Raw genomic sequence first — 54,814 nt, 5'->3', positions numbered from 1 at the left:
TTGCACCACAACGACTTCGGCGTGTCATCGTCACCCGCGCCAGCCACAGCAACGACGACTACCCAGAGCCACGGATGCTTACCCGGAAAGGCTCAGTGAGATGCCACCGTCATTGGCGGGACCGTGCCAGTCTGGCCGTTCGGCGAGGAGGCCCCGTCAAGGGCCTTGAGACGGCATGAATAGGACGGGTGGGACAGGTAGCCGGATACCTGTCCCACCCGTCCTATTCATGTGTTCTTCCTGGTCAACGGCCGCAGCAAGGTGTCACGTCGGCCGTGACAAGTTGACGGGTCTGGTGGCTTCCAGTGACGGGTGCCGATCGGTCTTGTGACGCCTACTCATCGACATCCAGACCACCGGAAGCCTGGGCGCGGCACTCGCCGATAGCGGCCCGAAGGTCAGCCGTGTAATAGCCGCGCACCTGGCGGACGGTGCCCTCTTCTGTCGTTGTCCTTCCCCGGCGTGGCTGACATCCGAGCTCGCCCATCTGCCGACCGAACATGGTCGGCTCGGCTTCGAGAGCGTTCGTCAGTTCGGCGGTGGGCACGAAATCGCGTTGGTCCAGATCTTTGCCGATGTATTCGACGACCGATGAGAGCGGTTCCGGCAGCTCGACTGGCGCTCCTGTCTCGGCGCCGGTGCCGAGCGCCTTCACGACGGCCGCCTGATCGATTGCCCGTGGGCTGTCGTCGCCAGCTGCGTGTCCGGTCAGCGTTCCGGCCGCGTCCCGGAGTGCGCGGCCTTGCTCGCAGATGGCTCGCCATTCGGCGTTGTGCATGTAGAAGGTCCGCACGTTGACCGCGAGTGTGTCGGCTCCTGTGTCGGTGTCGCCGTCCGGCCGGAGGATGCCGACGCCTTTGTGGCTGGGCAGCAGTGTGGAGGCGTCGAAGCCGCGGGTGTTCATCTGTTCGCCTAGCACGATGTTGGAGTCGCGCCAGTCCATCACCCGCAGCGCGAAGCGTGAACCGAGCACAGCTCGCAGTCGCGATGGGATCGTGTTCGAGTCTGGGCGCTGGGTGGCGAGGATGACCACGATGCCGACCGCGGGTCCCTTGCGGGCGAGGTAGGTCAGTAGGTCTGCGAGGTAGGTGCCGAGTGTGGTTTTCTTCCCCTCGATTTCCAGCTTTGTCGGGTTCTCGAGGTAGACCTGGACCTCGTCGATGATCACGGCCGTGATTGGCATGCCGAGGTCACGGTCTCGGGAGATGTCCGGGGTGATCTTGGATTCTGGGCAGATCTCGTCATCCAGTGTGGACATCCGGGAGAACCGTGCTTGCACCTCGGCGACCAGTTCCACCAAATAGTCCCGAACCGACTCGGCGTGGTCCTGCTCGTCACCGCAGACGTAGCGGTGTGCGACGGCTTCGGCTGCCTGCCAGTCCTTTCCGCCCTTGCCGTCGAAGACATACAGCTGCGTGTACGGATCAAGGATCAGCCCAGCCGCGGGTAGCCGGGTGGCGCACGTCTTGCCCTGCCGCGGGATCGCGCCGACGATCAGCGACGTCCACACCACTGGCAGATCAATCCGGCGGTTACGCGCGTCCCGGCCGAACGGGATCGACCGCCAGGCATCCCAGAACTCCACATCCAGCAGCGGGAACCGCAGCGGCGGCCCGGAGTGCGGATCGTCGTCGGCAACCCACAGGAACACCCGCCCGGCATGCCCACGCCGGCCACGCACCCGCTCGACGATCAGCTGCAACTCGTCAACCGCCAGCGCCGACGCGAGCGCCTCCCGGTGCTTGACGACGTCGGCCGCCTTACGGGTGGCAGGCAGGTCGACCGTGACGGCCCAACCAGCACCGTCGTGCGTGGCGCGCTCGACCAGGCGCAGCGATTCGTCCTTGCCGATCAGCTTGGCGTCCCGGAACGCATCGACCAGCACCTGCGGATCCATGGTCCAAGTGAGCGACCGCGGCCCGGCCAGCACCGGTTTGCGTCCCGGGGCACCGTCCTTGCGGCGTCCGAACACGGCCAGCGTCACCGAGCCGATGCCGGCTGCGGCCCACAACGCTGGTCCGCCGTACACGACATAGGCCACGGTGACCGCTGCGGCAGCGCCCAGCGCGACGACACCGGTCACCCGCCAACGGAACAGCGTCAGCGCACGAATCTCGGTGAACTTGTCCGCGAGTTTCTCGGACTGTTCGGCGGCGTCTCGGTAGTCGTGAACGCGCACCCACCGACGCCAGCCCTGGACGGCCGTTGCTGCGCCCCTGCCGACCGAGGACAGGAACCGCCACGGCGACCGCAGCATGAACGCTAGGGCGTCCATGGCCGCGTGCTTTGCTGCCTGCTGGGACTTCAGCGCGGCGGGTACGCGCGGTGAACGCTGCCACCAGTTCATGAACCGACGCCAACGGGTCGGCTGCGGCTCGGTCGGCAGGTCATCGTCGATCAATTCCGCGTCGAAGATGTGCCGCTCAACCTCGCGCGACTGCGCGGTAGCGGGAAGCGTCTCACTGCTCATCGCCGCTCACCTCCGCCGACAGCGAAGCGGCCAGCCGGGACGACAGACCACGTGAGCAGCCGGTGACCTCCCGAATCCAGGCAGGCGTCACGGTCACGTCCGCGTTCCACGCTTTCCGCGCTCGGTTCAGGTACTCGTCGAAGGACGTCCGCCGCTTCGTTTCCGGCGCCCGGTCGCGAGTGGGTTCGGGTGTCTGCTCGGCGTCCGTTGCCGAGCGGGTAGCCCCGGTGTCCGTGAACGCTGCCCGGACAGCTGCACCGAGCTTGTCGCGAAGGTCGGTCACGGCCTCAGCGGCGACGAACACGACCAGCGGTGGAACGGAATGCAGCACCACCATGTCGGCCGATCCGGCTGCGTATGCCTCCCAGGTGTTCATCACGTACGTGGCTGCGAGCGTGAACCACTTCGCGCCACGCACCCATCCGCCGGTGTGGATGCAGTATCGGGCGGTGACCTGCTCGGCCCGCAGGATCGCTAGGAGTACCAGCGACACCATCGGATCGAGCAGCCATGCCGCCAGCCATGGCAAGGACCAGGCAGCTGCGCCGTTCGCGGCGAAGCTCTGAACGTTGGTCATGGTGAACGCCAGCCCGAGCAGAATCCCGGTCCAGCACAGCCGGTCCACCTGCTGACGAACCTGCTCCACTGCTTTGGCCTCAGCAGAGGTGGGCGGCAGTCGCTGCCCACCCCGAGCCGCCGTTGGAACGCTCATTGCCGCCGCCCTTTCTTCTGCTGCGGCACGTCCATTGTGGTCACGGTCAATGCCTTGGTCAGCGTGTACGAGGCGAACAACGCCGGAACCCCGAGGACGGCGAGTAGCAGCGTCGTGTTGCCGGGGTGCGTGATCACGATCCACTGCACACCCACGATCGCCGCAGCCGTGACCACGACCCGCCCAGCCAGCGAGACCAGCCGGACACTCGCCCGAGCAGCTTCGCCGGCCTTCCGCGTGGCACGCGCACTTGCCCGCCACGTCATGACCAGGGCAATCAGGCCACCGAGCGCGGCCAGGATTTCGACGGGGGTCAGTTGCAGCATCATCGCGCGCCACCCCCTTCGGCCCGCTCCCCGCGCTGAAGCCAGTGCGGGTACAGCGCGCGCCGCTCGTCCTCGGGCAGAGCACCCCACACGCCGACGGTGCTCTCCCCGGCGGTGCGGAGATCCAGTTCGAGGCATTCGTCTTGGACCTGGCAGCCCGCGCACAGTCGCGCTGCCAACTCGCGATCAGTCATCGACTCGTCAGCCCAGGCAGGCTCGTCCTCCGGGATTCCTGCCATGCAGAGGCCATCCCGGAGCACTACGTCGGCCAGCACCGCGCTTGGCACCCAACGCACGCGATCCAGCCGCCAGGCGATACCGATCAGATTGACGTCGTTGTACGGGGTCATCACTGCCGGCCCCCGTCCTGCGTCTCGCTGTTGGTCGGCTCGCCCAGCAGACGAACCACCTCGCTGGCAGGGATCACGCGGCGGCCGTTCCGCTGCACGGTGCGCAGCGTCCCGAGCCGGATCGCACGAGAGATCGTCGACGGATCAACGCCGAGAATCCACGCGGCCTTGTGGACGGTGAAGTTGGCGTCTGCGCGGTTCAAAGCGCACCTCCCGTCAACCGGGCAACCTCGTTGGCAGTACGGCGCTCGGCCGCCATCCGGGCGACGTCAACGCAGCCGCCCGACTCGCTGGCATCGGCAGCCAGCTTGTCGACGGCGGACGCCGGGACGACGTAGCGCGTACGGACTCGCACTGCGGGGAAGGCGTCTTCTCGGATCGCTCGGTACAAGGTCGAGGGATTGCATCGCATGATTCGGGCGGCTTCCCGAACCGTGTAGAACGTCGGCTGCGCGACGTTTTCGGCATTGCTGTTCATGTCAGATGTCCTTTGATTGGAAACGGAAGAGCTTGTTTCAGCGCGAATAGGAGCTAGTTTTAGCGCTTTATGGCGCGCGAGGGCCGAAACGCGGCGTTAATGCATTGGGGTGGCCTCACGGAATCGAGTTAGCGCGCTAATCTCGGCGCTGAGGCGGAGCGCGGAGGAATACGTGACGGAGGACTGGGCTGCGGTCGCTCGTGCGATCGATCAGCGCACGAGCGAGTTGGGCATGCGCCAACGTGAATTGGCGAAGCGCTCGCATGTATCGCAAGCGACGGTGCGCGAGTTGCAACGCAACACCGTGCAGCGCCGCCGAAGCGCGCGAACCTTGGAAGCGCTGTCGCTGGCGCTCGGCTGGCACCCAGAACACCTGTTGGCAGTCCTGGAAGGTCGCAGGCCGCCAGCGGTCGGCGAGCCCGTGTCCACAGAAGATGACGTGCCCACCAGGTTGGCGGCGATCGAGCGTCACCTTCGCGAAATCACGCGCCAGCTCGACGATATGAACGCCCGGCTCGGTAGCGGGACTGATCGTGACGGCGGGCCGGCCGAATGACCGGCCCGACTTACGGCCGGTCGGCCGCACCAGGTGGGTGGTCACTGCTGTGCTGCGCATGCCACTAAGAAACGGCATTCGAGCGCGTTTTTGCAGATGACGCGGGTTAACCGCGAGCCCATTAACCGGAATTAACTTTGCAGGTCAAGGCTGTTATCCGACACGGGGGCGCTGATGACGGAGAAGCGACTTCAGGTGGTGCGCAAGCAGCTCGGTTACTCCGCGGACAACGTCATTCGGATGCTGCTTCGACGTGCGGAAGCACTCGATATCCCGGTGATGACTGCCGCAAGTCTGAAAACGAAGCTCTCGCGCTGGGAAAACGGCCACGAAGCTGTGAGCCAGCCGTACCGGCGACTCTTCCGCGAGGTCTACGGCCGTACCGACGCAGAGCTTGGCTTCCCGCCGGAGCCAGACGACGGCGATGCCGCCGAGCTCCGCTCGCGGTTGGAACTGGCGCGACACGTTGACGCCGAGATGGTCGCCATATTCCGGCGGCAGATCAACGATGCTCGGCACGTCGACCGCCGCTTCGGCGGAATCACCCTGCTCGACCAGCTTCGCAGTACCGTCCAGCAGGTTGAGGGCTTGCTCGGCTACAACACTGTGAGCAGGCAACGGGAAAGTCTCGCGGGCGCTCTTACAGAGGCGTCTACATTGGCCGGTTGGGAGGCACTCGACCGCAATGCGATCGGCCAGGCATGGGAGCACTACGAGCGCGCGAAGGCGGCAGCGCGTGAAGCGATGTCGCCAGCCTTGCTGGCGCATGCCACAGCAGAGCAAGCTTTCGTCCTGATCGACATTGGCGAAAGCGCCGCCGCCGTCGAGCAACTCGCTCACGCCCGCGAGCTCGCCGAGCAGGCCGCACCGCCGCTACTTCGTGCGTGGTTGGCCGCAGCACACGGCGAGGGCCTTGCCTCGGCAGGTCAGAGAGAAGGGGCGTTGCGCGCCTTCGACGCGGCGGACGCCTTGTTGCCAGCCGATCCAGCCGACGCCGCTCTGCCGTTTCTGTTCCTGGGCGACTCGCACCTTGACCGGTGGCGGGGTAATGCCCTGAGCAAGCTCGGTGAACCGGAGGCAATCGACCAGCTCGCAGACGCCTTGCCGCGCCTGCCTGCTGCGTTCGTCCGAGCTAGAACGGGATTGCTTGTCGATCTCGCATTCGCGTTCGCCGCCGCTGGCGACCGCGACGCCGCGCTTGACCACTCCAGGCAAGCGCGGCGACTGGCATCCCAGATCAAGTCTGACCGGCAGCTGCGACGCCTCGACAGTCTCGTTCTACCCGGCGCTAACGGCGCCGCGTGACGTCAGGTAGTACAGCAACGCCACCAATGTCCCCGAACCAAGCAGCTCTTGTCGCTGCGCCAGTTCGGTGACCCGCGACAGCGGCACCCACTCGACGCGCCCAACTTCCTCGGTGTCGGTCGGCTCGCCGATGTGCTTGGCGCCGCGCCACAGGTACACGTCCACAGGCGCCGTGACCTGGCCGGGCAGCGGCTCGAAGCTCACCAGGTGCTCGGCCTCACCGGTCGGCTCCCAGCCGCTTTCCTCAGCCGCCTCGCGGGCAGCTGTGCTCGCGGAGTCGTCGCCATCGTCGACCATGCCGCCCAACAGCTCGTACCCCCACTGCTCAGTGGGGAACCGATACCGCCACAACATCAGCGCCCGGTCCTGATCGTCCACAATCAACGCAATGGCGATCCGGGCAAGGTGCACGACGTGGTACTCCCACCGCTCACCGTTCGGCGCCTCCACGTCGGCGAGTCCTAGCCGCACCCAGCGATTGTCATAGACAAGCCGCTCCCCGTAGGTCTTCCATGCTCCGCGCTCATTACTCACACCACGCAGCCTACGGCCGCAAATCAACCAAAGCAGCAGACGATGTCCCAGCTTTGGACGAGCGGCAAAGCGGTCAGTGACGCTCGCCGTGGCCACCACCGGACCTACTGGGCGACGTTTGGGCTCGGCCCCAAGAACGACGCAATACCGCTGACTAGCACCAGCGACGACCCCACGACTACACTCCGAGGCCGCCTTTGTCGCGCTCTGCTGGCGGCAGCCCGTACCGGCCTCATCGGGCGACCGGCCGCTACCACCGCAACGAAGGCGGAGAGCGCGGTCTACAGGGGTTTAAGTCTTTAGTCATACGTCAAGGTTATGGCATTTCCATGGAGCGCCAACCATCTTGTGTGCTGTAACGACAGGCTATGGGTCCAATAATAAACCAGAGCACGTCAATTTCTTCTGGCAGTTCGATCGTTCGGCTCGGGCAAAAGTTGGCGCCATGCTCAGTTGCTGACTGGTACTCTGGTTCGGTCTCCCGGTCGAAAACGAGGACGGCGTGTTTCTGTGCGTTGGATTCTCCAGCAAGAGAATCGCGGACATTCTTGCCGTACTCTTCGTGAGCAAGCCAAAGCTTAATACGTTCGACTAGTGTGTCCGCGCTGCCGGTTCGGGTATATCCAGCCGCATAGGAAATATCAATACCAGCCTTTTCGCCGTCAACTAATTCGTGGCGAATGCAGAGGGAACTGTTTGTTCTTGCGTTTACATAATGAAACGCCTGGGCAGCCTCCGGATCTGCAGGCCAAACCGCTCGGGTGCTATGGGTGTTGTATTTTTCCAAAATGGCCAAATGTCGCTCTAGTTCGCGCGCCAAATTCTTGAGACGTGGTCGCGCTGGCTCCTTTTTGGTCCATGGGTGATCGGCCTGCCACTCAACTTCTCGTTGGCGTTTCGGAACAATTCCTCTGCCGAACTGGATCCTCGCGAGATTATCTAGCTCTGGATTGTCTGGAGGAAAGTCGGGCGTGGGCTCCATCACTGTCGAGTTTGTCGGCATCATGATTATAATGTGCCAACGGCCGCTCAGCAGAGATGAATCATAGGATGGATCAATTTGGATATTGGCCAGCTGTCGATAGTGCTGGCTAGCAATTTCCTTAACCTCGACTGCGTATGAACCGTCTGCTGAGCGGTAGTCGGGACTGTGGCGTTGCTGCTCGAATTTCGGCTCGACCTTATTGAGGTCCAAGAGTAATTCTCGTTCGAGGAGGGCCTTTGCTGTTAGTTCACTCTCGCTTTCTTTCTCAATTCTGTCACTTGTCCGCTTTTTCCCCATGTAAATTCCCTCCAGGCTTCTCAGGGTGGATCGCTATGGAATTCACCTAAGTCTTGCTAGGCACCCAGACTCTGCCAGCATAGTGAGTAGCCGGCGTACATCGTGAAGTTTTCTAGTCGTCAACCGTTCACGAACATACCTTTCGATTACGGCGTAGACATCTTCTCGTCCAGGCAGGCAGGTTCTCAGCAATTCGAATGCCCCGTCGAGTGCCTTTTCCTCGTTGTCGATCGGAAGCCTTGTGTGAAATTCCCAAGCGGGAACATCCTGGAGTTCTCCGCGCCATGCGCGTCTTTGCTTGGATATTTGGCGTTTTCCAGCGAGTTCCAAAGCTCGTAGAGCGGCGAACTCTACTGCAGCAACTTCCCACTCGGTCATGCTAACTATAACTTGGTGATTGCTGTCGTCTTCAAAGGTTTCTTGCCATTGCGAAGGCTGGGATTCGACTTCATCTGAAGAGGCGCCTGGTAGGGCGGGGTTCACGCCGAGTGGCCCTAATACAACTGGGCTATAAGTCATGCCGATGTAGTTGTCGTACACGTCGGCACGGATCAATTTTCTGTTCTCGCACTTGCTTGCATCGCCAATTACCAACGGTTCGCCGTCATCGGTGAAGGCGATGACAGGTCTAGCTAGCTGTCGGCTGACGATCTTCCTATTTTCGTCGGATTCTTTGATGTTGTATCGGGCGGTGATTCCAGGCTGAGCGGCGATCACAGACGTCACTATACAGTTACGACTGATCACCTGGAGTAGTGGATCAGCTGCCCCTGATGGCAGTTCTGACGACCACAGCTGGCACCGACGCGGCCACCCATCAGCACGCTGCCAAGCGAAACCCTGCTGCCCGGGCCTGGCGGTCAGCAGTTTCTATATGCCGAATCCCCAAGGGCTTCTGTGTGCTTTGGTGAGCTGGCCTGAAGCTGCGCGACGCCTCCCTTAGCTTTGGCTGCGTTTTGGCATGCGGCTGCCGAGGATCTCTGCTGCCTTCCGGTCCGACGCTGCGACCCAGGCGGCGTAGACGCGCAACGTCGTTGCGCCGCCCCCGCCGTGGCCGAGGCGGCCGGAGACGGTGGGGAGATCGACGCCAGCCGTTAGGAGCTCGGTCGCCGAGTAATGGCGCAGGGCGTGGAGGTGTGTGTTGATGCCGAGGCGGTCGGCCATGTCTTTGTAGCGCTGGGTTACGGCGTTGGGGGAGTAGGGCTCGGAGTGGTCCGGGGTTTTGGTGCCGCTGAAGACGAACAGGTCGTCGGTGAATCGCAGGCCCAACGTCTTCACGCGGTCGTGGACGCGTGCCTTGTGCTCGCGTAGGAGGGTCACCGTTTCGGAGTCGAGGGCGATGCGGCGGTTCTGGTGGGTCTTGGTGTCTTTTTCCTTGCCGCGGACCCAGTTTCGGCGGAGGTCGATCAGTTCTTCATCGAGGTCGATTCGGGAGAAGCGGAGGCCGACCAGTTCGCCTCGGCGCATGCCGGTGGTCATGGCTAGCCAGACGAGCGTTCCCCAGTCTTCGTCCATGCGGAACGCTTCTTCGGATAGGCGCGCAGCTTCGGCCGGGGTGGGTGGATCGGGCTCGGGGCGCTTTTGCCGGGGCTTGCGGGCGACGCGGGCCGGGTTTGAGCTGATCCAGTCCCAGCGTTCGGCGGCGTCGAGCGTGCCGCTGATGATCGCGTGAATCTGACGGACCGTCGACGCGGCCATTGGCTTGCACTCGTGTGCTCGGCAGCGTTCGGTCTTGCAGTCGTGATCGCCGTTCTTCTTGTGGCGTTCGACGAACGGCTTGCCGTCGCAGCGGGCTCGGCAGCGGCGCAGCTCGGTATAGAAGCTCTCCAGCATGCGCGCTGAGATCTTGTTTACAGCGGTCTCGCCGAGCGCGGGCGTGATGGAGCGGTTGATATAGCCCTCGTACGTGTGCCGGGTGCTGTCTTCGATCTCGCTCGTGCGCATCCACTCGGCGAGCGCGTACGACAAGCTCACCGACGACGGAGCGGAGCGCTGGCCGTCGACCTGGGCTAGCAGCTTGGTCAGTGCCTTCTCAGCGCGCTTCTGCGCTGCGTTATCGGTGCCGTTGATGGTCTCGCGGAGATAGACCCGCTTGCCGGTCACGGGGTCGGTGCCTGCGTAGACGATGGCCCGGAGGGTCTTCCCTCGTTCTTCGATCCGGCCGCGTTGACGGCCCTCAGTCCGGGCAAGACTCATGGCCGTGAGTGTACTCGCACCCACGGCCGCACCCAGCGGACCAAATCATGATCCATATTTTCAGTTGTTTTGCCTGGTCAAGGCTGGTGCCCCCGGTGAGATTCGAACTCACACTGGACGGATTTTGAGTCCGCTGCCTCTGCCGTTGGGCTACGGGGGCTTGTTGGGGACAGCTTACGGGATCGGTGATCTACCGGTTCGTAGGGGTGTGGGGTGGGGTCGTGAGTGCGCAGGGGTGTTCGGGCACTGTTGCGCACTCACGACCTCGGCGGACCTCGGTGGAAGGTGCGGCCGGGTCAGCGGCCGAAGTCCTGGGTCCAGTAGTCGCCGGTGTTGCTGACCGCGACGCCGATGGTCTTCAGGGAGCAGTTGACGATGTTGGCCTTGTGGCCCTCGGACTTGAGCCAGCCGTCCATGACCTCGTTGGCGGTCTTGTAGCCCTGCGCGATGTTCTCCGCGCCGGGGGAGGGGTTGCCGGCCTTCTTGATGCGCTTGTCGAAGGTCACGCCGTCCGGGGTCGTGTGGTCGAGGTAGGAGCGCTTGGCCATGTCGGCGCTGTGGGCGGCGGCCGCCTTGGTGAGTCGGGAGTCCACCTTGACGGCGCTGCAGCCCGCGTCGGCCCGGGCCTTGTTCACCAGGGTCACGACCTGGTCCTCGGCGGAACCGGATGCCATCGCTGCGGGGGCCCAGACGGCGGATCCGATGCCGATCACCAGTGCAGTTGTTGTGATTACGGAGCGTTGAAGATTCGGGGTCTTCATGCCGGTTCAAGCTACTCAATTGGATGAGATCGAACTGTTATATATGAAATTGGTAACACAGAGTAATGCGCTCCGTGATGGTTCGACCACTCTCCGGTCGCCCGTTGTGTCCGCCTGGTCCCATTCCTCCCGGTTCGGGACCCTGGTGGCGGTGATCATCGCGGGTTAGGTTCACAGCTCAACTGAGGGTCGCCGGTCGGACGGGGGCTGTGATGGTCGACGAAGCCGGGATCGAGCACGACGACGCCGGACTGCGGCGGAGCCTGAAGAACCGACATCTCCAGATGATCGCCCTCGGCGGCATCATCGGCGCCAGCCTGTTCATCGGCAGCGGCGCGGTTATCTCCACCGTCGGCCCCGCGGCCGTGCTGTCCTACGGGATCGGCGGGCTAATCGTCGTGCTGGTGATGCGGATGCTCGGCGAGATGGCCACCGCCTCGCCGACGCTCGGCTCCTTCATGGAGTACGCCCGTACCTCGCTGGGCGACTGGGCGGGATTCACCATCGGCTGGCTGTACTGGTACTACTGGGTCGGCGTGGTGGCCTTCGAGGCCGTCGTCGGCGCCGAGCTGATCAACCCGCTGGTGCCGGTGATACCGCAGTGGGTGCTGTCGCTGGTGCTGATGCTCGCGCTGACCGCGACGAACCTGAACTCGGTGCGCTCCTTCGGCGAGACCGAGTTCTGGCTGGCTTCCATCAAGGTCATCACCATCGTGATCTTCCTGCTCTGCGGCGCGATCTTCGTGCTCGGGCTGTGGCCGGGCGCGGAGTTCTCGGTGGGCAACATCGCGCTCGACGGCTTCGTCGCCAACGGCGGGTTCGCCGTGCTGCACGGCGTGGTGATCGTGATCTTCTCCTACTTCGGCACCGAGATCGTCACCATCGTCTCCGCCGAATCCGACGAGCCGGAGCGCTCGGTGGCCAGGGCGACCAAGGCCGTGGTGTGGCGGGTGCTGCTGTTCTACGTCGGTTCGGTGGCGCTGCTGGTGATGATCACGCCGTGGCGGGAGATCCCGACCGACGGCAGCCCGTACGCGGCGGCGTTCTCCCGGTTCGGCCTGCCCGGTGCGGAAGCCGTGGTGAACGTGGTGGTGTTCACCGCGGTGATCTCGGTGCTCAACTCCGGGCTCTACACCGCATCCCGGATGCTCTTCGCCCTGCAGCGGCGGGGATTCGCGCCGGGCTGGGTGCGCGACATCAACCGGCGCGGGGTGCCGTGGAAGGCGATCCTGCTGTCCACATTGGTCGGTTACGTCGCGGTCGCGGCCAGCTACGTCTCACCGGACACGATCTTCTACTTCATCATCAACTCGGCTGGCGCGGTCGCGCTGTTCATCTACGCGATGATCGCCGCCTCGCAGCTGCGGATGCGGCGGCGGTTGGAGCAGGAGGCGCCGGAGCGGCTGAAGCTGAAGATGTGGTTCTTCCCCTACTTGACGTGGGCCACGCTGGTGGTGATCACCGCTGTGATCATCACCATGGGGGCCATCGAGGAAGTCCGCTCGCAGCTCACCCTCAGCCTCATCAGCCTCGCTGCCATCCTGCTGATCTACCTGCTGTTCGTGCGCCCGCGCGTGGCGCGGCGGCGCACGGGCTGATGTCGCAATGGTCACGTCACGTGTTTACCTCGGCGTGAAGTCGCGACCGGTATTCTGCGGTTCCGGTGCAGATCGCAGCGGAAACCCGAGCTCTATGGAGGACCCCGGTGACGACGCCGGCTACCGAGGACACACGCGAGGCCAAGCCCGTCGAACGTCGCGTACTCGTGGCCGAGGACGAGGCGTTGATCAGGCTCGACCTGGTGGAGATGCTCCGCGAGGAGGGCTACCAGGTCGTCGGTGAGGCCGGGGACGGTCAGGAAGCCGTTCGCCTCGCTGAGGAGCTGCGCCCCGATCTGGTGATCCTGGACGTGAAGATGCCGAAGATGGACGGCATCGAGGCGGCCTCGAACATCGCCGGTGAGCGGATCGCGCCGGTGGTCATACTGACCGCCTTCAGCCAGCGCGACCTCGTCGAGCGGGCGCGTGATGCGGGGGCGATGGCCTACCTGGTCAAGCCGTTCGCCAAGCGCGACCTGGTGCCGGCCATCGAGCTGGCGGTGTCCCGGTTCACCGAGGTGCAGGCGCTGGAGGCCGAGGTCGCCGACCTCAACGACCGCCTCGAAGCGCGCAAGACCATCGAGCGGGCCAAGGGCCTGCTGATGAGCAAGCACAACCTCTCCGAGCCGGAGTCGTTCCGCTGGCTGCAGCGCACGGCCATGGACCGCCGCACCACCATGAAGGCGGTCGCCGACGCGGTTCTCGAGAACCTCTCCTGACGCGTTAGAGCCCGTGAGTCCTTTGGGTTGCCATGGCGACCCGAAGGACTCACGGGCTCTGTGCATCACTTGCCGGGTGCTTGGTCGCGCAGTACGCAGGTCAGGCGCGCGGTGCAGGTCCGGCGGTCCTGGTCGTCGACGATCGTGATCTCGTAGGTCGCGGTGGAGCGGCCCCGGTGCACCGGTGTGGCCACCCCGGTGACCTTGCCCTCGGTGACCGCGCGGTGGTGGGTGCAGGACAGCTCCAGCCCGACCGCGATGCGCCCCGCTCCGGCGTTGAGCGCCGCGGCGATGGAGCCCAGCGTCTCGGCCAGCACCGCGTTCGCGCCGCCGTGCAGCAGGCCGTAGGGCTGGCGGTTGCCGGCGACCGGCATGGTGGCCACCACACGATCGGGTTCCAGCGTGTCGAACTCGATCCCCAACTTGTCGGTCAGCTGCTCCTCGGCGCCCTTGAGTAGCTCGATCGTAAGTCCGTTGTCGCTGGTCATCGGCTCACCGCCGTTGACTTTGGTCACCCCAGGTGCCTCCCGTCGCCTCCGGTCATGCGCTGTCGGAGCCTCAGCCTAGACTCGCCGCCGTGACGCATTCCGAGGACCGACGCCTGCTGCTCATCGACGGCCACTCGATGGCCTATCGCGCTTTCTACGCCCTGCCCAAGGAGAACTTCCAGACCGGCACCGGGCAGCACACCAACGCGGTCTACGGGTTCACCTCGATGCTGATCAACCTGCTGCGCGATGAGCAGCCCACGCACCTGGCGGTGGCCTTCGACGTCTCGCGCAAGACCTTCCGCAGCGAGGCGTTCACCGAGTACAAGGCCAACCGCAGCAAGAGCCCCGACGAGTTCCGCGGCCAGGTCGCCCTGATCCAGGAAGTGCTCGGCGCGCTGAACATCCCGGTGCTGAGCAAGGACAACTACGAGGCCGACGACGTCATCGCGACGCTGACCACGCAGGCCACCGACGGCGGCTTCAAGGTCGCGATCTGTACTGGCGACCGCGACGCGCTGCAGCTGGTCACCGAGGACGTCACGGTGCTGTACCCGACGAAGGGTGTCTCGGAGCTGACCCGCTTCACCCCGCAGGCGGTGGAGGACAAGTACGGCCTGACCCCGCAGCAGTACCCGGACTTCGCGGCGCTGCGCGGCGACCCCTCGGACAACCTGCCGAAGATCCCCGGGGTGGGGGAGAAGACCGTCACCAAGTGGATCCAGCAGTTCGGCTCGCTGGCCGAGCTGGTGGACCGGGCGGACGAGGTCAAGGGCAAGGCGGGCCAGGCGCTGCGCGACCACCTGTCGTCGGTGCTGCTCAACCGGCAGCTGACCGAGCTGGTGCGCGATGTGGAGCTGGAGGCGGCTCCAGCGGAGCTGGAGGTGCGCGCCTGGGACCGGGACGCGGTGCACCGGCTGTTCGACGACCTGGAGTTCCGGGTGCTGCGCGACCGGCTGTTCGCGACGCTGTCCAGCGCCGAGCCGGAGGTCGAGGAGGGCTTCGAGGTTTCCGGCGGTGTGGTGCAGCCCGGTCAGCTGCCCGCTTGGTTGGACGAGCACGCCCGCAACGGAAACCGCGTCGGCCTGGCGTTCACCGGGCAGTGGGCGCGGGGCTGCGGTGATCTGACCGGCTTGGCCCTGGCCACCGCGGACGGTTCGGCCGCGTTCGTCGACGTCAGCGCCCTGACCGCTGAGGATGAGAAGGCGCTGGTGGCCTGGCTGGCCGATCCGTCGGCGGCGAAGGCGGCGCACGACGTCAAGGGCCCGCTGCACGCCATCCGCGACCGGGGCTGGACGCTGTCCGGGCTGACCAGCGACACCGCCCTCGCGGCCTACTTGGTGCGGCCCGGCCAGCGCTCCTTCGAACTGCCCGACCTGGTCGTCCGCTACCTGCAGCGCGAGCTGCGCGCCGAGGCCGGCGAGGAGAACGGCCAGCTGTCGCTGCTCGAGGACGAGAGCGAAGCCAAGGAGAAGGAGGCCTCGGCGGAGCTGATCAAGGCGCGCGCGGTGGCCGAGCTGGCCGACGCGCTCGACGTCGAGCTGGACCGCATCGACAGCCGCGCACTGCTCACCGACCTGGAGCTGCCGCTGCTGGTGGTGCTCAGCGAGCTGGAGGGCGCGGGCATCGCGATCGACGCCGAGCAGCTCGCCGAGCTGGGCGCGCACTTCGCCGCGCGCGTCAAGCAGGCCGCGCAGGAGGCCTACGGCGTGATCGGCAAGGAGATCAACCTCGGTTCGCCGAAGCAGCTGCAGGTGGTGCTCTTCGACGAGCTGGGCATGCCGAAGACCAAGCGCACCAAGACCGGTTACACCACCGACGCCGAGGCGCTGCAGACGCTGTTCGAGAAGACCGAGCACCCGTTCCTGCAGCACCTGCTGGAGCACCGCGACGCCACCCGGTTGAAGACCACTGTGGACGGACTGGTGAAGTCCATTTCGGACGATGGCCGGATCCACACCACGCTGAACCAGACCATCGCGGCCACCGGCCGGTTGTCCTCCACCGAGCCGAACCTGCAGAACATCCCGATCCGCACCGAGGAAGGCCGGCGGATCCGCGAGGTGTTCGTGGTCGGAGGCGACTACGCGGAGCTGATGACCGCCGACTACAGCCAGATCGAGATGCGCATCATGGCGCACCTGTCCGGCGACGAGGGGCTCATCGAGGCGTTCCGCTCCGGCGAGGACCTGCACAACTACGTGGCCTCGCGGGCGTTCGGGGTGCCGATCGAGGAGGTCGACCAGGAGCTGCGCCGCAGGGTCAAGGCGATGTCCTACGGCTTGGCCTACGGGCTGTCGGCCTACGGCCTGGCGCAGCAGCTGCGCATCTCTGCCGACGAGGCGAAGGAGCAGAGGGACGCCTACTTCGCGCGCTTCGGCCGGGTTCGCGACTACCTGAGCGAGGTCGTCGACCAGGCCCGCAAAGACGGCTACACCTCGACGATCCTCGGACGCCGCCGCTACCTGCCGGACCTGACCAGCGACAACCGGCAGCGCCGGGAGATGGCCGAGCGGATGGCGCTCAACGCGCCGATCCAGGGCAGCGCGGCCGACATCATCAAGGTCGCCATGCTGGGTGTGCACCGAGCGTTGCGGAACAGCGACATGCGGTCGCGAATGCTGCTGCAGGTGCACGACGAACTCATCGTCGAGGTCGCCGACGGCGAGCACGCCGAGGTGGAGAAGCTGCTGCGCGAGCAGATGGGATCGGCCCACGAACTCTCGGTCCCGCTCGAGGTTTCGGTCGGTTCGGGCCGATCCTGGGACACCGCCGCCCACTGAGGATTCCCCGCGATTTTCCCGCGATTTCACCGCAGTTTCGGGCTCGTTTTGCGTGGCGGTGCGTGTGGCGGAACCTCAGACGTTCCCTGGACTGCGGGTGCCCCTCCTGATGTATGTCCAATACACGGCGGAGGGCCGTCCTCGCCAGGAAACGTCTGAGAACCCGCGGTGCGAGTTGCGAGGGTGGGTGAAGCGCTGCGCGCTTGCGACGTCTTCTTCCTCGCGGGGCCTCGGTCTTCGCGGCTGAGATCTCCGATCAGGATGCGATTTCAATGGACGTTGGACGTCTGATTTCCATTGAAATCGCGGAACTTCGGTGTGTCGGGCGCACGACATGCCGGAGGTTGCGGACGGCTCCCGCGATTTCCGTTGAAGTTGCGGGGCTCGACGAGGTTGCGGGTCAGTCACGAAGTCGTCGTTGTTCGGCGCGCGGGCGGTGGGGCCGCTTTGAATGGCGGACATCACCGTCGGTGCCCCCGCCCGCCCCTGCGATCGATCGATGCGGATAGCCTGCCGTACGCGTGACCGGTCGCGGTGGGGGCATCCGAACCGCTTCCGCGCCGATACGAGGAGGAGCATGATCAACATCGACAGAGTGGACCACCTGGTCCTCACCGTCGCCGATGTCGATCGGGCAGTGCAGTTCTACGAGCAGATCCTCGGCATGACGCCGGTGACGTTCCCGGGCGAGCGGCGGGCGGTGAGCTTCGGCCGGCAGACCATCAAGCTGCACGCGGCCAGCGAACTCGTCGAGCCGACCGCCACGCACCCCGTGCCCGGTTCGGCGAACCTGTGCTTCATGACCACCAACGCGCTCAGCGAGGTCCAGGAGCACCTGCGCGCCAACGAGGTGCGCATCGAGGAGGGCCCGGTCAGCCGCATCGGCTCCGAGGGGCCGATCACCTCGCTGTACCTGCGCGACCCGGACGGCAACCTGATCGAGGTCGCCCGCGCCGACGAGCCAGTCGAGTAGCGGATCGCCCCGTACGGGCGGCATTCCCGGAACTGGCGTCAAAGCGGTCGGCATATACCACGCAAGCTCTGCGTCTGATCACTCGAATGGCCCTGATCGCCTGATCGTGTCTTGCGGCGCACCGATAGCGTGCGGCACGTCGGAGAACGTGCGTGCAGCTTGTCGGGGGCCAGGGACGTGGGCTTCACCGCCTCGGAGTTCACCCGTGACGGCTTCCCCTCAATGGAGGGGGAGCTCGTCGAGGCGTTCGACTGTCCGGTGGACGTGGGGGATGAGCGGCAGTGGCTGGCTTGGCTGACCTCGGAGTCGGCCCGGCCGGGCCACGGCCGCGAGCAGCTCGCCACCGCGCTGATCACGTACTGCCAGGGAAAAGGCGTCCAGGTCCCGGGACGGGACCAGGCCCGCTGCGCGGCGGAACGCGCGTTGCAGGACTTCGAGTTGGGGCTGTGCCAGCGCGTCGCGGACCAGCTCGGTGATGCGGCCGATCTGCTGGAAGCCTTGCTCGCGGAGTCGGTCGGAAGCGGCTGGCTGCTCGAGGAGCTGCGCCCCGAGGTGCGCCCGATCGATCTGCGCTCGTTGGTCCGCGAACTGGACGACATCATGTCGTTGCAGGCACTGGGCCTGCCGACCGATCTGGCAGCGGATTCGGCCGATCAGGTCTGGCTGCGGACCCTGTTGGCCGAGACCGAGAAGTTGACTGCACTCCGCCAGCTGCACCTTCCGGCCGATGTCTTCGAGGACTTCCCGCCGGAACTGGTCGCCGCGTGGAGCGCCCGGGCGGCCGTTTCGCAGCCCTTCGAGCTGCGGGCCCTGTCGCGGCCATTCCGAGTGACGCTGGCGAGCGCGCTGTGCGAGGTGCGCCGCGCGGAGATCACTGACCTGCTCGGGCATGCCCTGGTCGGCCTGCTCCACCAGATCCGGGCCCGCGCGGAGCACCGGCTCGGCGGTGCGGCCGACGACGTGTTGCTGCCCGGCACCGCGCGGGACGTGCTGCTGCTCAAACTGGTGCAAGCCGCTGTCGAGCACCCCGACGACACCGTGCGCGCTGCGCTGTTCCCGGTCGCCGGTGAGCAGCTGCTCGAGCAGCTCATGCGCGACATCGAAGCCCACGCCGCCGCGTCCACCAAGCGCAAGCGAACGGTGCTGCGTGGCACCTATTCGGCCTGCTACCAGCAGTTGTTCCGATTGTTGCTGGAGAGCTTGGAGTTCGGCAGCAGGGATGCCGACAGCTGGCCGATCATGGCCGCGCTCGGCGAGCTGGTCAGCGACTACACCGCCTGCTGGGCCCGCGGGAGGTTCTACGAACCCGACGACGACGCCCCGCTGGAGGACGTCGTGCCGCCGGAGTGGCAGGCCGCGGTCGTGGACCGGGAAGGGCGCGTCGAGCGCATCGCCTACGAGTTCTGCGTCCTGGTCTCGCTGCGGGACCGGCTCTGCACCCGGCAGATCTACCTCGCAGGCGGCCGCAAGTGGGGCGAACGGCCTGACCCGGTGTCCTGGCCGAAACAGGACAGGGCGGCGGGCTAGCAAGCCCACCGCCCCGTCCCGGGAACAGTCCTGGTTCGGTCACGGCATGGCTCGGCATCGCTGGATTGCTCGGCGTCGTGGCGACCGCGCTCGTCGTCCCGGACATGCAGAAAGCCGCTGCGACGGGCCTGGTGTTCGTCCTTGTCCTGTTCGCCGCGCACGGGACCACGCAGCGCCGCCGGACGCTGAGCAGCGACTCGACGCCCGAATCTCCTTGGTTTCACGAGAAGAGGCCCCGCTGCTCGACGGGAGCAGCGGGGCCGGTTGAGTTCGTCAGACATCAATCAGAGCGACAGCTCCGGCTTGAGGCGGGACGGGGTCCACACCTGCTGGCGCCAGGCCGCGATCGTGCTCAGCAGCAGTGCCGCGACGAGGTAGCTCGCCAGTACCGCCACCGAGGTGCCGACCGTCGCCATATCGCCGCCGTAGATCAGGTGGCGCAGGCCGGTGACCACGTAGCTCAGCGGGAGCACCTGGTGCAGCGGGTGCAGCGGTTCCGGAATGGTCTGCCACGGGAACGTGCCGCCCGCGGTGACCAGCTGCAGCACCAGCACGACCAGCGCGATGAACTTGCCCTTCGGCCCGAACGCCGCGTTGAGCGAGTGGACGATCGCGGTGAACGCGAACGAGGTCAGGACCAGGAAGCCCACTGTCTGCCACGGGTTCGCCGGCTGGACGCCCACCGCGTAGACCACGACCAGGTACAGCAGGATCGCCTGCACGAAGCCGACGATCGCGGCGGGCAGCCAGCCGCCGAGCGCGACGCGCCACGGCGCGACCCCGGCCGCCAGCGCGCGGCTGGACAACGGCCGCATCAGCAGGAACAGCACGAAGCCGCCGATCCACAGCGCCAGACCCATGAAGTAGGGGGCCAGCCCGGCACCGTAGGTGTCGGCCTTGACCTGGGCCATGGTGTCGATGGCGACCGGGTCGCCGATGGTGTCCGCGGTGGCGTCGCGGGTCGGCTCGTCCGGGTTGGGGATGTCGTTGACGCCGTTGCCCAGCTCGGTGGCCAGGGTGGTGGAGCCGTCCTTGAGCTCGCCCGACCCGTCGCGCAGCTGGGTGGCACCGCCGGCCAGCTGGTCGGCCCCCTCGGTGAGCTTCTTGGTCCCGGTGACAGCCTGCTGCTCGCCGTCGCGCAGCTGCTTGGCGCCGTCGTCGAGCTTGTTCGCGCCGGTCGAGAGCTGGTCGATGCCGTCGGTGAGGGCGGGCACCGCGTTGGCCAGCGTGCGGTTGCCGTCGGCGACCTGGCGGGAACCGTCGGCCAGCTTGCGCAGCTGCCCGACCTGACCCTGCACCTTGCCGTTGGCGTCGATGATCGGGCTGTTGAGCTCGTCGAGCCCGGAGGTCGCCTTCTCGATGACGTCCTCGTCCACCCCGGCCTTGCGCAGCTGGTCGGCGATGCTGCTCTTGGCGTCGTCGAGGTGGTCCACGACGTTCTGGGACGCGCTGCCCAGCGATTCGGCCTTGCTGGCCAACTGCTCGTTGCCCGCGGCGACCTGCTCGGCGCCGTCGGCCAGCTTCGCGGTCTGGCTCGGCAGCGGAGCGGTCTGCTGCTTCAGCTGCGACACCCCGTCGCGGAGCTCACCAGTGCCGTCGGCGAGCTGCGTCGCGCCGTTGGCGAGTTCGCGCTGGCCGTCGAGCAGCTCGTGGGCACCGGCCGACAACTGCGCCGAGCCCTCCTGGGCCTCGCCGAGCCCGTCGTGGAGCTGCCCGGCGCCATCGGCGATCTGGCCGGTGCCGTCAGCCGCTTCCTGCGTCTTGTCGTGCACCGTGGCGAACCCGAGCAGGAACTGCTTGGCCGCCTCGGTGCCAGCGCTGGCGGCGACGCCCTTGCTCACCTCGGAGGCGACCTTGTCGGCGATGGTGCCGGCGATGTAGTTGTTCGCGTCGTTGGTGACCAGCTGCAGCTTGGCCTGACGGGGCTCGAAGTCGCTGGGGGAGGCCAGCGCCGCGGAGAAGTCCCGCGGAACCACCAGGGCGAAGGTGTACTCGCCGGTGGACACGCCCTGCCGGGCGGTGCGCTCGTCGGTGCGCGACCAGTTGAACGTGTCGGAGTCCATCAGCTCCTGGTACACGTCCTGCCCGGCGTCGAGCCGGGTGCCGTCCTCGAGGTCCGCGCCGGCGTCGTCGATGACCACGGCGGCGGGCACCGAATCGAGCTTCCCGTAGGGATCCCAGTTCGCGTAGATGTACAGGGCGCCGTACAGCAGCGGTACCAGGGTGACCGCCAGCAGCGCCAGCTTGGGCAGCTTGCCGGAGGTGAGCCGGCGCAACTCGGTTGTGGCGAGCCGGAGACTAGTCATCGCTAGGGCCTTCAGTGAAATCCGATGTGGACAGTTCGGGGTTGTCGGCGCCGACGCGAGCTGGCGTGACGCCCAGCTTGTCGGCCGAGTGCGGGGAGCAGAGCGCGATCACGGCCAGGCCACGCTCGGCCTGGCGCACGGCCAGCTCGTACCAGCCGTGCGGCTCGCTGCCGTGGCGGTCCGGGCAGTCCAGGACCAGTGCTTTCGTGTCGCGGCGTTCGCAGGCCAGCTCGATCAGCAGTTTGGTGCGCTCGAAGGCGGGGAGGTTCTCGAAGCGCTCATCTGCGTTGCACTCGCACGTCGACAGCCATCCGCGGACCTTGCGCCGGGTGGACCACTTGCCGGCCAGCGCCAGGCCCTCGGCGATGACGTCGCGCACTGCGATCGAGCCATCAGGTTCGGTTATCTCCGGCGCGTCGACGACCGCGACCTGCTTGCGCAGGGCGCCGGCGTCGAGCGCGCCGTCCAAGCGGACGGTGCCCTTGCTGGGGCGCAGCCGACCGGACAGCACCAGCGCGAGCGCCGTGTGTCCCGAGTTCGGGTCGCCAGTCACCAGCAGCGCTTGGCCGCTGCGCACGCGCAGCGAGGTGGGGACCAGCAAGGGTCCGTGCGCTCCGTTCACCTCGACGCCGGTGGCGACGATTTCCAAGCCGACTCCTCGACTCTCACGGCTGGTGCACCGGCCCGCGCAACGCGGTGGCCGGGCGCACCTCCCACATGGTCCACAGCGGTCGATAGCCCTGTCGGGGCCAGAACACCGAGGACAGCGGGTTGGGCGGGTTGTAGTACAGGAAGCTGCCGACGGCTCCGGCGCGCACGAACTCCTCGTGCACCGAGGTCATCAACTGCTGACCGACGCCGGTTCCGCGGGCCTGCTCGCGAACCGACACGCAGTTGACGTAGGCCCAGGTGCCGGGTCGGAGCCGGTGGCCGGCAGACGGCAGGTCAGCGTCGACCCAGCCGCACTCGGCCACCGCGACCGGAGTGCCACCCCGTTCCGCGAGCCAGACCGGATCGCTGGAGTGCAGTCGCACGTGGGCAGCGGTCCGCTTCAGCTGCGGGGCGTCGGGGCGGTACGTCGAGGAACCGACCAGGGCGGCGTATTCGAGCTCGAGGAGGGTGAGTTCGACGACGGCGTCCAAGTCGGCCGGTCCGGCGCGACGTATAGTTACGGTACCAGATAGTTCCGTAAATGTGCACGGCGGAGTGGGAGGGCGCACAGCAAGGCAGGACAAAGGGGTAAAACCGCTGTCCAGCAATGCTTTTGCGGCGAAAACATCCCGGCTCGGCCACGTCACCAAGCACGACGAATCGCGTTCCGGGACGTCCTGTGCGGCCAGCCAGTCCTGCCACGCCGCGAGCAGCGCTTCCATTCCTTCCCGGGAGTGCTCGCCGATCAGCGGGAACAGTTCGAAGACGGAACCGGGCTGCCACAGGCCCTGCACCGAGCCGGGCAGGTTCGACGTCCGCGCCATGATCCCGGCGACCGCGTCCCCGCTGGCGGTTCGCGCCATCAGCGGCTCGCCTCGTGGCACCGGATAGCCGTCCGGCAACTGGGGATCCAGTGCGGCGAACCGGGCGCACTGCGTCTGCAGTAGCTCTTGCGCAGTCGCCACGGCTGCTCCTCGGCGAAGGGGTGGTCCGCGGCACATCGAACCAGGACTCGCGAGAACCTTCAGCGCGAAGTGCGCCCCGGGCGGTCGAGATCGCATGCCGACCCCGCGGTCCCTGTCTGGGATGTCGCAATTTCCATTGTGCTTCGCGGTCACGGGCCGGACAGGATGAAAAAGACTCAATGGAAATTGCGCCCGGGAGTCGTTCGGCGGCGACGAATGGCCGGACATTTCGGACGGCTGTCCGGGTATTCCGGGTGAGAAGCGGCAGAACCGTCCCCGGGTATTGCCGCAGGGACGGTTCTGTCAGCCGTCGAGGGTGCAGACGAAGATCGCCGTGCCGGGGAAGTAGCGACCACGCAGCGGGCTCCACTGGCCCCAGGTCTCGGTGTGCCCTTCCGGCCACTCCGGCTCGATCATGTCGACCAGGTTCAGTCCGGCGCCCGACAGCGCGCGGACGTAGTCACCGAGCGTGCGGTGGTGCTCGACGTAGGTCGCGCGGCCGTTGCCGTCGATCTCCAGGTACGGCGTGCGGTCGAAGTAGGACTGGGTGACGGTCAGCCCGGTCGGTCCCGGGTCGTCGGGGAAGATCCAGCGCATCGGGTGCGTCACCGAGAAAACCCACCGGCCGCCCGGCCGAACCACCCGCGCGACTTCGCGGAACACCGCGCCGACGTCGGCCACGAACGGCACCCCGCCGAACGCGGAGCAGGCCAGGTCGAACGAATCGGTGGCGAAGGGCAAGCAGTCCGCGCTGGCCTGGACCAGCGGCACGTCGGTGCCGCTCTGCCGCCCGCCCTCCGCGGCGTGCCGCAGCATCCCGGCCGAGATGTCCAGGCCGACCGGTAGTGCGCCCTGGTCGGCCAGCCAGCGCGAGCAGGACGCCGCGCCGCAGCCGACTTCCAGCACCCGCTTGCCGCGCACGTCGCCGAGCAACCCGGCCTGCTCCTCGCGCAGTCGCTCGGGGCACCAGACGAAATCGCTCACGCCGAGGAACGCGCCGTGCTCGGAGTGGTAGTCGTCGGCGTCGGCGTCCCACCACAGCCGGTTCGCGGCCCGGGATTCCACCGCCCCGACAGTGCGTTTGCTCACACCCACCGTGCCCAAGGTGTGCTCCGCGGAGCTACCCTGAACCTCTGTGCTCTCGGGATCGTCGGCTCGTGTCAAGGGTTCTCCCCGCCGATAGTGGGTACTGCTCGGACGTGAAGCATTGTGGTCGTCCGGCGCCGCCTGCTCGTCGGGCCTACCGCAGTTTGCCTGGCGATCGAGAGAGCGCGTACGATACCGCACGCGTCGTGGGTCTTCCACCGTCGCCGTCGCCGAGCCGGGTCGCACCCGGTGGAGCGAGGGGATTCGGGGGAGTCGGACCTCGCGGTCCAGCCGCCGGTTGGACCTGGGTTCGGACGCCCGCAGCGCACTGAAAACGCAGAACCAGCGACCAAACTATCCGTACCGGAGCAACCCACCTGATGTCCACCGACACCACCACCGTCCCGACTGCAGCCGCCACCAAGCCGCAGGTCGCAGTGAACGACGTCGGGACGGAGGAGGACTTCCTCGCCGCCGTCGACCAGACCATCAAGTACTTCAACGATGGGGACATTGTTGAGGGCACCATCGTCAAGGTCGACCGTGACGAGGTGCTGCTTGACATCGGCTACAAGACCGAGGGCGTCATTCCGTCCCGCGAACTGTCGATCAAGCACGACGTCGATCCCGCCGAGGTCGTCACCGTTGGCGACTTCGTCGAGGCCCTCGTCCTCCAGAAGGAGGACAAGGAAGGCCGGCTGATCCTCTCCAAGAAGCGTGCGCAGTACGAGCGCGCCTGGGGCACCATCGAGGAGCTCAAGGAGAAGGACGAGCCCGTGCGCGGCACCGTCATCGAGGTCGTCAAGGGCGGCCTCATCCTCGACATCGGGCTGCGCGGCTTCCTGCCGGCGTCCCTGGTCGAGATGCGCCGCGTCCGCGACCTGCAGCCCTACGTGGGCCGCGAGCTCGAGGCCAAGATCATCGAGCTGGACAAGAACCGCAACAACGTGGTCCTGTCCCGTCGCGCCTGGCTTGAGCAGACCCAGTCCGAGGTCCGCAGCGAGTTCCTCAACCAGCTGCAGAAGGGCCAGGTCCGCAAGGGCGTCGTGTCCTCCATCGTCAACTTCGGTGCGTTCGTCGACCTCGGTGGCGTTGACGGTCTGGTGCACGTCTCGGAGCTGTCCTGGAAGCACATCGACCACCCGTCCGAGGTTGTCGAGGTCGGCCAGGAAGTCACCGTCGAGGTCCTCGACGTGGACATGGACCGCGAGCGCGTCTCGCTGTCGCTGAAGGCCACCCAGGAAGACCCGTGGCGCCAGTTCGCCCGCACCCACGCGATCGGTCAGATCGTGCCGGGCAAGGTCACCAAGCTGGTTCCGTTCGGTGCGTTCGTGCGCGTCGACGAGGGCATCGAGGGTCTGGTCCACATCTCCGAGCTGGCCGAGCGCCACGTGGAGATCCCGGAGCAGGTCGTCCAGGTCGGTGACGAGGTCATGATCAAGGTCATCGACATCGACCTCGAGCGTCGTCGCATCTCGCTGTCGCTGAAGCAGGCCAACGAGGGCTTCAGCCCGGACTCGGAGTTCGACCCCACCCAGTACGGGATGGCGGCCGAGTACGACAACGAGGGCAACTACATCTACCCCGAGGGCTTCGACCCGGAGACCCAGGAGTGGACCGAGGGCTACGAGACCCAGCGCGAGGAGTGGGAGCGCCAGTACGCCGAGGCGCACACCCGCTACGAGAAGCACATCGCGCAGATCGCCAAGGCCCGCCAGGCCGACGCGGAGGCCGCTGCGGCCGCCGCTGCCGGTGGTGGCGAGGAGTCGGCGACCGGCGGTGGCAACTACTCGTCGGCCTCCAGCGACGAGCAGGACAGCGGCTCGCTGGCCAGCGACGCGCAGCTGGCTGCGCTGCGGGAGAAGCTCTCCGGCGGTGCGTGAGCTTGAAGCCTGACGGCTGAAGCGAAGCGGCCCCGCACCTTCTGAGGTGCGGGGCCGCTTTTCGTTTCGGGGCGTCCCGGACGGGTGGGCGGGCTGGCAAGATGGGCCGCGTGTTGCGAGTGGGATTGAGCGGTGGGATCGGGTCGGGCAAGTCGACAGTGGCCGGGCGGTTGGTGGAACTCGGCGCAGTGCTCATCGACGCCGACGTGCTGGCCCGGGAGGTCGTGCAGCCGGGCAGTCCGGGCCTGGCGGAGATCGTCGAGCGGTTCGGCGAGGACGTGCTGGACGCCGACGGCGCATTGAACCGCCCCGCGCTGGCGGCCAAGGCTTTCGCCAGCGATCAGGCCCGAGCGGACCTCAACGCCATCACGCACCCCAAGATCCACGCCCTGACCGCCGAGCGGATGGCGCAGGCCCCTGCGGACGCGGTGGTGGTGCACGACGTGCCGCTGCTGGTGGAGGCCGGTTACGCGCCGAACTACCACCTCGTGGTCATCGTCGACGCGCCGGAGGGCGAGCGCGTGCACCGGCTGGTGGAGCGCGGTCTGACCGAGGAAGACGCCCGAGCGCGCATCGCCGCGCAGACCACCACCGAGCAGCGGCGCGAGGTCGCCGACGTGTGGCTGGACAACAGCGGCCCCGTCGATGAGATCATCGCCGAGGTCGACGCGCTGTGGCGGGACCGGCTGGCGCCCTTCGAGGCGAACGTGCGGCTGCGTCGCCGTCCGCCGAAGCGCTCCCCACGGCTGGTCGACCCGAACCCGGACTGGCCGCGCCAGGCCCGCTGCTTGATCAACCGGATCGAACGAGCTGCGGGAGACAAGGCGGTGCGCGTCGACCACATCGGTTCGACGTCGGTCGCGGGCCTGCCAGCGAAGGACATCATCGACCTGCAGCTCACGGTCCGGTCCCTGGCAGACGCCGACGAGCTCGCCGATTCCCTCGTCGAAGCAGGATTCCCGCAGATCCCGGAGATCCGCGGCGACACCCCGCACGACTTCGCCCCGGACCCGCAGCTCTGGGAGAAGCGCATCCACGTCTCGGCGGACCCGGCCCGATACGTGAACCTCCACGTCCGAGTGGACGGCACCCCGGGCCAACGAGTCGCCCTCCTATTCCCGGCCTGGCTGCGAGCGAATGAAGCGGCCCGGGCCGAATACCTCGCCCTCAAACGAGGAGTCGCGAACGCCCACGCGACCGACCCGGACCACGACGCCTACGCGGACGCCAAAGAACCCTGGTTCGCCAAAGCCCTCCCCGAAGCCTGGACCTGGGCAGAAAAAACCAACTGGATCCCGTGACCCAAGACTGACGGGCGCTTCGAGTCCTTAGGAGACTCGAGGCGCCCGTCGTTTTGTGCTCGGCTGGGGGTCTGGGGGGGAGGATGCTCGCCCCCCACCTGGTTCAGGGGGTTGAGCGGAGGATGTTCGCGATTCTCGGCCGACCGGTCCCTGCGGTGTCGGGGACCGGATCAGTGGCTTAGCACAGCTCGCCCTGGATGGCCTGCAGACCGGCGCTGGCGAACTCCTCATCCAGGTCAGCGGGCGCACCCACGACGCCGATGCCGGCGCCCGAGGAGCCCGCGGTCACCGGGAAACCGCCGCCCAGGAACAGCGTGCCCGGGATGTCGCGGAGGCTGGCGCCGTTGCCGTTTAATCTGGTCTCGGTGCCGGTCGGGGTGTTCGGCACCTTCTGGGCCTACTGGAAGCTGCGCGACATCGGCACCGCCGAGCACGCGAAACCGGACTGGTAGGCAAAACTGACGTCACCAGAGGTCGAAGATGCCTCGGTGGGCCAGCCACTGGTTCAGGTCGCGGTGGCGGGTGACCTCGTTCAAGGTCCGGTGCACCGTGTGCAGCGCGTAGTCCGCTTCGCCGCGGTGCAGCGCGCCGGTGGCGACTGCGGTGGCGAACTCGGCGGCGTGGGTGATGCGCGCGCGGCCGCGGTCTCGGACCTCCAGCCCGAGCAAGAGGTCGATTGTCGTCCAGGACCGGGTTTCGCGCTTGATGCGGACCGCGGTGAGAGTGCTCGGCCCCGGTCGCGAATGCCTGCTGCGCGGGCGGTAGCGGGTCAGCCGGAGCCCGAGATCGGGCAGCAGCCAGGTGATCTCGGCGGCGTGGTCCGGCGCGTCCGGGGTGGGACATTCCACCGCCAGACCCCACCGCTCGACGTGGCACACCTCCAAATGGTGAACGAACCCGGAGGGATGGGTGCGCTGCGAGCTGAACACGTCGATGACTTCAACCAATTGGGGAGAAATCGGAGCCGCCACGGTTTCGGAGAGTAGCGGGAAAAGCGCGGCTGGAGATCATCGTCGATCGGTTTTAACGTAACTTTTCAGCGCTCGTCGGATATCGATTCGCGCTGGCCACGGGCATCACCGGGTTGGCGGTAGCCTCCGCTGGCCGGGTACGGGATCGTCAACGGGTTGCCCGTTCCAGGACAGCTCGATCTCTTGCTCCCGCAGCCACGCGGACAGGTCGTAACCGTGCCGCGCGAGCCCGTCGACAGCGGCATACGCGCGCTCCATCGCCCTCTGCGCGGTCTCGGCATCGAGCAGCTCCGCCCGCACCGCCAGGACGAACTCATCGGCGTCCAGCAGATCCGCGCTGCGGTGGGTTCGGACCTCGACGTCCAGGTAGTGGTCGACGGTCCGCCACTGCTGCTCGCCGACTTCGACGTCCACCACGTCCAGGTAGAAGTCCAGGTCCCGCTCGTGGCCGGGCTGCCAGTCCCAGCGGGTCACGCGCAGGCCGAGCGAGGGCAGCAGCCAGGACTCGAGGGCGGCGAGCTGCGGGTGGCCCGGCATGATCCGGGCGAGGTAGAGGCCGAAGGGCTCGCGGTGGAAGCGCTGCACGGTGCGCACGTGGCCCTTGGGATCGGTGTTGGTCCCCGCAACCAGGTCGAACACCTCGACCTTGGGCGGGTGCACGGGAAGTCCGAGCTCTTCAGCAATCTCGCGCTGCGTGGTCACAGGACCACTGTATGCGGCGGGCGCGACGTCCGAAGGTCGTCGCGCCCGCTAACTGTTCACCACTGTTGTCCTGTCACCTCCCGATCGGTTGGGGTCAGGTCGAGGCGCGGGTGGCGAAGGCCGGGGCCATCGTGCCCAAACCCGCGAGTACCAGGATCGCCCCGCCGATGACGTTGCACAGCACGGTGCTGGTCATGATCGCCGTCCCGCTCATCACGAACACCGACACGATCGTCCACACGCCCAGCACCGGGCAGGTCCAGGCGATTCCGTGGGTGCGGTGGAAGGCCGCCGCGAACGACAACCCCAGGACGGCCGCGGTAAGGCCGGTCACCAGGTTGTTCAGCGCCAGCGATGGGGTGCTGGCGTAGAACCCGGTGATCCACGGTGACAGCGCGACGAACAGACCGCTCAGCACGACCAGCCCGTCCGCCACCTGAGCAGTCGGTGTCTCCGACGCCCGCTCGTAACGCATGCGCATCTCGCTGAGATCAGGATGCCCAGCGATAGGTGTGCTGCTAGACATCGCATCACCTCCCGCACTGGCGTGACGCAACCCATTATTCGCCCTGGAAGCGGTTCGGGCATCCCGTGACGCGACATGATGTCGGTGGGTGCTCGTACGCTGGGTTCCGTGGCATTCGCGACTGAGCACCCCGTACTGGCGCACTCCGAGTTCCGGCCGGTCAGCGACATCCCGCGGGCCGACGGCCGGTTCCGCATGGTGAGCGACTACCAGCCTGCCGGTGACCAGCCCAAGGCCATCGAGGACCTGGAGCGCCGGATCAACTCGGGCGAGAAGGACGTGGTCCTGCTCGGTGCCACCGGTACCGGTAAGTCGGCCACCACGGCCTGGCTGATCGAGCGGGTGCAGCGCCCCACCCTGGTGCTGGAGCCGAACAAGACCCTGGCCGCCCAGATGGCCAACGAGCTGCGCGGATTCTTCCCGGACAACGCCGTGGAGTACTTCGTCAGCTACTACGACTACTACCAGCCCGAGGCCTACGTCCCGCAGACCGACACCTACATCGAGAAGGACTCCTCGATCAACGAGGACGTCGAACGGCTGCGCCACTCGGCCACCTCGAACTTGCTCAGCCGCCGCGACTGCGTGGTGGTCTCCTCGGTGTCGTGCATCTACGGTCTGGGCACGCCGCAGTCGTACCTGGACCGGTCCATCCCGCTGACGGTCGGCGGGGAGATCGACCGGGACGTGTTCCTGCGCGCGCTGGTGGACGTGCAGTACACCCGCAACGACATCGCCTTCGCTCGCGGCACCTTCCGGGCACGCGGCGACACGGTGGAGATCATCCCCGCATACGAGGAGCTCGCGGTGCGGGTGGAGTTCTTCGGCGACGAGATCGACCGGCTGTACTACCTGCACCCGATGACCGGTGCGATCGTGCGCGAGGTGCGCGACCTGCGGATCTTCCCGGCGACGCACTACGTGGCGGGACCGGACCGGATGGAGAAGGCGATCCGCGGCATCGAGGCCGAGCTCGAGGAGCAGCTCGACCGGATGGAGAAGCAGAACAAGCTGCTGGAGGCCCAGCGGCTGCGGATGCGCACCCAGTACGACATCGAGATGATGCGCCAGGTCGGCTTCTGCTCCGGCATCGAGAACTACTCGCGGCACATCGACGACCGCGCGGCCGGAACGGCGCCGGCGACGTTGATCGACTACTTCCCGGACGACTTCCTGCTGATCATCGACGAGTCGCACGTGACGGTGCCGCAGGTCGGTGGCATGTACGAGGGCGACGCCTCGCGCAAGCGGACCCTGGTCGAGCACGGCTTCCGGCTGCCCAGCGCGCTGGACAACCGGCCGCTGACCTTCGAGGAATTCGCCGACCGGATCGGCCAGTCGGTGTACCTGTCGGCCACGCCGGGCCCCTACGAGATGGCGCAGGCCGGCGGCGAGTTCGTCGAGCAGGTGATCCGCCCGACCGGGCTGGTCGACCCCCAGGTGGTCGTCAAGCCCACCGAGGGCCAGATCGACGACCTGGTCCACGAGATCCGGGAGCGCGCCGAGCGCGACGAGCGGGTGCTGGTCACCACGCTGACCAAGAAGATGGCCGAGGACCTCACCGACTACCTGCTCGAGCTGGGCATCCGGGTGCGGTACCTGCACTCCGAGGTGGACACCCTGCGCCGGGTCGAGCTGCTGCGGCAGCTGCGGCTCGGGGAGTACGACGTGCTGGTCGGCATCAACCTGCTGCGCGAGGGCCTGGACCTGCCAGAGGTCTCCTTGGTGTCCATCTTGGACGCCGACAAGGAGGGTTTCCTGCGCTCCGGAACGAGTTTGGTGCAGACGATCGGGCGTGCGGCGCGAAACGTCTCCGGCGAAGTGCACATGTACGCGGACCGGATGACCGACTCGATGCAGCACGCCATCGACGAGACCAACCGCCGCCGCGCCAAGCAGATCGCCTACAACGAAGAGCGCGGCATCGACCCGCAGCCGCTGCGGAAGAAGATCGCCGACATCCTGGACCGCGTCTACACCGAGTCCGAGGACACCGAGGATTCGGTGGCGGTGGGCGGTTCGGGCCGCAACGTGTCGCGCGGCAAGAAGCCGACCGGCGAAGCGGTGGCCAGCGCAGGCCTGCTGGAAGACCGCGACATCAAGTCGATGCCCCGCGCGGAACTGGCGGACCTGGTCCAGCAGCTCAACGACCAGATGATGAACGCGGCCCGAGAGCTCCAGTTCGAACTCGCGGCCCGCCTCCGAGACGAAATCCACGACCTGAAGAAGGAACTCCGAGGAATGGACGCCGCCGGCATCGAGTGATGGTGTAATGGTGCCTCGATTGGCCCGATGGATTACGCGCTTCGCTAGCTACATTAGGTCGGGGGAGAGGGCGGTTCAATCGATTAGCGGCACCATGACAATGCCGACTTCGCTGATTTGACGAGTTTGCGCAGGTCGGAGTGGCTTTCGGTGCGGTCCTGTCGCCAGATTAAACCGGTCGCCAGCGCCGCGTCGAAATCCTCGAACGGCAGTATCACGGTGTTCTCGCTGCGGTGCTTGCGCATTCCGCTTTCCGGATCCAGCATGGAAATGGAGAACGCGCCGCCGTTGGCGACCAATTCGCTGGTGCTGCCGTAATCACCGGTGTTCACCGCCATCCGGCGGTGGATCCCGGCGGCCCGCAGCCGCACCTCCACCTCGTCGAAGTAGCTGGGCAGCATCCGCGCGGCCGGGCTGGCGTAGGTGTGGTTGACCAGCTCGTGAGACCGAGGTCCGGGAGCCGAACTCGGTGGCGGGCAGCACCGCGCCCAGCGGCTCGCGCATCACCTCGAACACCTCGATGCCCTCGGCGTGCACCGGCAGGTGCACCAGCGCCAGCGCCAGCTTGCCGCGCTGCACCCCGGCGAGCAGGTCGCTGCTGCCGCCCGGCCAGCGCTTGACGTCGCATTCGAACGTCTCCATGGCGTCACTCGAGTCGTCGAAACGGTCCGAACTGTGCCCTCGAGGTTAGCACGCGGCGGCTGAATTCCCTTGCCGGGCAACGGTTCTGCGGCGCGATGGTGCGGAAAAAATCATCACGGACGGGTTTGGTCGGTGTGATAACCGGGACATCGGCAAGGCGAAGATCAACGATGTGTGACCGTCAAGCGTTCAGCGCGGTCAATGGTGTGACTACAGACGTGCCACGGCAGAGTCCGGGGCGGCGGCACGGCCTCCGGCGGGCGTGGTGACCGAACCCGTCGCCACTGCGCCACCGACGAAACCAACTGCTGCGAAAGCAGAGCCGGGCACCAGCACGGTCTGATCAGGGCAGCACGATGAAGGGCGCACCCTGGTCGATGTGCGGCTTCCCATCGGCGGTTGGGGCGAATCGCATGGATGTCGAAGACGTACGGCCCCGCACTCTCGTTCACGCCAGCGGAGCACAACACTCCTGCCAGACCGAATCGGAGCCGTGGCCGACACATCCGCAGACCTGTTCGGCATCCATGAACTCCATGATCCACCACTCCGGAGGCAAGGTTTTTCTCCGAGATAGACTGCACCCCAGCCGATGAAGGCGTACTGCTCGTTTCCCAACTCGGTCTCGAGCACCAGCGCATCAGCACGTGGAGGCGTCATGACCGACGATCCGATCCTGGAAGTGCTCCGCCGGGCCTTCCTCCGTGTCGAGGACTGGCGCAAAGTCTCACCGCGTGAATGACGCCGACGTTTCAGCACTTGCGGGGCCGCGGCCTCGGTGTATTGGTTTCCGGACGGCAGTCGTTGATCAACGGCATGCAGTCGCTATCCTCCACGCAGTTACGACGCTCCCCCCACAGGGGCAAGCGGAGGGCGGTCAGGCCGCTGCGGCCTGACCACTCCGAAAGGATGGACTTTTGAGTTTCGACGAAACCCAGGACCGGTTGGAGCACCACGACCCTGACGAGGCCGCGAAGAGGCGGGTAGCTCGTCTCCGCGAGTACGGGCTGTTGGGCGTGGAACGAGACCGGGAGCTCAACGACTACGCGGCAGAGATGGCGAAAGCGTTTGGAGCCACCGCCGCGGTGGTCAACATCTTCGACGACACGAACCAGAACTTCGTCGGGATCCACATGGAAGAAGGAGACACCTCCACGCTGACGAAGATGCCGAAGGACGCGGGGTGGTGCCCGCACACGATGAAGCGCGAGGTTGCGTTCCCACTGGAGAACGTGGCCGACCACCCGAGGTTCTTCGTCGGGAACGTGCTCGTCGAGAACATGGCGGTCGAGAGCTACCTCGGGATGGCGCTGCGCGACAGCGACGGCACCCGCCTGGGCACGGTGTGCGTGGTGGACACGGAACAGCGTAAGTGGGACGTGCCGCTGATCAAGGACTTCGCGAACCGGGTGATGCGGAGCATTCAGCAGCGCGGGCCGCAAGGGGAAGCGTCGCGCTGATCGTCGATGGTGCGGTGCGACTCACGTGGGCTGTCCGGGGATTGATCAGCCCGTGCGCGTCGCACCGCGCCCCGTCATCGCGTGTTGGCTGAGCCGATGTTCCGCTGCAGGAGCGGGTCGAAAGCGTGCTCTTCGCCGGGCCTGCGCTGGTCGGTGTCGCCGATGTCCGCCTCATAGCCGGCGATGTGCTGGAGCAGCGTCGATTTGCTCGGCAGGTCCAGCCGCACATCGCGGTGGGCGTCCATGAGCCTCCGGCGCAGGCGGTGCTCACACCACTCAGCGGTGATGCCGTGCATCTCGCTCCGGAATGCCGCCGCGCTCGTCAGCGCGGCCAGAATGCTCCAGCACAGCAGGTCGCCGAGCACGTTGAATCGAATGTGCTGGGCCTGCTCGGTGCGATCGTGGAGCGAGATGAACTGCTCGGCCTCGTCGATGAGGCCCGCGACATGCCGGGACACGCCGGGGATGGCGCCGACGAGCTCTCTGAAGGTGGCCGGGGAGCGGCCGATTTTCAGCCCGGTGTAGAGGGTGACTGCCTCGGTCGCACCCTCGAAGATCCGCAGCAGCCGGTAGTCCCGGTAGAACTGCCCGACGACGTTGGTGTCGAGGAAGCCGCGCCCGCCCAGCATCTGCACGGCGCGGTCCACGACGCTGAACATCTCCTCGGACCCCATGATTTTGGCGACGAAATAGAGCAGCTCGTGGGGCTGATCGCCTCGGTCGAGGATCGTGGTGATGTGATCCATCAGGAGCTCGATGGCCTGGGTTGCGGCCACTGCCTCGGTGAGGATCTGCTGGGTCCGGCCGTTGTCGATCAGCAGGCCGGTGGCCACGGGGCGGCGCGTTGCGTACCGCGTCTGGATCTCCAGCGCGCGCTTCATCACGCCCACGCTGCCCGCGCCGATCACGAGCCTGCTGAGCATGAACGCCGAATTCGCAGCGGCGATCCCGTTGCCTTCAGCGCCGAGCCGCCACTCTGCCGGCACCCACACGTCCTCGAGTCTCAGGGTGACCTGTGGAACCGCCCGCAGTCCCAGCGTCCGCACCTCCGGTCCCACGACGAACCCCGGAGTCGCGCTGTTCAGCACGAAGCCCGTGTAGCCCTGCGGTGTGCCGTCCGTGTCGTAGCAGCGCGCGAAGATGTTCAGGTATTGCGACGAACCGCCCAGGCTGATCCACCGCTTCATCCCGTTCAGGACGTAGCTGCCGTCGGGCTGCTTGACTGCGCTCGTGGTCATGCCGCGCAGGTCGGAGCCCATACCCGGCTCGCTGGCCGCGCTCGTGGTCAGGCTTCGGCCTTGGGCCAGCAGCGGCAGGACCTGCGCTTTGACGTCCTCGGATGCGTGGTCCATGATCGGCGGAATCCCGACCATGTTGTGCACCGCGGTCATAACGAAGAGGTTGCAGTCAATGGCCGCGAGTTGCTCAATAATCCGGAAAGTGTCCCGGTAGTTCAGTTCGAGCCCACCGTATTGCGCGGGAACTCGCAGCCCCCACAGTCCATGACTGGCGAAATCAGGAACGAGGCACGGATCAGCGGAACGTCGATTATCCATTCTGGGAGAGTCAATCCTCTCCCGCGAATACCACCTCAAAAACTCGAGGATATCCGCCGCTTTAGGTGAAACACCAGGGGGTGCAGTGGGGGAATTTTGGTACAGTTCGCCACCTGAGCTCGCGAGCTCGTGTAATGACGTCAACCCTACTCCTTGTCCGGGGGAGGCGGAAGCTCCGACGGTGTGCATCGTGCGACACACTACTTGAGTTCCAGTCGCGCGAGAACCGGTCTCTACCACTGGTTTTAGCGGAGTCGATCACAGGTCGGAGTCAAGATCGGTGGCGGAACGCAGTCTAGTAGTGTTGTTGGTGTCTTAGTAGGGTTGTTGGCGCCATACCGATGATGAACCCTTGCGATGTTCGGCTTGAAATTACCGAGGGGTATCCAGAGCATCCGCGGATGGACGATGGTTCACAGGTCCTGCTGGTTACAAGCAGATTGAGTAGAACAAGCCGTGCTTGTTCTACGGCACGAGCGATGCCGTGGTGATTTACCAGGAACTCGCCCCCTACGGGCTGGTGCGTGACCCGATGGTCGAGCTGAGAAGGGAATTCTGCGGCCTGTGCGGCCCGCTTGACCGGTGACTGGTCAACGTCGAATGCTCCGGTCACCACGACGAGCCCGACGACTACTAGCTCGGCATCAATCGATGAAAAGGGATGGCCGCGGAGTGTTCACCCCAGCACTTCGATTGCTCCCGAAACCCCGCCTCGCCGCAGCTCCAGGAGCTCGCCGACGGGGTCGCCAAGTCGGCCTCGTCGAAGACCGCGAACGTGCAGAGCCAGCACGTGCTGCCCAGCACCGAAAACCGAAGAGCCTCAGCGCTTCACCAGGTGAAACGCTGAGGCGTTTTAGAGACTGCCTTCGATCCGGGTTTTGATCTTTTGCTTTGATGCGCCGCCAGGCGTTTGGGCCGCTCTCGCAGCTTGCACCGTGGGTTCTCAGCGTTCGCCTGGCGAGGACTGCCCTGACGCCGTGCATTGGCACCCACAAGTCAGGGCACCCCCGAGGTGCTTCGCGGCCCGTGGGTGTCTACCGGAATCAGGCGCTGCTAGACACCCACGGGGGACTCCGCTTCCAAATGGCGTCTACATCGGACGTGATGTCAGGACGTGTTCGGTGAGTTGCACCAGCACCGACGCCGCCGAGCGCCGATCCCGCGCATCGCAGGGCACGACCGGGACGTGCGGCTTGATGTCCAGCGCTTCGCGCACTTCATCCGGGCGGTAGTGGAAACCGCCCTCGAAGTGGTTGACGGCGATGACGAACTGGATGCCGCGCTCTTCGAAGAACTCCACGGCGGCGAAGCAGTCCTCCAGCCGCCGAGTGTCGGCCAGGATCACCGCGCCCAGCGCGCCGCGCACCAGGTCCTCCCACATGAACCAGAACCGCTCCTGGCCCGGCGTGCCGAACAGGAACAGCACGATGTTCTGCGGGTCGAACGTGATGCGGCCGAAGTCCATGGCCACGGTCGTGGTCTTCTTCTGACCGACACCGGTGAGGTCATCGGTGCCGATGCTGGCGACGGTGAGTGTCTCCTCGGTGGTCAGCGGTTCGATCTCGCTGACCGACCGGACGAACGTGGTCTTCCCGACGCCGAATCCGCCCGCGACGAGGAACTTGAACGCGGTCGGGAACAGCTCAGAGCTGTCGGAGACCATGCAGCAACGCCTCCAGTTGATCTCGGTCTGGCATCTCGGTGGGCACGCGGGTGGTGATCGCGCCCCAGTCGATGAGGTCGGACAGCAGTACTTTGGTGACCACGGCGGGCTGCCGCAGATGAGCGGACACCTCGGCGACCGAGGTGGCGAACCGGCAGAGCTCCAGCATCCTGGCGTGAGTCGGTTCGACCCGCTCCGGAGTCAGCCGACCGGTGGCCCGCACGAGCGACTGCAGCGACAGCGTCGCGGATGGTTGGGTCCGGCCGTTGGTGAGCGAGTAAGGCCGCAGCAGGGGGCCTGCTTCGTTGTCCAGCCACATCTTCTCCGGTCCCGACATCGTCACCTGCCCAGCTCGCCGGAACTCCGCGCGGCGGTGGGCTGCCGCGCAGCGGTGGTGAGGTGCGTGGGCACCCGCTTGACGAGCTGGGCGATCTCGTAGCCCAGCACCGCCGCGTCCGCCTCCGGGGTCGCGAGCACGACGAGCACCGCGCCGGGGCCGGCGGCGGAGACGAAGAAGATGATGTCGTCGAACTCCGCCACCACCTGCCGAACTCCGCCGCCGGAACCGAAGCGGTAACCGGCGTTGCGGGCCAGCGAGCACTGCGCGGCGGCCCAGGCCGCCAGCGCGTCGGCCTCGTCGGAATCCAGTCCGTGGTGGTATCGGCGCAGCCCGTCCGAGGAGGCCAGCAGGGCGCAGCGGGTGTGCGGAACACGCCGCATCAGATCTGCGAGCAACCAGCTCAGATCAGATGTTGAACCGGGCACGTCATTGGCCATCGGTATAGAACTCCTTGGGGATCAATGCGGGGAAGGAGCGAGCGGTTCAGCCGGACTGCTCGTCGGGGCGTCGTTCGGAGTCGGCGCCCTGCCGGTATGCCGCCCACAGGCCGGGGTTGGGGCCGCCGCGCGGCGCTTCGTCGGCTTGGGGACCGCCGGCGAGCTCCGGGGCGACGTAGCTCTTGGACCGATCGCGCCGCGGTAGCGGCGGGCGCTTCTCGTCGATGAGGACCTTCTCTCCGGGAAACTGCCCGGTTGGGGTCGGCTCGCTCGGGATCTGCGTTTTCGGGAACTGGGTGGTCGTGGTCGTGTCCGAAGGGCTGGACCCGGAAATGGGCACGACCCCGGAGTGCCGCCCGTAGCCCGGCGCGGAACTCCCGTTGGAGCTGCCGACCATGGCCTCGACGGGGGCGCGGTGCACCCCGCGGCGAGTGCCGTTCTCAGGCGCGGCGACCGGTTCGGGTGCCGAGGGCCAGGCCTCGACGGCTGGTTCCGGCGCAACCGGTGCTGGCTTCGGCGCCGGCTCCGGTCGGGAAGCGGGTTCCGGCTTCGGCGCCGGCTCCAGCCGGGACGGCAGGTCCGGCTGAGCGGCCGGTTCCCGCCGGGCGGCAGGTTCCCGCCTGGGGGCCGGCTCCGGCGCGGGGGCCGGTTCGGGCGCAGCGATCGGCTTGGGCGTCGGTTCCGGGGCCACGATGGCGTCCACCGGGGACTTCTCCGGCTCCGGAGCCTCATCGTCCTCGCCGAGCAGCTTGTTCGGGATCACGATGTGGGCGTCCGTGCCGCCGTACATGTTGTTCTCGAGCTCGACGGCGACCTGGTGCCGCTGACCGATCTGCGCGACCACGTACAGGCCGATCCGGCCGTCCTTGAGCCGCTCGTCGCGGTCCACGGCGCCGGGGCTGGCGAGCAGGTCGTTCAGCTCGCTGCGGTCGGCCTGGCTCATGCCCAGACCGCGGTCCCGGATGTCGATCGCCAGGCCAGCGGTGACCCGCTGGGTGCTGACGGTGACCTGGGTGTCGGGCTCGGAGAAGGCGGTCGCGTTCTCGACGAGCTCAGCGACCAGGTGGATGATGTCGGCGACGGCGTGGCCGTGCAGCGTGCCGTCGACCGGCGGGACCACCTTGACGCGGGCGTAGTGCTCGACCTCGGCGACCGAGGAGCGCAGCACCGTGTACATCGCGACCGGCTGGCTCCACTGGCGCCGCGGCATCGAACCGCCGAGCACGGCGAGACTTTCCGCCTGCCGGCGAACGCCGGTGACCAGGTGGTCGACGGCGAACAGACCCTTGAGCAGTTCCGGGTCCTCGACGCGCTGCTCGAGGTCGTCGAGTCGCTGAATCGCGCGGTGCGCCAGCGACTGCACGCGGCGGGCGATGTTGGCGAACACCGCGACGCTCGGGTCGACGACCCCGCCGCTCTCGGCGAACTGCTGCATGCGGACCACGGCGAACTCGGCCGCGGCCTGCGCCTGCCGGATCTCGTAGGACAGCAGCTCGAACGGATCGTTGTTCGTGGGCTCACCGGTGGGCCACTTCGGCGCGGGCTGCTCGCCCGCCTGGACTCGCTCCACCAGCCGGGGCAGTTCTTCCCGGCCCTGCGCGACCTCGCCGCGCAGCGCGTCGACATACTGCCGCTCGCGGCGGGCGGTGTCGTCGATGGACCGCTGGACATCCCGGGAGGAGTCCTCGGTCCGGTCGTTGATCTCGGTGGCGGTAGCGGTGGCCTTGCGGTATGCCGCGTACAGCACGGCTATGCAGCCGACCGCTCCGATTCCGAGCACGGTGTACTGCAGCTCGACGGGTGTGTCGAGGGACAGCACGACTGCTGCTGCGATCGCGAGCACGGCCAGGACGGCCAGCGGAAGCATGACCAGTCGCTGCAGCTCGGGTCGCAGGTCATCGTCCGCGTCGCGAGACGACGCGGGTAACCGCTCGGACTCCGACGCGGTAGAAGGGAACTCAGACATCAGCGTCCTTGGTCGGGGATGCGGCGACGGGCACCGGATGCCTGGGGGTCGGGGACGTCACCGCGGGACTACTGGTGTTTCGATTGTTGATCAACTCATCACCGAAGTGATCCTAGCGACCCTAGTGGAGATTCAGTAGCGAGGGTGTTGACCTTTGGAAACGCTTGAATTAAGCCTAGATCGGCCACCGCTTCGGGTGAAACGCCTGCATGGTCGCGGATCCGGTCCGATGCGGTCGTCGCCGGGCGGGGCGCAGGCGGCTCGGCGCGGGATCGCGCGTGATCGTTCCGGCGTTCGCAGCTGACCTGTGCGAACTGGTCCGAACGCGAGCTTCGCATCACTCGTTCGGGTGGTCTTCGCTATTCTAATCAGCGCAGCGTCGGGAACTCTGGGGTCGACCGCCGGCTGGTCGCAGGTGGACGGAACGACCGCGACCAGCCGGAGCAGTTGTCAGCTCGTGATGTCCTTGCGCTGGAAGCGCCAGATCGCCAGTGCGATGAACAGCGTCGCGTAGGTCAGTGCGGAGAAGGCGCCGTGCGCGACCTCCGTCCAGTCGACGTCCGCGCCGAGCAGGTCGGCGTAGGCGGTCGAGTAGTGCGTCGGCAGGTAGGTGCGCAGGCTCCCGAGCGCGTTGATCTGGTCGAGGATCTCCGACAGGATCGACACCACGACCGCGCCACCGACCGCGCCGAGCGGTGCATCGGTGCTCACGCTCAACCACAGCGCCAGGCCTGCGATCCAGGTCAGGTGCACGGCCAGGTAAGCGGTCGCCGCCGTCAGGCTCGCCAGCCCGGAGGCGAACGGCACCGATTCCCCGGTGGGGGTCACCAGATTCCCCGCGCCGTACCAGAGCACGCCCACGCCGAGTGAGATCGCGGTCAGCAGCACCAGCCCGAAGACCGACAGCAGTCCGGCGACGATCGCCTTCTGCCGCAGCATCCGGACGCGTGGGACCGGCGCTGCGAGCAGGTACTTCAAGCTCGACCAGGACGCTTCGCTGGCCACCGTGTCGCCGAAGAACAACGCCACCACCACGACCAGCAGGAAGCCGGTCGAGGCGAACAGGGTGAACGCGGTGAAGTTCAGCCCGCTCTCGGTGGCCATGTCGGCGAAGGTCCGCCCGCGTCCGACGGCGTCGCCGATCTCGAACGACAGCAGCAGCAACACCGGCAGCACCACCAGGAAGCCCAGCGTCAGCCGGGTGCGGCGCCGTCGCAGCTGGCGGGCGAGTTCCACCCGCACCGGCAGCGTCCGCTTCGCGTGGTAGCCCTCGATGCCGCCGTCCGGCTGCGCGGGGTGGCTGCGCCCCGAGCGCACCAGCGCGGTCTTGGTGGTGTCCAGCTGCCCGATCTTCGCGGGACCGCTGGTTTGCGGCTCGTCGGTCACCGTTTCTCCTCTCCGACCAGCTGCAAGAAAGCGTCCTCCAAGCGCCGTCGCGGACCCACCTGGTGCACCGAGACCCCGGCGTCGACCAGCACGTTGACCGCGATGGCGGCCTTGTGCCCGGCCAGGTCGGCGTGCACCAGGTCGCCGTCGACCTCGACCTGGCCCAGCCCCTCGATCGTGCGCAACGCCGCGGCGGCCTGCTGCGGCTCGTCGACCCGGAAGGTCGCCTCGCCGTCGACCGAGGCGATTTCGGCCACGCTGCCGGTGGTCACCAGGCGACCGTTGTGCATCACGACGACGTGGGTGCAGGTCTGCTCGACCTCGGCGAGCAGGTGGCTGGACACCAGCACCGACCGCCCGGTGGCGGCGTAGCGGCGCAGGATCTCGCGCATCTGGTGGATCTGCGGCGGGTCGAGCCCGTTGGTCGGTTCGTCGAGCACGAGCAGCTCCGGCAGACCGAGCATGGCCTGGGCGATCGCCAGCCGCTGCTTCATGCCCTGGCTGTAGCTGCACACGCGGCGCTGCGCGGCACTGCCCAGCCCGGCGATCTGCAGGACTTCGTCGAAGCGGGCCTGCAGCATGGGCCGCCCGGTCGCCGCCCAGTAGTAGCGCAGGTTGTCCACACCGGACAGGTGCGGCAGGAAGCCCGGGGTCTCCACCAGCGTGCCGACCCGCGACAGCACCGGAGCACCGGGCGCCAGCCGGTGGCCGAAGATCCGGATCTGCCCGGAGCTCGGGTGCAGCAGTCCCAGCAGCATGCGCAGGGTCGTGGTCTTGCCGGCGCCGTTGGGGCCGAGCAGCCCCACGATCTGGCCCTGCTCGACGCGGATCGACAGGTCCTGCACAGCGGTGGGTTTGTCCGGGTAGGACTTGGTCAGCCCGGCGATCACCAGCGGCGTGTCGGACAGCATCGGGTCGATGTCGTCGCTGCTCTTGCGGCGGATCCGCGAGATCACCCAGGCGACCAGCACCAGCCCGGCCAGCAGCCCGATGCCCACCAGCGGTTCGGCCGGCACGGCGTTGGCGTTGTTCGCGGTCCCGCGCACCGACGGGATGGTCACCTCGCTGTCCCCGGCGAGCCCGACCCGGTGCACGGCCGGTTCCTTCGGCTGCGCGTAGGCCTGGTCGGTGGTCGAGACGACCAGCTCCAGGCGGTGGCCGGTCTCCAGCGGGTGCACCACGCCGGGTAGCGCCACGTCGACGTCCACCGGTGTGCCGTCCGGCGGCAGGTCCGTCACGTGCAGCGGGGAGACCGCGTTGCCGATCAGGGTGCGCTTCTGGTCCGGGGCGACGTCGTAGAGCTTGGCGAACAGCACTGCGCTGCCGGTGGTGGGCTGGCCCCGCACCGAGGCCACCGACAACCGGGTTCGCGGCGTGCCGGAGATCAGCAGCTGGCTGTCCAGCGGGTCGGTGCGGAACACCGCGGTCTGGCCGGGCAGGTCCCGCGCCAGCGACTGGCCGAGGCTGCCCGCCGTGTCGAGGGCCTGCGAAGCGCCGGGCAGCGAACTCCTCGCCGCCGGGTTGCCGCCGGGCGGGTTGACGACTTCGGTGGCCTGGCCGTGCAGAGCCAGCGAGAAGCGCGGCACGCGCGCGACGTCCTGCACGCCCGGGTAGGAGTCGGCGGTGATGGTGCGGACCGGGATCTCGCCGTTGCGCTGCGGGCGCCCGGCGATGTCGAACAGGAAGTCTTTGTGCTGTTCCGGCGCGGGCCCCACGCCGCCGAGGTGGAAGGCGAACCAGTCGGCGATCTGCTGGCGCTGCGCGGGCCCGGGTTCGGCGCCGTCGTGGCCACCGGCGAACCAGATCGTCTTGACCTCGCCGCCGGCCGCGGTGATCTGCCGGGCGTTGGCGTCGGACTGGTCGAGGCCGAACAAGGTGTCGTGCTCGCCCTGCATCAGCAGCGTCGGCACTTTGATGTTGGCCGTGACCGACTTCGGCGAGACCCGGGCGAGCAGGTCCAGCGTCGCCTGCCCGGCCCGCCCGGTCTGCGCCAGCTCGCTGTAGGCAGCGCACACCTGATCGGTGAAGTTGCCGCAGGTCAGCTGCTGTCCTTGCGGGCTGGTCGGGCGGCCCGGCGAGCCGTTTCCGATGTCCGGCTGGTCGTTCGGCCGCGGTGTGCTCCCGGCGGCGAACAGCAGTCCGGCCCACGCCTGCTTGAACACGCCCTCGTCGTTGAACGAGCCACCGGCCGGGGTGGGGGTGGTGCGGGCCTGGCGCGCGGCGTTGTTGGGCAGCAGCGCTTGGCCGAGGTCGTTGTAGGTCATCACCGGGGCGATGGCGTCGACGCGGTGGTCGGCACCGGCCAGCATCAGGCTCAGCGCCCCGCCGTAGGAGGCGCCGGTGACGCCGACCTTCGGATCGCCGTCGCCGTCGCGGGACACCTCGGGCTGGCGGGCCAGCCAGTCCAGCAGCTGCTGGGCGTCCTTGACCTCGTAGTCGGGATCGTTGAGCGCGATCTGGCCGGTGCTCCGGCCGAAACCGCGGGAGGAATAGGTGAGCACCGTGAAGCCGCGCTGCACCAGTTCCTGGGCCTGCGTGGCGGTGTCGGCCTTGCTACCGCCGAAGCCGTGCGCGAGCAGGATCGTCGGTGCCGGGGTCTCGGCGGGGGCGTAGAGGGTGACGTCGATCTGAATCCGCTGGGAGTCGTCGGGCCCGTCCACCACGTCCACCATCGCCTCCCGCGGACGTTCCGGGGCGGCGTGGCGCGGTTGTTCACCGGACCACAGGAGAGCGGTGAGCACCACTACGGCGATGCAGGACAGCGCGGCCAGCGCGATGCGCGTGCGGCGGCGACGGGATGCGGACACGTTTTCGACAGTAGGGGAAGAGGGGAGCACCGGTTCGTATCCAGACGAGTGCGAAGACCAAGAAGCTATGAACCAGAGACCAAACAGAAACCGGACACCTCGTCGCGTCCGCCATCGGGTCGTTGCCGCATCCCCGCGTGCGGTCCCGGCTGGGACCGGGTCCGGGTGATCATAACGGTGATCGCCAGGAGGGCAAGGGCCGATCCGGCCGCCGTCGGGATGACATGAGCGTGTCCCGCATTGTTCCTGGGGGCATACCCATTACGGTCCGTGCGTGATGTTCGTTGCTTGTGGTAGCCCCTGGCTAGCGTCGAGGGGTGCGCGTAAGTGACAATCTTGGCAAGTGGAGGGGAGTATTCCTTCGCGACGGTGTCGTCATCACGGAACTTGCTAGGACAAGCCCGGTGCCGTCGACCGGTTGCCAAGCCGGTGGAAGAGACCTCCGGTCCCTTGGCGTACGCCCTGAACCGGAGGTAACTCATGGGTGCCGACGTAACGTTGCTGGCCCAGCAGGCATCAGGAGCTGCTGATCGGCTCGACATTCCGTGGTGGATCTGGGCCGCCACGCTCGGCGGCTTGGCTCTGCTGCTGCTGATCGACCTGGTGATCGTTGACCGCAAGCCGCACGAGGTCACCACGGGTGAAGCGGCGCGGTGGGTCATCTTCTACGTCGCTTGCGCGGTGGCGTTCGGCATCGGTGTCTGGATCTTCGGCGATGCGCACTTCGCCATTCAGTACTTCACTGGTTACATCACCGAGTACTCGCTGAGCATCGACAACCTGTTCATCTTCATGGTGATCATGTCGAGCTTCGCGGTCCCGTCGATCCACCAGCACCGCGTGCTGCTGATCGGCATCCTGCTGGCACTGGTGATGCGAGGCATCTTCATCGCCGTGGGCGCCGCGCTGATCGAGCAGTTCGTCTGGATCTTCTTCATCTTCGGTGGCTTCCTGATCTGGACCGCCATCAGCATGGTGCGCAAGAAGGACGAGGACGAGGAGTACAGCGAGAACGTCCTGGTGCGCTGGGTGCGCAAGGTGTTCCCGGTGACCGACGACTACCACGGCCACAAGTCGGTCGTGAAGATCGACGGCAAGAAACTCCTGACCCCGATGTTCGTGGTCATCGTCGCGATCGGCAGCGCCGACCTGCTGTTCGCGGTCGACTCGATCCCGGCGATCTTCGGCATCACCCAGGACCCGTTCCTGGTCTTCACCGCCAACGCCTTCGCGCTGATGGGTCTGCGCCAGCTGTACTTCCTGCTCGGCGGCCTGGTGGACAAGCTGATCTACCTTTCGGTGGGCTTGGCCGTGATCCTCGGATTCATCGGCATCAAGCTGATCATCCACGCGTTCCACGAGTACCACCTGGTGCCGGAGTGGCTGGAGATCAACAACTGGATGTCGCTGAGCTTCATCATCGTGGTCCTGGTGATCACGGCCTGGGCAAGCCTGGCCAAGGCCAAGAAGAACGGCGAGCCCGAATCGGCACCGGAGCAGGTCGAGAAGGCCTGACCCCTGGTCGAAACGAAGTGCCCGGAGCTTAATCGAGCTCCGGGCACCTCCGTGTTTCAGAACCTGTCTCCGATGGTCCTTTTGCGTCAGTCCAGGAGCGTGTAGCTGAGTTCCTTGCACACTCGCCCCAACGGCACGTCCAGGCCCGGGTGGCTCAGGGGTAGCAGGACGTCGGGGGAGTCGGGCAGGGCTGTGGCTGCCGGGGGATCCCAGAGGCACAGCGACGGGTTGCCCGCGTCCATTGAAGAGCGGTACCAGAGGCCGTCGAGTTCCGGATAGGCCGCGCGGATGCCGCGGGCCCACGCCTGGGTGCGCAGCTTGGGACCGGTGGCGATCGCTTGCGAGGCGCCGGCCCGGGTCGCCCACAGGCCGGTCAGGTCCAGCAAGCGCAGCGTCCGACGTGGACGGAACAGCACCAGCTGCGGACTGCGGGTCCGGCGGTCCACTGTGGAGGTCGCTTGGAACACCTCTGCGATGCAGGTCTGCACTGACAGCGAGAAGTACAGGACGCCGTGCTCCCGCGTGACGGTCGGCCCGCCCTGCGCGTTGGGCAGGTGCGGGTCGAACCGGGCGTGCGGCAGCGGACCGGCGTAGCGGAAGCTGTTCCACTGCTGGGGGTGGTTGCCCCCGGTGGTGAACACGCGCACGAGGCGAGTACCGGCCGGCACCGCGATGACGTCTTCGGTGCGCCGGAGCATCGCCTGCAGCACAGCTGGCGCAGGCGGCTGGGGTAGCCGTGCCATGGAGGTCCTGGATCGAGTTGGATGGGGTGTGCGCTCAGGCCGGGGTGCCGATGGTGGCGGCGAGCTCGGCCACCCGCTGGGGGTCGCCGCCTGCCAGCAGCCACTCGCGCGGGCTCGCGGGGCGGTCCCCGAGTTCGAGGTCCTCCTGCGGCGTGGTCATGAAGTTGGCCAGCACCAGCGAGGGTTGGTCCACCGGCATCAGCGCGAGCACCACGTCCAGACCGGGCAGCGCGTCGGCGTCGGTGAACTGCCACGCGGGCAGTCGCCATCCGCCGCGGTCCTTCCAGCCGATCAAGCGGCGTTCGCTGATCCGGTGCCGGATGCGACTGGTGTCCACCCCGATCCGCTCGGCGGCCTGGTTGACCGACAGCGCGGTATCGCGCAGCACCGCCTGCTCGGCGACGGTGCGCGCGCGGGGGTCGACTTCGGCGTCGCTGAGCGGCGTCAGGTCCAGCCCCGCCTCGCTGAGGGCGGCCCGTTCCGCGTCGGTGAAGTGCGCGGCTGGGTCTCCCTGGGGCGAGGTGAGCTTCTTGGCGGCATCCTCGACCAGTGTCAGAAATTCGTTGGCGGTGACCTTTAAACCGGCTCGTGCCAACACAGTCTCCAGCGCGGCTGACATGCCTCCAGGGTAGCGCGGTACGGGAGAAATGTGTGCGCGAACGTGCGCCTGGTGCTGAATCTCACTTTTCGTAGCATGTGGATTGCGGACCGTGACGATCGTGCGGCTCCGGTCGGGTTGCGCAGCACCGTGATCGTGGATCGAATGCCCGACCGGAGTCGCTCTTGATTACGGCAGTGTGTCCAATTGCGCCCGCACCGGATCGGAGAAGGCGTTGTCGCTGCTGGCATCCCAGTTGATCGACCAGGTCATGACGCCGCTGAGTTCCGGGTGCGGCTGGTCCGGGGTGTACTGTCCGCAGTCCTTCGCGGCGGTCAGGCAGTTCAGCGCGTTGCCGATCACTGCGGGCTCCACGTATCCGCTGCCCGCCGCTGACGGCGTGGCCGGCAGGCCCAGCGAGACCTGGTCGGGTCGCAGCACTTGCAGCAGGCTGCAGGCCTGCGAGGTGATGAAGTCGACCGAGCCTTGGCTGTAGACCTGGCCGTCGCAACCGTTCATCGAACCCGAGTTGTAGTACTGGGTGTGCACGACGGTGATGACGTCCTTGAGGTTGTTGATCAGCTCCAGGTAGGAGCCGCTGGGCTGCACGTCGAGGGTTTGCGGGGCCATGGTCAGCAGGAAGCCGTCGCCAACCTGTTCGCGCAACTGCTGGACGGCGGTGGTGGTGTTGGGGAGGTTGAAGCCGTGCTCCAAGTCAATATCTAACCCATCAATGCCGTATTTCGTTAAAATTTTTCCAACGGAATCGACGAAATTGGCGACGTTCGACTCGGAGCCCAAGTCGACGTTGCCCAATTCGCCGCCGATCGAGAGCACGAAGGACTTGCCCTCGGACTTCTTCGCGGCGATGTCGGCCTTGAGCTGTTCGTCGGTGTAGCCGCCGAGCGCGTCGGAGAGCTCCGGGTCGACGTTGAAGGTGACCGCACCGGGGCGGGCCGAGTCGGCGTTGGCGAAGGCAAGGGCGATCAGGTCGTAGTTCGGCGAGATGTCGCTGACCTTGAGCGGCTTGGCGTTGTTGGTGAAGTTCTGCCAGTAGCCGGTGAGCTGGTGCTTCGGGAGCGCCTGCGGCGCATCGGCCGTCGCGGTCGGGGCGAGTGTGAGCGCGGTCAGGGCCGCTGCGGTCAGGGCGGCCAGGCGTTTCATCATGCGGACCTCCGGGGATTCGTACCGGATGCGTCTTCGCAAAATGGACTAGACCAGCTGGATGGTCAACGGTTTGGCGATGTTGCGAAGCGGGGGAGGGTTGACGCGGCCGGGCGTGGGTCGTTGACTGGACGTACCGACTGGTCGGTCTCAATGTGGAGGTGGCGTGTTGGTCAGCCCTTACGACGCACGGCCGTGGCTGGAGCTCTACGCGGGCGAGATCCCGGAGACGATCGAACCGCGGTTCGGCAGCCTGCTCGAGGTGTTCGCCGCCGCCTGCCGAGAACACCCGGACCGGGTCGCCACCACCTACTTCGACGGTCGGCTCAGCTTCCGCGAGCTCGACGAGCTCAGCGACGGGCTGGCGCAGCACTTCGTCGACGAGGGCGTCGCCGCCGGTGACCGGGTCGCGGTGTACCTGCAGAACGTGCCGCAGTTCGTGATCGCGTTGCTGGCCGGGTGGAAGGCCGGGGCGATCGTGGTCCCGCTCAACCCGATGTACCGGAGCCGCGAGCTGACCAGGATCCTCGCCGACGCGCGGCCCGCCGCGGTGGTCTCCTCCGAGCAGGGCTGGCACGACGTGCTCGGCGAGCTGACCGGACCGGCCGGGGTGCGCGTCGCGGTCACCACCAGCGAGCTGGACCTGCAGACCCGCCACGACGCGCGGCTGTTCAGCCGCATCGAGCGGCGCCCCGCGGCCGGGTGCGCGGACCTGCTCGCCGTCGCGCGGGCCAACGCGGGCAGGCGGCCGCCCGCGGTGTCACCGTCCAGTTCGGACACCGCGCTGCTCGTCTACACCTCCGGCACCAGCGGAATTCCCAAGGGCGCCACCAACACTCACGGCAACGTGGTGTTCAACGCAGAGGGCATGGCCGTCCGAATCCGGGAGATCGGCGGGGGCGGGATCTTCGCGCTGGCTCCGCTCTTCCACATCACCGGCCTGGTCTGCCAGCTCGGTGGGGCGATGGCCGCCGGTCTCCAGCTGGACCTGGCCTACCGGTTCGAGCCCGGCGTCGTGCTCGATGCGCTCGCCGAGCACCGGCCCTGCTACATGGTCGGCCCGTCCACCGCGTACATGGCGCTGATGAACCACCCGGAGGTCACCGCCGACCACTTCTCCTCGCTGGAGCTGGTCTACTCCGGCGGGGCGCCGTTGCCGTCGGCGGTGGTCGAGGCGTTCCGCGAGCGGTTCGGCCACTACATCCACAACGGCTACGGGCTCACCGAGACCACCGCGACCGCGACTTCCGTGCCGGCGCACCTGGAAGCTCCGGTGGACGAGGCTTCGAGAACCCTCAGCGTCGGGCTGCCCACTTACGACGCGGTGGTGCGCATCGTCGACGACGAGGGCGCCGACCTGCCGGTGGGGGAGGTCGGCGAGATCGTCATCGAAGGCCCGATGGTGGTGCCGTCCTACTGGGACAAACCCGAGGAGACCGCGGCCGGAATCCGTGACGGGCGGCTGCACACCGGTGACGTCGGGTTCATGGACGCCAAGGGCTGGTTCTACGTGGTGGACCGCAAGAAGGACATGATCAACGCCTCCGGGTTCAAGGTGTGGCCGCGCGAGGTGGAGGACGTCCTCTACGGACACCCGGCTGTCCGCGAGGTCGCCGTGGTCGGCGTGCCCGACGCCTACCGGGGCGAGACGGTCAAGGCGTTCGTGAGCCTGAGCCGCGGCCGTTCGGCGGAGCCCGCGGAACTCGTCGAGCACTGCAAGCAGCAGCTGGCCGCGTACAAGTACCCGCGCAGCGTCGAAATCCTCGACGAGCTGCCGAAGACGGCCACCGGCAAGATCCTGCGCCGCCAACTCCGCGACACCGCTCGCGCGGCGGAGTAGTGGCACGAGGTGCACGCAAATTCCATTGAAATCGGACGTCTGATTTCCCTTGAAATCGCGCTGAACGGCGGAGAGGAAGGAAGTAGATGAGCAAGCGTTTCGACGGTCGGGTGGCGGTCGTGACCGGTGCCAGCCGGGGAATCGGCCTGGCCATCGCGGAGCGGCTGGTGGCCGAGGGCGCGAAGGTGACCTTGACCGCGCGCAAGCCCGAGCCGCTGGCCGAGGCGGTGGAGGGCCTGGGCGGCGCCGAGCACGCGCTCGGCATCGCGGGCAAGGCCGACGACACCGAGCACCAGGCCGAAGCGGTGGCCAAGACGGTCGAGGCGTTCGGCCGGGTGGACGTGCTGGTCAACAACACCGGGATCAACCCGGCCTACGGACCGCTGCTCGACGTGGAACCCGGCGTCGCGCGCAAGTCCTTCGAGGTCAACGTGCTCGCCGCGCTGTCGTGGACCCAGCAGGTCCACCGGGCGTGGATGGGCGAGCACGGCGGTTCGGTGCTCAACGTGTCCTCCGTGGCCGGTGTGCGGCCCGCGCCGGGGATCGGTTTCTACGGTGCCACCAAGGCGATGCTGTCCTACATCACCCAGGACCTCGCGGTGGAGCTCGGCCCGAAGGTCCGGGTCAACGCGATCGCCCCGGCGGTGGTCAAGACGAAGTTCGCCACCGCGCTCTACGAAGGCCGCGAGGACGAGGTCGCCGCGCAGTACCCGTTGCAGCGCTTGGGAATTCCGTCCGACATCAGCGGTGCGGCGGCGTTCCTGCTTTCCGAGGAAGCGTCCTGGATCACCGGACAGGTGCTGGTGCTCGACGGCGGTATGACGTTGACGGGCGGTGTGTGAGGTGCAGCTGGCCGGTTCAGCGGTGGTGATCACCGGTGCGGGCAACGGCATCGGTGCGGCGATGGCCCGCAAGTTCGCCGAGCTCGGTGCGGAGATCGTGCTAGCCGATGTGGACACCGAAGGCGTCCAGCGGGTCGCGGCGGAGGTCGGCGGCCTGGCGGTGCCGGGCGATGTCGCGAGCGAGGACGGCGTGCGCACGCTGGTCGAGGCCGCTCTCGCCGAGCACGGGCAGATCGATCTGTTCTGCGCCAACGCCGGGATTTCCCGCGGCGGTGGTCCGGAGGCGGACGAGGCGGCTTGGGCGGATTCCTGGGACGTCAACGTCATGGCGCACGTCCGTGCCGCCCGCGCACTGCTCCCGCACTGGCTGGAACGCGGGAGCGGGCACTTCCTGGCCACGGTGTCGGCCGCGGGACTGCTGACGATGTTGCAGGCCGCGCCGTACTCGGTGACCAAGCACGCGGCGCTCGGTTTCGCCGAATGGCTGGCGATCACCTACGCCGACCAAGGCATCACCGCGCAGGCCCTGTGCCCGCAGGGAGTGCGCACGAACATGCTCAGCAGCAGCGGCGACGCCGGCAAGACGCTGCTCGACGACGGAGCGCTGGAACCGGAGCAGGTCGCCGACCTGGTCGCGGACTCGCTGGACAGCGGCGAGTTCCTGATCCTGCCGCACCCGGAGGTCGCCGACTACTACGCGTTGCGCGCCGCCCAGCCGCAGCGGTGGCAGGCGGGCATGCGCAAGCTCCAGCGCAAGCTGGGATGACGGGTGTATCCCCGCCGGTCCGCGGTGCAGCGGACCGGTGGGTCGATACGCTGAGCGGGGATCGACAGGGGAGGTTGACATGGCGAGGGTGGCCAACGGCCGCACCACCGCCGCGACGGCGGCAGGTGACGAGCCGGTCCCGCAGCGGTTGCTCTCGGTGGCGACGAAGTTGTTCGCCGAGCAGGGCTACGAGCTGACTTCGGTGCAGCAGATCGTGGACGCGGCCGGAGTCACCAAGGGGGCGATGTACCACTACTTCGGCTCCAAGGACGACCTGCTCTACGAGATCTACGCGCGGGTGCTGCGGGTGCAGCACGCGCGGATGGAGAGCGCGGCCGACAGCGACTCCCCGGTGCAGGAGCGGCTGCACGCCGTGGCCGCCGACGTCGTCGCGACCACGGCGGCGAACCTGGACGACACGAAGATCTTCTTCCGCTCCATGCACCTGCTGCACGCGGACAAGCAGGCGGAGGTCCGCGGGGAGCGCCGCCGCTACCACGAGCGGGTGTGCGAGCTGATCGAGGAAGGCCAGCGCGACGGTGTGTTCCGGACCGACAAGTCGCCGGACCTGGTGGTGGACTTCTTCTTCGGTGCGGTGCACCACCTGAGCAGCTGGTTCCGCCAGGACGGCGAGCTCACCGGGGAGGACGTCGGGGAGCAGTTCGCCGACCTTCTGCTGGCCTCGCTGCGACCTTGATCCCGGTGCGGTCCAACGGTTTTCGGTGATCTTCCGGGGTTGACCGCGCGGTGCCGAGGTGCGAGATTCCTGGCAGTTTCGGAAGAACACCGCTCCGGACTTTGGTGGTCAGATGAGCAGCTATGCGCAGCGTCCTTGGCTCGCCCACTACGGAAACCTCCCGGCGGACATCGAAGTCGAGCACGGCACCGCGCTCGACCTGTTCCGCGCCGCCGTGGCCCGCGCGCCGGAAACCACGGCGATCCGGTACTTCGACGGGCAGCTCACCCTGGCCGACGTGGACGCGGCGTCCGACGCGCTCGCGGTCGCGTTGCAGGACAACGGTTTTCAACCGGGCGACCGGCTCGGCGTCTACGTGCAGAACAACCCCGCGTTCGTGATCGCGGTGGTGGCCGCGTGGAAGACCGGGGGAGCGGCCGTGGTCATCAACCCGATGAACAAGGCGCGGGAGCTGTCCTACCTCCTGACCGATTCGGGCGCTAACGCACTGGTCTGCCTGGACGAGCTGCACCCGGTCGCGCGGGAAGTCCTCGCTTCGGGCGCCACGCAGGTCTCGACCGTCATCACCTGCTCGGCGCGCGATTGGCAGACCCGCAACGATCCCCGCGTCATGCCGCAGGCGGAAGTGGGCCGCGGGCAGAAGCTGGACCTGCTCGAACTCATCGATCGGTATGCCGGTCGAACCCCGGTGGCCGATCCGCCATCGCCCTCCGACGTCGCCGTCCTCACCTACACCTCGGGCACGACCGGTGAGCCCAAGGGCGCGATGAACACCCACGCCGTGATCGCGTTCAACGCGCAGGCCTTCCGCGACTGGATGGGCACGACTTCGGCTGACAGCATCCTGGGCGTCGCGCCGCTGTTCCACATCACGGGTCTGGTCGGGCACTTCGCGCTGAGCCTGCTCGTGCCGTGCCCGCTGGTGCTGGTCCACCGGTTCCAGCCGGAGGTGGTGCTGGACGCGATCCGCGAGCACCGCCCCACCTTCACCATCGGTGCGATCACCGCGTTCATCAGCCTGTCCGCGGCGGAGGGCGTGTCGGCCGAGGACTTCCGCTCGTTCCGGCTGATCTACTCGGGCGGCGCACCGGTGCCACCGGCGGTGAACCAGCAGTTCCAGGACCGGACCGGCCACTACATCCACAACGCCTACGGCCTGACCGAGACCACGTCGATCACCCACCTCGTCCCGCCGGGAACATGTGCACCGGTGGACCCGGCGTCCGGCGCGCTGTCCATCGGGCTGCCCATCTTCGGCACGGCGGTGCGGATCCTCGACGACTCCGGTGCGGAAGCCCAGGTCGGCCAGGTGGGCGAGATCGCGATCGCCGGTCCCCAGGTGGTGCCCGGCTACTGGCGCAAACCCGAGGCCACCGCGGCAGCGCTACCGGACGGCGAACTGCGCACGGGCGACGTCGGATTCATGGACGCCGACGGCTGGTTCTACGCGGTGGACCGGAAGAAGGACATGATCAACGCAGCCGGCTACAAGGTCTGGCCTCGCGAGGTCGAGGACGTCCTCTACAACCACCCAGCAGTCCTGGAAGCAGCGGTGGTCGGAGTCCCGGACCTCTACCGAGGCGAGTCGGTGAAGGCTTACGTCACCCTGAAACCCGGCGCGTCGGCAACCCCGGAAGACCTGATCACCCACTGTCGCAACGAGATGGCGGCCTACAAGTACCCGCGCCAGGTCGAACTGCTCCCCGAGCTCCCCAAAACCTCGACCGGCAAGATCCTCCGCCGCCACCTCCGAGACCGGTAGGGCAGCCGCTCGCTCGAACCGGGCCAACTTATGCGAGAGATTTTCGCTTATTGTTATCTCTTCAGCGCCAACCGAAATCAATCCCCCAACTGCACAGTCGACCTGTCCCAGCAGACGTTCCACCGCCAAGACAACACCTCGACTCAGCCGACCCACCCCTGTGCCGTCACCCGGGTCTGAACAACAGCGGCGCGAAGCGCCACCTTGGGGCGGCGGTCGGGCGAAGGGCTGGCCCGATTTCTCGCGAAACTGACACCCACCCCACTCCCGGGTGACCCGCCGCCACGCCTGGGATGGTCAACTTCGTGAGAAATTGACACCACCTCGGGTGACGGCGGCTCCTGGCTGGGCTCAGAAGACGACTCGGCTGAGGCCTTCGGCCACGCAGGCCGGTTTGGGGGCGCCTTCGATTTCGATGGTGGACTTGATGGTGAGCTGGACGCCGCCTTGGACTTCGGTGACGTCGGCCAGTTCCGTGGTGGAGCGGATTCGGGCGCCGACCGGGACCGGGCTGGGGAAGCGGACCTTGTTCAGGCCGTAGTTGATGCCCATCTTCGCGCCGTCGAAGCGGTAGGTTTGGGCGTTCAGCTTCGACAGCAGGCTCAGGGTGAGGAAGCCGTGCGCGATGGGCGCTCCGAACGGTCCCTGCTTGGCGCGTTCGACGTCGATGTGGATCCACTGGTGGTCCAGGGTGGCGTCGGCGAACTGGTTCACCTGCTCCTGGGTGATGGTCAGCCACTCACTGGTGCCCAGCGGCTCGCCCTTGGCCGCCATGATCTCTTCCTTGCTCGTGAACACTCGCAATGCGGGAACCTCCTGTGTGGACGGTGGAGGTGGGGGGGGGGGGTGGGGGGTGTTTAAAATCTAATCACAAAACACCCCCATTAAATCTAGATAAAAAAAAATAAAAAAAAAA

At 67.0% G+C, this 54,814-nt stretch carries 51 protein-coding genes and 1 tRNA gene; 18 read left to right on the top strand and 34 right to left on the bottom strand.

Going from position 1 to position 54,814, the window contains the following annotated elements; genetic code table 11:
* Positions 1-334: 334 nt before the first annotated feature.
* Genes ACWCO2_RS28830 through ACWCO2_RS28805 form a run of 6 tightly spaced genes read right to left on the bottom strand, consistent with a single transcriptional unit; the run spans position 335 to position 4,336 of the window.
* Complete coding sequence (locus tag ACWCO2_RS28830) at positions 335-2,470, bottom strand: cell division protein FtsK (protein ID WP_450130922.1); 2,136 nt, start codon at positions 2,468-2,470, stop codon at positions 335-337.
* On the bottom strand, positions 2,460-3,182 hold the full coding sequence (locus tag ACWCO2_RS28825) for a hypothetical protein (protein WP_450130921.1): 723 nt from the start codon (positions 3,180-3,182) through the stop codon (positions 2,460-2,462). Before ACWCO2_RS28825 ends, ACWCO2_RS28830 begins: the two co-directional genes overlap by 11 nt.
* The gene (locus ACWCO2_RS28820) at positions 3,179-3,511 is read right to left on the bottom strand and encodes a hypothetical protein (protein WP_450130920.1); all 333 of its coding nucleotides are present in this window, start codon (positions 3,509-3,511) and stop codon (positions 3,179-3,181) included. Before ACWCO2_RS28820 ends, ACWCO2_RS28825 begins: the two co-directional genes overlap by 4 nt.
* Complete coding sequence (locus ACWCO2_RS28815; protein WP_450130919.1) at positions 3,508-3,858, bottom strand: WhiB family transcriptional regulator; 351 nt, start codon at positions 3,856-3,858, stop codon at positions 3,508-3,510. The genes ACWCO2_RS28820 and ACWCO2_RS28815 overlap by 4 nt, the downstream gene beginning before the upstream one ends.
* Positions 3,858-4,061: a helix-turn-helix domain-containing protein gene (locus ACWCO2_RS28810; RefSeq protein ID WP_450130918.1), complete on the bottom strand. Its 204-nt coding sequence runs from the start codon at positions 4,059-4,061 to the stop codon at positions 3,858-3,860. Before ACWCO2_RS28810 ends, ACWCO2_RS28815 begins: the two co-directional genes overlap by 1 nt.
* Entirely contained in the window at positions 4,058-4,336 is a 279-nt protein-coding gene (locus ACWCO2_RS28805; RefSeq protein ID WP_450130917.1) for a helix-turn-helix domain-containing protein, read from the bottom strand. The genes ACWCO2_RS28810 and ACWCO2_RS28805 overlap by 4 nt, the downstream gene beginning before the upstream one ends.
* A 172-nt stretch (positions 4,337-4,508) precedes the next feature.
* On the opposite strand from ACWCO2_RS28805, the gene ACWCO2_RS28800 reads away from it, so the two are divergent.
* Positions 4,509-4,892, top strand: a complete 384-nt coding sequence (locus ACWCO2_RS28800) for a helix-turn-helix domain-containing protein (protein ID WP_450130916.1) — start codon at positions 4,509-4,511, stop codon at positions 4,890-4,892.
* A 174-nt stretch (positions 4,893-5,066) separates the two neighbouring features.
* Positions 5,067-6,197 carry a tetratricopeptide repeat protein gene (locus ACWCO2_RS28795; protein WP_450130915.1) on the top strand — a complete coding sequence of 377 codons (1,131 nt, stop codon included), beginning with the start codon at positions 5,067-5,069 and terminating at the stop codon, positions 6,195-6,197.
* Here ACWCO2_RS28795 and ACWCO2_RS28790 read toward each other — a convergent pair.
* The 6 genes from ACWCO2_RS28790 to ACWCO2_RS28765 form a co-directional block, all read right to left on the bottom strand.
* Positions 6,171-6,731 carry an NUDIX hydrolase gene (locus ACWCO2_RS28790; RefSeq protein WP_450130914.1) on the bottom strand — a complete coding sequence of 187 codons (561 nt, stop codon included), beginning with the start codon at positions 6,729-6,731 and terminating at the stop codon, positions 6,171-6,173. The genes ACWCO2_RS28795 and ACWCO2_RS28790 overlap by 27 nt on opposite strands.
* Positions 6,732-7,047: 316 nt before the next feature.
* Positions 7,048-8,013, bottom strand: coding sequence for a hypothetical protein (locus ACWCO2_RS28785; protein WP_450130913.1), 966 nt, complete (start codon positions 8,011-8,013; stop codon positions 7,048-7,050).
* A 42-nt stretch (positions 8,014-8,055) separates the two neighbouring features.
* Positions 8,056-8,730, bottom strand: a complete 675-nt coding sequence (locus tag ACWCO2_RS28780) for a hypothetical protein (RefSeq protein WP_450130912.1) — start codon at positions 8,728-8,730, stop codon at positions 8,056-8,058.
* Between the two features lie 222 nt (positions 8,731-8,952).
* The gene (locus ACWCO2_RS28775; protein WP_450130911.1) at positions 8,953-10,209 is read right to left on the bottom strand and encodes a site-specific integrase; all 1,257 of its coding nucleotides are present in this window, start codon (positions 10,207-10,209) and stop codon (positions 8,953-8,955) included.
* Positions 10,210-10,293: 84 nt separating this feature from the next.
* Positions 10,294-10,369: transfer RNA gene (locus ACWCO2_RS28770), tRNA-Leu, on the bottom strand.
* Between the two features lie 136 nt (positions 10,370-10,505).
* Complete coding sequence (locus ACWCO2_RS28765) at positions 10,506-10,922, bottom strand: CAP domain-containing protein (protein WP_450130910.1); 417 nt, start codon at positions 10,920-10,922, stop codon at positions 10,506-10,508.
* Positions 10,923-11,182: 260 nt separating this feature from the next.
* On the opposite strand from ACWCO2_RS28765, the gene ACWCO2_RS28760 reads away from it, so the two are divergent.
* Together ACWCO2_RS28760 and ACWCO2_RS28755 are read left to right on the top strand one after the other, a co-directional pair.
* Positions 11,183-12,568 (top strand): amino acid permease, encoded by a 1,386-nt coding sequence (locus tag ACWCO2_RS28760; RefSeq protein WP_450130909.1) that lies wholly within the window; start codon positions 11,183-11,185, stop codon positions 12,566-12,568.
* Positions 12,569-12,675: 107 nt separating this feature from the next.
* Positions 12,676-13,287 carry an ANTAR domain-containing response regulator gene (locus ACWCO2_RS28755; RefSeq protein ID WP_450130908.1) on the top strand — a complete coding sequence of 204 codons (612 nt, stop codon included), beginning with the start codon at positions 12,676-12,678 and terminating at the stop codon, positions 13,285-13,287.
* A gap of 65 nt (positions 13,288-13,352) precedes the next feature.
* On the opposite strand, the gene ACWCO2_RS28750 is transcribed toward ACWCO2_RS28755, so the two are convergent.
* Positions 13,353-13,775 carry a hotdog fold thioesterase gene (locus ACWCO2_RS28750; protein WP_450130926.1) on the bottom strand — a complete coding sequence of 141 codons (423 nt, stop codon included), beginning with the start codon at positions 13,773-13,775 and terminating at the stop codon, positions 13,353-13,355.
* An 89-nt stretch (positions 13,776-13,864) separates the two neighbouring features.
* Between ACWCO2_RS28750 and polA the strand changes: the two genes are divergently transcribed.
* The 3 genes from polA (at position 13,865) to ACWCO2_RS28735 (ending at position 19,058) form a co-directional block, all read left to right on the top strand.
* Entirely contained in the window at positions 13,865-16,558 is a 2,694-nt protein-coding gene (gene polA, locus ACWCO2_RS28745) for a DNA polymerase I (protein WP_450130907.1), read from the top strand.
* 577 nt (positions 16,559-17,135) lie between these two features.
* On the top strand, positions 17,136-17,531 hold the full coding sequence (locus ACWCO2_RS28740) for a VOC family protein (protein WP_450130906.1): 396 nt from the start codon (positions 17,136-17,138) through the stop codon (positions 17,529-17,531).
* A gap of 159 nt (positions 17,532-17,690) precedes the next feature.
* A complete protein-coding gene (locus ACWCO2_RS28735) occupies positions 17,691-19,058 on the top strand; it encodes a hypothetical protein (RefSeq protein WP_450130905.1) in 1,368 nt (455 codons plus the stop codon).
* 284 nt (positions 19,059-19,342) lie between these two features.
* Here the strand turns inward: ACWCO2_RS28735 and ACWCO2_RS28730 are convergent, their stop codons facing one another.
* The 4 genes from ACWCO2_RS28730 to ACWCO2_RS28715 form a co-directional block, all read right to left on the bottom strand.
* Positions 19,343-21,364 (bottom strand): YhgE/Pip family protein, encoded by a 2,022-nt coding sequence (locus ACWCO2_RS28730; RefSeq protein ID WP_450130904.1) that lies wholly within the window; start codon positions 21,362-21,364, stop codon positions 19,343-19,345.
* Positions 21,357-22,013, bottom strand: coding sequence for a hypothetical protein (locus tag ACWCO2_RS28725; RefSeq protein ID WP_450130903.1), 657 nt, complete (start codon positions 22,011-22,013; stop codon positions 21,357-21,359). Before ACWCO2_RS28725 ends, ACWCO2_RS28730 begins: the two co-directional genes overlap by 8 nt.
* A gap of 16 nt (positions 22,014-22,029) precedes the next feature.
* Entirely contained in the window at positions 22,030-22,980 is a 951-nt protein-coding gene (locus ACWCO2_RS28720; RefSeq protein WP_450130902.1) for an N-acetyltransferase family protein, read from the bottom strand.
* Positions 22,981-23,283: 303 nt separating this feature from the next.
* Positions 23,284-24,144: a class I SAM-dependent methyltransferase gene (locus ACWCO2_RS28715; protein ID WP_450130901.1), complete on the bottom strand. Its 861-nt coding sequence runs from the start codon at positions 24,142-24,144 to the stop codon at positions 23,284-23,286.
* A gap of 302 nt (positions 24,145-24,446) precedes the next feature.
* Between ACWCO2_RS28715 and rpsA the strand changes: the two genes are divergently transcribed.
* Positions 24,447-25,949 carry a 30S ribosomal protein S1 gene (rpsA, locus tag ACWCO2_RS28710; protein ID WP_270953168.1) on the top strand — a complete coding sequence of 501 codons (1,503 nt, stop codon included), beginning with the start codon at positions 24,447-24,449 and terminating at the stop codon, positions 25,947-25,949.
* A gap of 110 nt (positions 25,950-26,059) precedes the next feature.
* Positions 26,060-27,250: a dephospho-CoA kinase gene (gene coaE / locus ACWCO2_RS28705; RefSeq protein WP_450130900.1), complete on the top strand. Its 1,191-nt coding sequence runs from the start codon at positions 26,060-26,062 to the stop codon at positions 27,248-27,250.
* Between the two features lie 178 nt (positions 27,251-27,428).
* Here coaE and ACWCO2_RS28700 read toward each other — a convergent pair whose 3' ends face one another.
* The 4 genes from ACWCO2_RS28700 to ACWCO2_RS28685 form a co-directional block, all read right to left on the bottom strand.
* On the bottom strand, positions 27,429-27,638 hold the full coding sequence (locus ACWCO2_RS28700) for a heme-binding protein (RefSeq protein WP_450130899.1): 210 nt from the start codon (positions 27,636-27,638) through the stop codon (positions 27,429-27,431).
* 76 nt (positions 27,639-27,714) lie between these two features.
* Complete coding sequence (locus ACWCO2_RS28695; protein ID WP_450130898.1) at positions 27,715-28,128, bottom strand: hypothetical protein; 414 nt, start codon at positions 28,126-28,128, stop codon at positions 27,715-27,717.
* 198 nt (positions 28,129-28,326) lie between these two features.
* Positions 28,327-28,923: a DUF402 domain-containing protein gene (locus tag ACWCO2_RS28690; RefSeq protein ID WP_450130897.1), complete on the bottom strand. Its 597-nt coding sequence runs from the start codon at positions 28,921-28,923 to the stop codon at positions 28,327-28,329.
* Positions 28,924-29,017: 94 nt separating this feature from the next.
* Positions 29,018-29,449 carry an SPW repeat protein gene (locus tag ACWCO2_RS28685; RefSeq protein WP_450130896.1) on the bottom strand — a complete coding sequence of 144 codons (432 nt, stop codon included), beginning with the start codon at positions 29,447-29,449 and terminating at the stop codon, positions 29,018-29,020.
* 108 nt (positions 29,450-29,557) lie between these two features.
* On the opposite strand from ACWCO2_RS28685, the gene uvrB reads away from it, so the two are divergent.
* A complete protein-coding gene (uvrB, locus tag ACWCO2_RS28680) occupies positions 29,558-31,714 on the top strand; it encodes an excinuclease ABC subunit UvrB (protein ID WP_450130895.1) in 2,157 nt (718 codons plus the stop codon).
* Between the two features lie 83 nt (positions 31,715-31,797).
* Here uvrB and ACWCO2_RS28675 read toward each other — a convergent pair whose 3' ends face one another.
* Both ACWCO2_RS28675 and ACWCO2_RS28670 read right to left on the bottom strand, forming a co-directional pair.
* Entirely contained in the window at positions 31,798-32,052 is a 255-nt protein-coding gene (locus ACWCO2_RS28675; RefSeq protein ID WP_450130894.1) for a hypothetical protein, read from the bottom strand.
* Positions 32,033-32,356, bottom strand: coding sequence for a hypothetical protein (locus ACWCO2_RS28670; protein ID WP_450130893.1), 324 nt, complete (start codon positions 32,354-32,356; stop codon positions 32,033-32,035). Before ACWCO2_RS28670 ends, ACWCO2_RS28675 begins: the two co-directional genes overlap by 20 nt.
* A gap of 917 nt (positions 32,357-33,273) precedes the next feature.
* On the opposite strand from ACWCO2_RS28670, the gene ACWCO2_RS28665 reads away from it, so the two are divergent.
* On the top strand, positions 33,274-33,816 hold the full coding sequence (locus ACWCO2_RS28665; RefSeq protein ID WP_450130892.1) for a GAF domain-containing protein: 543 nt from the start codon (positions 33,274-33,276) through the stop codon (positions 33,814-33,816).
* 74 nt (positions 33,817-33,890) lie between these two features.
* Here the strand turns inward: ACWCO2_RS28665 and ACWCO2_RS28660 are convergent, their stop codons facing one another.
* Positions 33,891-35,516: an acyl-CoA dehydrogenase family protein gene (locus ACWCO2_RS28660; RefSeq protein ID WP_450130891.1), complete on the bottom strand. Its 1,626-nt coding sequence runs from the start codon at positions 35,514-35,516 to the stop codon at positions 33,891-33,893.
* 316 nt (positions 35,517-35,832) lie between these two features.
* Between ACWCO2_RS28660 and ACWCO2_RS28655 the strand changes: the two genes are divergently transcribed.
* Complete coding sequence (locus tag ACWCO2_RS28655; RefSeq protein WP_450130890.1) at positions 35,833-35,958, top strand: hypothetical protein; 126 nt, start codon at positions 35,833-35,835, stop codon at positions 35,956-35,958.
* A 504-nt stretch (positions 35,959-36,462) separates the two neighbouring features.
* On the opposite strand, the gene ACWCO2_RS28650 is transcribed toward ACWCO2_RS28655, so the two are convergent.
* The 6 genes from ACWCO2_RS28650 to ACWCO2_RS28625 form a co-directional block, all read right to left on the bottom strand.
* Positions 36,463-37,035 (bottom strand): GTP-binding protein, encoded by a 573-nt coding sequence (locus tag ACWCO2_RS28650; protein ID WP_450130889.1) that lies wholly within the window; start codon positions 37,033-37,035, stop codon positions 36,463-36,465.
* Positions 37,016-37,372, bottom strand: a complete 357-nt coding sequence (locus tag ACWCO2_RS28645; RefSeq protein WP_450130925.1) for a DUF742 domain-containing protein — start codon at positions 37,370-37,372, stop codon at positions 37,016-37,018. The genes ACWCO2_RS28650 and ACWCO2_RS28645 overlap by 20 nt, the downstream gene beginning before the upstream one ends.
* A gap of 2 nt (positions 37,373-37,374) precedes the next feature.
* Entirely contained in the window at positions 37,375-37,812 is a 438-nt protein-coding gene (locus tag ACWCO2_RS28640; RefSeq protein ID WP_450130888.1) for a roadblock/LC7 domain-containing protein, read from the bottom strand.
* Positions 37,813-37,858: 46 nt separating this feature from the next.
* Complete coding sequence (locus ACWCO2_RS28635; RefSeq protein ID WP_450130887.1) at positions 37,859-39,778, bottom strand: sensor histidine kinase; 1,920 nt, start codon at positions 39,776-39,778, stop codon at positions 37,859-37,861.
* A 450-nt stretch (positions 39,779-40,228) separates the two neighbouring features.
* Entirely contained in the window at positions 40,229-41,119 is an 891-nt protein-coding gene (locus ACWCO2_RS28630) for an ABC transporter permease (protein WP_450130924.1), read from the bottom strand.
* Between the two features lie 41 nt (positions 41,120-41,160).
* Complete coding sequence (locus tag ACWCO2_RS28625; RefSeq protein WP_450130886.1) at positions 41,161-43,971, bottom strand: alpha/beta fold hydrolase; 2,811 nt, start codon at positions 43,969-43,971, stop codon at positions 41,161-41,163.
* A 480-nt stretch (positions 43,972-44,451) separates the two neighbouring features.
* On the opposite strand from ACWCO2_RS28625, the gene ACWCO2_RS28620 reads away from it, so the two are divergent.
* The gene (locus ACWCO2_RS28620; RefSeq protein ID WP_450130885.1) at positions 44,452-45,486 is read left to right on the top strand and encodes a TerC family protein; all 1,035 of its coding nucleotides are present in this window, start codon (positions 44,452-44,454) and stop codon (positions 45,484-45,486) included.
* An 86-nt stretch (positions 45,487-45,572) separates the two neighbouring features.
* Here the strand turns inward: ACWCO2_RS28620 and ACWCO2_RS28615 are convergent, their stop codons facing one another.
* The 3 genes from ACWCO2_RS28615 to ACWCO2_RS28605 all read right to left on the bottom strand — a co-directional run bounded on the left by ACWCO2_RS28615 (position 45,573) and on the right by ACWCO2_RS28605 (position 47,994).
* A complete protein-coding gene (locus ACWCO2_RS28615) occupies positions 45,573-46,229 on the bottom strand; it encodes an RES family NAD+ phosphorylase (protein ID WP_450130884.1) in 657 nt (218 codons plus the stop codon).
* A gap of 34 nt (positions 46,230-46,263) precedes the next feature.
* Positions 46,264-46,848 carry a DNA-binding protein gene (locus ACWCO2_RS28610; protein WP_450130883.1) on the bottom strand — a complete coding sequence of 195 codons (585 nt, stop codon included), beginning with the start codon at positions 46,846-46,848 and terminating at the stop codon, positions 46,264-46,266.
* 168 nt (positions 46,849-47,016) lie between these two features.
* Entirely contained in the window at positions 47,017-47,994 is a 978-nt protein-coding gene (locus ACWCO2_RS28605; protein ID WP_450130882.1) for a chitinase, read from the bottom strand.
* Positions 47,995-48,160: 166 nt separating this feature from the next.
* Here ACWCO2_RS28605 and ACWCO2_RS28600 point away from each other — a divergent pair, with 166 nt between their 5' ends.
* The 5 genes from ACWCO2_RS28600 (at position 48,161) to ACWCO2_RS28580 (ending at position 53,898) form a co-directional block, all read left to right on the top strand.
* Positions 48,161-49,831: a class I adenylate-forming enzyme family protein gene (locus ACWCO2_RS28600; RefSeq protein WP_450130923.1), complete on the top strand. Its 1,671-nt coding sequence runs from the start codon at positions 48,161-48,163 to the stop codon at positions 49,829-49,831.
* An 86-nt stretch (positions 49,832-49,917) separates the two neighbouring features.
* The gene (locus tag ACWCO2_RS28595; protein ID WP_450130881.1) at positions 49,918-50,673 is read left to right on the top strand and encodes an SDR family oxidoreductase; all 756 of its coding nucleotides are present in this window, start codon (positions 49,918-49,920) and stop codon (positions 50,671-50,673) included.
* A complete protein-coding gene (locus ACWCO2_RS28590; RefSeq protein ID WP_450130880.1) occupies positions 50,666-51,439 on the top strand; it encodes an SDR family oxidoreductase in 774 nt (257 codons plus the stop codon). Before ACWCO2_RS28595 ends, ACWCO2_RS28590 begins: the two co-directional genes overlap by 8 nt.
* Positions 51,440-51,518: 79 nt before the next feature.
* The gene (locus ACWCO2_RS28585) at positions 51,519-52,136 is read left to right on the top strand and encodes a TetR/AcrR family transcriptional regulator (RefSeq protein ID WP_450130879.1); all 618 of its coding nucleotides are present in this window, start codon (positions 51,519-51,521) and stop codon (positions 52,134-52,136) included.
* 112 nt (positions 52,137-52,248) lie between these two features.
* Positions 52,249-53,898 carry an AMP-binding protein gene (locus tag ACWCO2_RS28580; protein WP_450130878.1) on the top strand — a complete coding sequence of 550 codons (1,650 nt, stop codon included), beginning with the start codon at positions 52,249-52,251 and terminating at the stop codon, positions 53,896-53,898.
* A gap of 351 nt (positions 53,899-54,249) precedes the next feature.
* Here the strand turns inward: ACWCO2_RS28580 and ACWCO2_RS28575 are convergent, their stop codons facing one another.
* A complete protein-coding gene (locus tag ACWCO2_RS28575; RefSeq protein ID WP_450130877.1) occupies positions 54,250-54,702 on the bottom strand; it encodes a MaoC family dehydratase in 453 nt (150 codons plus the stop codon).
* Positions 54,703-54,814: the final 112 nt, after the last annotated feature.

This window comes from Saccharopolyspora sp. NPDC002376 (assembly GCF_053593195.1).
The sequence above is the reverse complement of the archived record's forward strand: the minus strand, read 5'-3'. Positions and strand labels throughout refer to the sequence as shown.

Excerpts from the sequence above, each read along its gene's own strand:
- ACWCO2_RS28650 (WP_450130889.1), bottom strand. The coding sequence starts at position 37,035 with ATGGTCTCCGACAGCTCTGAGCTGTTCCCGACCGCGTTCAAGTTCCTC.
- ACWCO2_RS28805 (WP_450130917.1), bottom strand. The coding sequence starts at position 4,336 with ATGAACAGCAATGCCGAAAACGTCGCGCAGCCGACGTTCTACACGGTT.
- ACWCO2_RS28635 (WP_450130887.1), bottom strand. The coding sequence starts at position 39,778 with ATGTCTGAGTTCCCTTCTACCGCGTCGGAGTCCGAGCGGTTACCCGCG.
- ACWCO2_RS28760 (WP_450130909.1), top strand. The coding sequence starts at position 11,183 with ATGGTCGACGAAGCCGGGATCGAGCACGACGACGCCGGACTGCGGCGG.
- ACWCO2_RS28605 (WP_450130882.1), bottom strand. The coding sequence starts at position 47,994 with ATGATGAAACGCCTGGCCGCCCTGACCGCAGCGGCCCTGACCGCGCTC.
- ACWCO2_RS28740 (WP_450130906.1), top strand. The coding sequence starts at position 17,136 with ATGATCAACATCGACAGAGTGGACCACCTGGTCCTCACCGTCGCCGAT.
- ACWCO2_RS28775 (WP_450130911.1), bottom strand. The coding sequence starts at position 10,209 with ATGAGTCTTGCCCGGACTGAGGGCCGTCAACGCGGCCGGATCGAAGAA.
- ACWCO2_RS28675 (WP_450130894.1), bottom strand. The coding sequence starts at position 32,052 with ATGGCGGTGAACACCGGTGATTACGGCAGCACCAGCGAATTGGTCGCC.
- ACWCO2_RS28785 (WP_450130913.1), bottom strand. The coding sequence starts at position 8,013 with ATGGGGAAAAAGCGGACAAGTGACAGAATTGAGAAAGAAAGCGAGAGT.
- ACWCO2_RS28730 (WP_450130904.1), bottom strand. The coding sequence starts at position 21,364 with ATGACTAGTCTCCGGCTCGCCACAACCGAGTTGCGCCGGCTCACCTCC.
- ACWCO2_RS28750 (WP_450130926.1), bottom strand. The coding sequence starts at position 13,775 with ATGACCAGCGACAACGGACTTACGATCGAGCTACTCAAGGGCGCCGAG.
- ACWCO2_RS28820 (WP_450130920.1), bottom strand. The coding sequence starts at position 3,511 with ATGATGCTGCAACTGACCCCCGTCGAAATCCTGGCCGCGCTCGGTGGC.
- ACWCO2_RS28815 (WP_450130919.1), bottom strand. The coding sequence starts at position 3,858 with ATGACCCCGTACAACGACGTCAATCTGATCGGTATCGCCTGGCGGCTG.
- ACWCO2_RS28620 (WP_450130885.1), top strand. The coding sequence starts at position 44,452 with ATGGGTGCCGACGTAACGTTGCTGGCCCAGCAGGCATCAGGAGCTGCT.
- ACWCO2_RS28610 (WP_450130883.1), bottom strand. The coding sequence starts at position 46,848 with ATGTCAGCCGCGCTGGAGACTGTGTTGGCACGAGCCGGTTTAAAGGTC.
- ACWCO2_RS28685 (WP_450130896.1), bottom strand. The coding sequence starts at position 29,449 with ATGTCTAGCAGCACACCTATCGCTGGGCATCCTGATCTCAGCGAGATG.
- ACWCO2_RS28645 (WP_450130925.1), bottom strand. The coding sequence starts at position 37,372 with ATGTCGGGACCGGAGAAGATGTGGCTGGACAACGAAGCAGGCCCCCTG.
- ACWCO2_RS28585 (WP_450130879.1), top strand. The coding sequence starts at position 51,519 with ATGGCGAGGGTGGCCAACGGCCGCACCACCGCCGCGACGGCGGCAGGT.
- ACWCO2_RS28830 (WP_450130922.1), bottom strand. The coding sequence starts at position 2,470 with ATGAGCAGTGAGACGCTTCCCGCTACCGCGCAGTCGCGCGAGGTTGAG.
- ACWCO2_RS28640 (WP_450130888.1), bottom strand. The coding sequence starts at position 37,812 with ATGGCCAATGACGTGCCCGGTTCAACATCTGATCTGAGCTGGTTGCTC.
- ACWCO2_RS28670 (WP_450130893.1), bottom strand. The coding sequence starts at position 32,356 with ATGGAGACGTTCGAATGCGACGTCAAGCGCTGGCCGGGCGGCAGCAGC.
- ACWCO2_RS28595 (WP_450130881.1), top strand. The coding sequence starts at position 49,918 with ATGAGCAAGCGTTTCGACGGTCGGGTGGCGGTCGTGACCGGTGCCAGC.
- ACWCO2_RS28580 (WP_450130878.1), top strand. The coding sequence starts at position 52,249 with ATGAGCAGCTATGCGCAGCGTCCTTGGCTCGCCCACTACGGAAACCTC.
- ACWCO2_RS28615 (WP_450130884.1), bottom strand. The coding sequence starts at position 46,229 with ATGGCACGGCTACCCCAGCCGCCTGCGCCAGCTGTGCTGCAGGCGATG.
- ACWCO2_RS28795 (WP_450130915.1), top strand. The coding sequence starts at position 5,067 with ATGACGGAGAAGCGACTTCAGGTGGTGCGCAAGCAGCTCGGTTACTCC.
- ACWCO2_RS28825 (WP_450130921.1), bottom strand. The coding sequence starts at position 3,182 with ATGAGCGTTCCAACGGCGGCTCGGGGTGGGCAGCGACTGCCGCCCACC.
- rpsA (WP_270953168.1), top strand. The coding sequence starts at position 24,447 with ATGTCCACCGACACCACCACCGTCCCGACTGCAGCCGCCACCAAGCCG.